General features: G+C 43.1%; 52 protein-coding genes (1 of these 52 running past the window's edge). 27 read left to right on the top strand and 25 right to left on the bottom strand.

Going from position 1 to position 57,671, the window contains the following annotated elements; genetic code table 11:
• Positions 1–1,052: the 3' portion of a methyl-accepting chemotaxis protein gene (locus tag IYN84_RS07685; RefSeq protein WP_196138626.1), read on the top strand. It extends 568 nt beyond the left edge of the window; only the last 1,052 of its 1,620 coding nucleotides appear in the window; its start codon lies off the left edge, out of view; the stop codon is at positions 1,050–1,052.
• A 224-nt stretch (positions 1,053–1,276) separates the two neighbouring features.
• The gene (locus IYN84_RS07680) at positions 1,277–1,867 is read left to right on the top strand and encodes a M23 family metallopeptidase (RefSeq protein ID WP_196138625.1); all 591 of its coding nucleotides are present in this window, start codon (positions 1,277–1,279) and stop codon (positions 1,865–1,867) included.
• Between the two features lie 3 nt (positions 1,868–1,870).
• On the opposite strand, the gene IYN84_RS07675 is transcribed toward IYN84_RS07680, so the two are convergent.
• On the bottom strand, positions 1,871–3,094 hold the full coding sequence (locus IYN84_RS07675) for a GAF domain-containing sensor histidine kinase (RefSeq protein ID WP_196138624.1): 1,224 nt from the start codon (positions 3,092–3,094) through the stop codon (positions 1,871–1,873).
• Between the two features lie 341 nt (positions 3,095–3,435).
• Between IYN84_RS07675 and glyA the strand changes: the two genes are divergently transcribed.
• The 10 genes from glyA (at position 3,436) to IYN84_RS07625 (ending at position 11,683) form a co-directional block, all read left to right on the top strand.
• Entirely contained in the window at positions 3,436–4,689 is a 1,254-nt protein-coding gene (glyA, locus tag IYN84_RS07670) for a serine hydroxymethyltransferase (protein WP_196138623.1), read from the top strand.
• Positions 4,690–4,805: 116 nt separating this feature from the next.
• The gene (gene nrdR / locus IYN84_RS07665; RefSeq protein ID WP_196138622.1) at positions 4,806–5,261 is read left to right on the top strand and encodes a transcriptional regulator NrdR; all 456 of its coding nucleotides are present in this window, start codon (positions 4,806–4,808) and stop codon (positions 5,259–5,261) included.
• 21 nt (positions 5,262–5,282) lie between these two features.
• Positions 5,283–6,464: a bifunctional diaminohydroxyphosphoribosylaminopyrimidine deaminase/5-amino-6-(5-phosphoribosylamino)uracil reductase RibD gene (ribD, locus tag IYN84_RS07660; RefSeq protein WP_196138621.1), complete on the top strand. Its 1,182-nt coding sequence runs from the start codon at positions 5,283–5,285 to the stop codon at positions 6,462–6,464.
• Positions 6,465–6,485: 21 nt separating this feature from the next.
• Positions 6,486–7,142: a riboflavin synthase gene (locus IYN84_RS07655; RefSeq protein ID WP_196138620.1), complete on the top strand. Its 657-nt coding sequence runs from the start codon at positions 6,486–6,488 to the stop codon at positions 7,140–7,142.
• 79 nt (positions 7,143–7,221) lie between these two features.
• On the top strand, positions 7,222–8,337 hold the full coding sequence (gene ribBA / locus IYN84_RS07650) for a bifunctional 3,4-dihydroxy-2-butanone-4-phosphate synthase/GTP cyclohydrolase II (RefSeq protein WP_196138619.1): 1,116 nt from the start codon (positions 7,222–7,224) through the stop codon (positions 8,335–8,337).
• 69 nt (positions 8,338–8,406) lie between these two features.
• Complete coding sequence (gene ribE, locus IYN84_RS07645) at positions 8,407–8,874, top strand: 6,7-dimethyl-8-ribityllumazine synthase (RefSeq protein ID WP_196138618.1); 468 nt, start codon at positions 8,407–8,409, stop codon at positions 8,872–8,874.
• Between the two features lie 3 nt (positions 8,875–8,877).
• Entirely contained in the window at positions 8,878–9,309 is a 432-nt protein-coding gene (gene nusB / locus IYN84_RS07640; RefSeq protein ID WP_210330351.1) for a transcription antitermination factor NusB, read from the top strand.
• 150 nt (positions 9,310–9,459) lie between these two features.
• The gene (gene thiL, locus IYN84_RS07635) at positions 9,460–10,416 is read left to right on the top strand and encodes a thiamine-phosphate kinase (protein WP_196138617.1); all 957 of its coding nucleotides are present in this window, start codon (positions 9,460–9,462) and stop codon (positions 10,414–10,416) included.
• 53 nt (positions 10,417–10,469) lie between these two features.
• Complete coding sequence (locus IYN84_RS07630) at positions 10,470–10,964, top strand: phosphatidylglycerophosphatase A (protein ID WP_371734824.1); 495 nt, start codon at positions 10,470–10,472, stop codon at positions 10,962–10,964.
• Positions 10,946–11,683 (top strand): TIGR02281 family clan AA aspartic protease, encoded by a 738-nt coding sequence (locus IYN84_RS07625; RefSeq protein WP_196138616.1) that lies wholly within the window; start codon positions 10,946–10,948, stop codon positions 11,681–11,683. The genes IYN84_RS07630 and IYN84_RS07625 overlap by 19 nt, the downstream gene beginning before the upstream one ends.
• A gap of 33 nt (positions 11,684–11,716) precedes the next feature.
• Here the strand turns inward: IYN84_RS07625 and IYN84_RS07620 are convergent, their stop codons facing one another.
• Both IYN84_RS07620 and IYN84_RS07615 read right to left on the bottom strand, forming a co-directional pair.
• Positions 11,717–12,388: a DUF3379 family protein gene (locus tag IYN84_RS07620; RefSeq protein ID WP_196138615.1), complete on the bottom strand. Its 672-nt coding sequence runs from the start codon at positions 12,386–12,388 to the stop codon at positions 11,717–11,719.
• Complete coding sequence (locus IYN84_RS07615; protein WP_196138614.1) at positions 12,381–12,905, bottom strand: sigma-70 family RNA polymerase sigma factor; 525 nt, start codon at positions 12,903–12,905, stop codon at positions 12,381–12,383. The genes IYN84_RS07620 and IYN84_RS07615 overlap by 8 nt, the downstream gene beginning before the upstream one ends.
• Before the next feature lie 550 nt (positions 12,906–13,455).
• Between IYN84_RS07615 and IYN84_RS07610 the strand changes: the two genes are divergently transcribed.
• Positions 13,456–15,633, top strand: coding sequence for a pre-peptidase C-terminal domain-containing protein (locus tag IYN84_RS07610; RefSeq protein WP_196138613.1), 2,178 nt, complete (start codon positions 13,456–13,458; stop codon positions 15,631–15,633).
• Between the two features lie 112 nt (positions 15,634–15,745).
• Here the strand turns inward: IYN84_RS07610 and IYN84_RS07605 are convergent, their stop codons facing one another.
• The 4 genes from IYN84_RS07605 to msrA all read right to left on the bottom strand — a co-directional run bounded on the left by IYN84_RS07605 (position 15,746) and on the right by msrA (position 19,600).
• On the bottom strand, positions 15,746–16,306 hold the full coding sequence (locus IYN84_RS07605) for an ABC transporter substrate-binding protein (protein WP_196138612.1): 561 nt from the start codon (positions 16,304–16,306) through the stop codon (positions 15,746–15,748).
• 259 nt (positions 16,307–16,565) lie between these two features.
• Positions 16,566–17,852 carry a glutamate-1-semialdehyde 2,1-aminomutase gene (gene hemL, locus IYN84_RS07600; RefSeq protein WP_196138611.1) on the bottom strand — a complete coding sequence of 429 codons (1,287 nt, stop codon included), beginning with the start codon at positions 17,850–17,852 and terminating at the stop codon, positions 16,566–16,568.
• Positions 17,853–17,895: 43 nt separating this feature from the next.
• Positions 17,896–18,918 carry an aspartate carbamoyltransferase gene (locus tag IYN84_RS07595; RefSeq protein ID WP_196138610.1) on the bottom strand — a complete coding sequence of 341 codons (1,023 nt, stop codon included), beginning with the start codon at positions 18,916–18,918 and terminating at the stop codon, positions 17,896–17,898.
• A 163-nt stretch (positions 18,919–19,081) separates the two neighbouring features.
• Positions 19,082–19,600 carry a peptide-methionine (S)-S-oxide reductase MsrA gene (gene msrA, locus IYN84_RS07590; protein ID WP_196138609.1) on the bottom strand — a complete coding sequence of 173 codons (519 nt, stop codon included), beginning with the start codon at positions 19,598–19,600 and terminating at the stop codon, positions 19,082–19,084.
• Between the two features lie 154 nt (positions 19,601–19,754).
• Between msrA and IYN84_RS07585 the strand changes: the two genes are divergently transcribed.
• Positions 19,755–21,086, top strand: a complete 1,332-nt coding sequence (locus IYN84_RS07585) for a hypothetical protein (protein ID WP_196138608.1) — start codon at positions 19,755–19,757, stop codon at positions 21,084–21,086.
• 33 nt (positions 21,087–21,119) lie between these two features.
• On the opposite strand, the gene IYN84_RS07580 is transcribed toward IYN84_RS07585, so the two are convergent.
• Positions 21,120–21,548, bottom strand: coding sequence for a CopD family protein (locus tag IYN84_RS07580; RefSeq protein ID WP_196138607.1), 429 nt, complete (start codon positions 21,546–21,548; stop codon positions 21,120–21,122).
• Positions 21,549–21,581: 33 nt separating this feature from the next.
• Entirely contained in the window at positions 21,582–23,366 is a 1,785-nt protein-coding gene (locus IYN84_RS07575) for a chloride channel protein (protein ID WP_196138606.1), read from the bottom strand.
• Between the two features lie 296 nt (positions 23,367–23,662).
• Here IYN84_RS07575 and IYN84_RS07570 point away from each other — a divergent pair, with 296 nt between their 5' ends.
• The 4 genes from IYN84_RS07570 (at position 23,663) to IYN84_RS07555 (ending at position 26,210) form a co-directional block, all read left to right on the top strand.
• Entirely contained in the window at positions 23,663–24,367 is a 705-nt protein-coding gene (locus IYN84_RS07570; RefSeq protein WP_196138605.1) for a DUF6776 family protein, read from the top strand.
• Positions 24,368–24,379: 12 nt separating this feature from the next.
• Complete coding sequence (locus tag IYN84_RS07565; protein ID WP_196138604.1) at positions 24,380–24,859, top strand: polymer-forming cytoskeletal protein; 480 nt, start codon at positions 24,380–24,382, stop codon at positions 24,857–24,859.
• Between the two features lie 139 nt (positions 24,860–24,998).
• Positions 24,999–25,352: an iron-sulfur cluster insertion protein ErpA gene (gene erpA, locus IYN84_RS07560; RefSeq protein ID WP_196138603.1), complete on the top strand. Its 354-nt coding sequence runs from the start codon at positions 24,999–25,001 to the stop codon at positions 25,350–25,352.
• A 12-nt stretch (positions 25,353–25,364) separates the two neighbouring features.
• Positions 25,365–26,210, top strand: coding sequence for an RluA family pseudouridine synthase (locus IYN84_RS07555; protein WP_196138602.1), 846 nt, complete (start codon positions 25,365–25,367; stop codon positions 26,208–26,210).
• Here IYN84_RS07555 and IYN84_RS07550 read toward each other — a convergent pair.
• The 3 genes from IYN84_RS07550 to IYN84_RS07540 are packed head-to-tail and all read right to left on the bottom strand — an operon-like array spanning position 26,198 to position 29,170.
• The gene (locus IYN84_RS07550) at positions 26,198–26,518 is read right to left on the bottom strand and encodes a TfoX/Sxy family DNA transformation protein (RefSeq protein WP_196138601.1); all 321 of its coding nucleotides are present in this window, start codon (positions 26,516–26,518) and stop codon (positions 26,198–26,200) included. The two genes, IYN84_RS07555 and IYN84_RS07550, sit on opposite strands and share 13 nt — an antisense overlap.
• Before the next feature lie 13 nt (positions 26,519–26,531).
• Positions 26,532–27,746 (bottom strand): anhydro-N-acetylmuramic acid kinase, encoded by a 1,215-nt coding sequence (locus IYN84_RS07545; RefSeq protein WP_196138600.1) that lies wholly within the window; start codon positions 27,744–27,746, stop codon positions 26,532–26,534.
• 26 nt (positions 27,747–27,772) lie between these two features.
• A complete protein-coding gene (locus tag IYN84_RS07540) occupies positions 27,773–29,170 on the bottom strand; it encodes an OapA family protein (RefSeq protein WP_196138599.1) in 1,398 nt (465 codons plus the stop codon).
• A gap of 277 nt (positions 29,171–29,447) precedes the next feature.
• Between IYN84_RS07540 and tyrS the strand changes: the two genes are divergently transcribed.
• The 4 genes from tyrS (at position 29,448) to IYN84_RS07520 (ending at position 34,351) form a co-directional block, all read left to right on the top strand.
• Positions 29,448–30,752: a tyrosine--tRNA ligase gene (tyrS, locus tag IYN84_RS07535; protein ID WP_196138598.1), complete on the top strand. Its 1,305-nt coding sequence runs from the start codon at positions 29,448–29,450 to the stop codon at positions 30,750–30,752.
• Positions 30,753–31,151: 399 nt separating this feature from the next.
• The gene (locus IYN84_RS07530) at positions 31,152–31,991 is read left to right on the top strand and encodes an SAM-dependent methyltransferase (protein WP_196138597.1); all 840 of its coding nucleotides are present in this window, start codon (positions 31,152–31,154) and stop codon (positions 31,989–31,991) included.
• Positions 31,992–32,059: 68 nt separating this feature from the next.
• Entirely contained in the window at positions 32,060–32,353 is a 294-nt protein-coding gene (locus tag IYN84_RS07525; RefSeq protein ID WP_196138596.1) for a hypothetical protein, read from the top strand.
• A gap of 9 nt (positions 32,354–32,362) precedes the next feature.
• On the top strand, positions 32,363–34,351 hold the full coding sequence (locus tag IYN84_RS07520; RefSeq protein ID WP_196138595.1) for an ATP-binding protein: 1,989 nt from the start codon (positions 32,363–32,365) through the stop codon (positions 34,349–34,351).
• A 275-nt stretch (positions 34,352–34,626) separates the two neighbouring features.
• Here IYN84_RS07520 and IYN84_RS07515 read toward each other — a convergent pair whose 3' ends face one another.
• From IYN84_RS07515 to IYN84_RS07490, 6 genes are all read right to left on the bottom strand, one after another.
• Entirely contained in the window at positions 34,627–35,454 is an 828-nt protein-coding gene (locus IYN84_RS07515) for a peptidylprolyl isomerase (RefSeq protein ID WP_196138594.1), read from the bottom strand.
• Positions 35,455–35,626: 172 nt separating this feature from the next.
• Entirely contained in the window at positions 35,627–36,304 is a 678-nt protein-coding gene (gene narI / locus IYN84_RS07510; RefSeq protein WP_196138593.1) for a respiratory nitrate reductase subunit gamma, read from the bottom strand.
• 10 nt (positions 36,305–36,314) lie between these two features.
• Entirely contained in the window at positions 36,315–37,052 is a 738-nt protein-coding gene (gene narJ, locus IYN84_RS07505; protein ID WP_196138592.1) for a nitrate reductase molybdenum cofactor assembly chaperone, read from the bottom strand.
• Between the two features lie 3 nt (positions 37,053–37,055).
• Positions 37,056–38,594: a nitrate reductase subunit beta gene (gene narH / locus IYN84_RS07500; protein WP_196138591.1), complete on the bottom strand. Its 1,539-nt coding sequence runs from the start codon at positions 38,592–38,594 to the stop codon at positions 37,056–37,058.
• 15 nt (positions 38,595–38,609) lie between these two features.
• Positions 38,610–42,374 (bottom strand): nitrate reductase subunit alpha, encoded by a 3,765-nt coding sequence (locus IYN84_RS07495; RefSeq protein WP_196138590.1) that lies wholly within the window; start codon positions 42,372–42,374, stop codon positions 38,610–38,612.
• 122 nt (positions 42,375–42,496) lie between these two features.
• On the bottom strand, positions 42,497–44,101 hold the full coding sequence (locus IYN84_RS07490) for an MFS transporter (RefSeq protein ID WP_196138589.1): 1,605 nt from the start codon (positions 44,099–44,101) through the stop codon (positions 42,497–42,499).
• A gap of 546 nt (positions 44,102–44,647) precedes the next feature.
• Between IYN84_RS07490 and IYN84_RS07485 the strand changes: the two genes are divergently transcribed.
• From IYN84_RS07485 to IYN84_RS07475, 3 genes are all read left to right on the top strand, one after another.
• Positions 44,648–46,438, top strand: a complete 1,791-nt coding sequence (locus IYN84_RS07485) for a histidine kinase (protein WP_196138588.1) — start codon at positions 44,648–44,650, stop codon at positions 46,436–46,438.
• Between the two features lie 34 nt (positions 46,439–46,472).
• Entirely contained in the window at positions 46,473–47,099 is a 627-nt protein-coding gene (narL, locus tag IYN84_RS07480; RefSeq protein ID WP_196138587.1) for a two-component system response regulator NarL, read from the top strand.
• Positions 47,100–47,234: 135 nt separating this feature from the next.
• Positions 47,235–47,636 carry a hypothetical protein gene (locus tag IYN84_RS07475; protein ID WP_196138586.1) on the top strand — a complete coding sequence of 134 codons (402 nt, stop codon included), beginning with the start codon at positions 47,235–47,237 and terminating at the stop codon, positions 47,634–47,636.
• A 50-nt stretch (positions 47,637–47,686) separates the two neighbouring features.
• Here the strand turns inward: IYN84_RS07475 and IYN84_RS07470 are convergent, their stop codons facing one another.
• Positions 47,687–48,955, bottom strand: coding sequence for a nitrate/nitrite transporter (locus IYN84_RS07470; protein WP_196138585.1), 1,269 nt, complete (start codon positions 48,953–48,955; stop codon positions 47,687–47,689).
• Positions 48,956–49,208: 253 nt separating this feature from the next.
• Here IYN84_RS07470 and IYN84_RS07465 point away from each other — a divergent pair, with 253 nt between their 5' ends.
• Both IYN84_RS07465 and IYN84_RS07460 read left to right on the top strand, forming a co-directional pair.
• Positions 49,209–50,684, top strand: coding sequence for a NarK family nitrate/nitrite MFS transporter (locus IYN84_RS07465; RefSeq protein WP_196138584.1), 1,476 nt, complete (start codon positions 49,209–49,211; stop codon positions 50,682–50,684).
• Between the two features lie 148 nt (positions 50,685–50,832).
• Complete coding sequence (locus tag IYN84_RS07460) at positions 50,833–52,617, top strand: bifunctional protein-serine/threonine kinase/phosphatase (protein ID WP_196138583.1); 1,785 nt, start codon at positions 50,833–50,835, stop codon at positions 52,615–52,617.
• Positions 52,618–52,663: 46 nt separating this feature from the next.
• On the opposite strand, the gene IYN84_RS07455 is transcribed toward IYN84_RS07460, so the two are convergent.
• The 6 genes from IYN84_RS07455 to napF all read right to left on the bottom strand — a co-directional run bounded on the left by IYN84_RS07455 (position 52,664) and on the right by napF (position 57,382).
• Positions 52,664–52,798 (bottom strand): TIGR02808 family protein, encoded by a 135-nt coding sequence (locus IYN84_RS07455; protein ID WP_196138582.1) that lies wholly within the window; start codon positions 52,796–52,798, stop codon positions 52,664–52,666.
• A 42-nt stretch (positions 52,799–52,840) separates the two neighbouring features.
• The gene (locus tag IYN84_RS07450; protein WP_196138581.1) at positions 52,841–53,434 is read right to left on the bottom strand and encodes a cytochrome c3 family protein; all 594 of its coding nucleotides are present in this window, start codon (positions 53,432–53,434) and stop codon (positions 52,841–52,843) included.
• Between the two features lie 26 nt (positions 53,435–53,460).
• A complete protein-coding gene (locus IYN84_RS07445; RefSeq protein WP_196138580.1) occupies positions 53,461–53,928 on the bottom strand; it encodes a nitrate reductase cytochrome c-type subunit in 468 nt (155 codons plus the stop codon).
• Positions 53,929–54,055: 127 nt separating this feature from the next.
• Positions 54,056–56,551, bottom strand: coding sequence for a nitrate reductase catalytic subunit NapA (gene napA / locus IYN84_RS07440; RefSeq protein WP_196138579.1), 2,496 nt, complete (start codon positions 56,549–56,551; stop codon positions 54,056–54,058).
• Positions 56,548–56,865 (bottom strand): chaperone NapD, encoded by a 318-nt coding sequence (locus IYN84_RS07435; RefSeq protein WP_196138578.1) that lies wholly within the window; start codon positions 56,863–56,865, stop codon positions 56,548–56,550. Before IYN84_RS07435 ends, napA begins: the two co-directional genes overlap by 4 nt.
• A gap of 13 nt (positions 56,866–56,878) precedes the next feature.
• Complete coding sequence (gene napF / locus IYN84_RS07430) at positions 56,879–57,382, bottom strand: ferredoxin-type protein NapF (protein WP_196138577.1); 504 nt, start codon at positions 57,380–57,382, stop codon at positions 56,879–56,881.
• Positions 57,383–57,671: the final 289 nt, after the last annotated feature.

The following is a 57,671-nucleotide window of genomic DNA, read 5'->3' as shown; positions in this document are numbered from 1 at the left end:
TTGTCGGCGGAATAACCATCTTTCTGTTATTCGCAGTTTCCATTCCAATAACTTCTGCGATCAAGTTAAGCCTCAATAGTGTAGTATCATCGTTAAAAGATATTGCTCAGGAAAATGGAGATCTTACTGTCAGACTCAATACCAAAAACAAGGATGAAATTGGTGACTTGGTATTTTGGTTTAATAGCTTTATAGAAAAGTTGCAAGGCGTTATCAAGGAGGTCATCGATTCGGTTTTGCCTTTAAGCGACTTAGTGCAGTCGCTAAATTCAATTGCAGATGAATCCCATAAAGAAATTTCTATTCAACGTCAAGGCGCTAATGATACTAAAGAATCTGTTGATCATATGGGAGAAAATGTAACCCAGATTGCTCACAATGCAGCAGAAGCTGCAGAAGCAGCCAGGAATGCTAATGAAGAAGCTGAAAATGGAAGTAAAGTAGTACACCAAACTGTGTCATCAATTAATTCTTTGGCTGATGATGTGAGAAATGCTTCTGAAGTCATCGCTCAGCTAGAAGCTGACTCCAAAAGTGTCAGCATGGTGCTCGATGTTATTAAAGGGATCGCCGAGCAAACCAATTTATTGGCGCTCAATGCAGCCATTGAGGCGGCAAGGGCTGGCGAACAAGGAAGAGGTTTTGCAGTGGTTGCTGACGAGGTTCGATCACTGGCATCGCGAACTCAGGAAAGCACCGAAGAGATACATAAAATTATTGAGAAACTGCAGTCGGCTGCCCGTTCGGCGGTGAGTGCGATGGAAAGTAGTTCCAGACAGGCTCAGGACAGCGTAGCGAATGCCAATCTTGCGGGCGATAGTTTGAGCATAATTACTGAAAAAATAAATAAAATTAATTTGATGAACATGGAAATAGCCAGTTCAACCGATAAACAGCAAGACGCGTCTGGAGCGATCATCTCTAAAATGGCAGATATTAATAGCCGAACTGAGAAGTCTTCAAAGAATGCAGAATTATTGTCAGAAGCGGGCTATAACCTGTCTTCTATGGCGGAGCGGTTAGAAGCCGTAGCCAGGCAATTCAAAGTTTAAAAAGGCCTGCAAAGGTTTCTCTTCACTAAAGGGTACCCGAAGACAAGTGTTTTTCCACAACTTCCTTGTCACTCACTCCAGTTCGTTGATAACTTATAGCGGTTACGTTTTTGTTTCAATTTAGCGGATGTGAATTTAGTAACCGGACTTTGAAATATCTATCAGTGAAAGTAGAATGCTTATTCTAAGTATCAAAGTCCAGAAAATACGTTCAAGGAAACTACATGAACTTAATAAAAAAACTATCAGGATTAATTCTGCTAGGCTTCATAAGCGATTTGTCAGCAAACGATTATGTGACGATTCACGCACCAACTGCGGAAACCTATGCGTGTACCGAGCACTGGGATGGACAGTTTAAACATGTTGGTGATGCCCTGGGAACTGACTGTGTTGTTCAGGAATTTCTAAAAGCAGATGGTCGTATGTTTATGAGATCATATAAAGGGAATGGCTACAAAAATGAAGACTGGTATGGTTACGGTAAGAAAGTACTGGCTCCCTGCGATTGCATTGTTGCAGACATTCAGATTAATAAGGTAACAAATGAGCCTGGAATCATGACCCCGGGACGAGCAAGCTCCATAACCTTTAAAAAGTCAGATGAAACCATGATTTTGATTGCTCATATTGATGCTCCGAAAGTAAAAGTTGGGGATAGTGTTAACGCAGGTGATGTGGTTGCCAAAATTGGAAACAATGGCTACTCTCGAAATCCTCACTTGCATATTGCTGCCTGGAAAGGAGAGCAACCATTACAAATTCGATTTGATCAAAGAACGGTTGGTATTGAAACCAGACGTGAAATGGAGTAACGGCTAAAGCGCATCCTTCTGGTTTTTTGAGTATTGGTTATATTGCGGAAGCGTGATTGTCACTGTGCAGCCAAGCTCAGGCTTTGTGTCAACAGTAATTTCACCATCTATCGACTTTACAAAATCATAAACAAATATAGAGCCCAATCCTGTACCGGGCTCTCCTTCAGTGCCTTTTCGACTTGCTGCTACTTCACCAGAAAATAGCTGGCTGGCTTGCTGTTTATTCATTCCTTTACCTTTGTCAGAAACCGTTATCTGATATTGGTTTTTGACGGTTTGCGCAGAGACTTCTATTTTTTGACCTTTGTTTGAAAACTTTATCGAATTATTGACCAGGTTCAGAATCGCAGACAGTCCCAGAGTTTTTCCAAACGGAACCGAAATATCGTTTACAACCTCATAGATAACCTCAACGCTCTTTATTTTTGCTTGCGCTTGAGTCAGTTGTTTCACTGAATCGAAAATATCCGAAATCTTTGCCTGGCTTTCAGAATGTTCATCTTCATTTTGTGTTTTACTCCAGTCCAGTATATTTTGCAGCAGGCTGTAAGCTCTATCACCTGATTGATAAATTTGGCCCGCGACCTCAGTGACTTTGTCGGTACCAAGTGAAAGTTTGCGAGTACTAAGTAGCTTCGCTAGACCAATGATACTGTTAAAGCTATTTTTTAAGTCATGTGCCAGAATTGACAATATTCTTTCTTTGACCAAGTTCGTTCTTAACAACTCTTTATTTTTGACTCTCAACTCTAGTTGGGCAACGACCTGGTTAGCAACTGCTCGGAGAGTTCGCATTTGTATTTTGTCTAAACTTCGCGGCTTGGTATCTATCACACATAATGTTCCCAGGGCGAATCCATCTTGAGTGATGAGGGGAGCGCCTGCATAGAATCGAATATTCGGCGACCCCGTTACCAGCGGATTATCGGAAAATCTGTCATCTTTTAGTGTATTTTCTATGATAAATATATCGGGCTGAAGAATGGCATGTGCGCAGAAGGCAATGTTTCGCTCAGTTTCACAGGTCGCCAGACCTATTTTTGATTTAAACCATTGTCTTTGTGAATCTACCAGACTAACCAGAGCGATTGGTACTCCACAAATATCGGCTACAATTTGGGTAAGCTCGTCAAAGCTTTGCTCCGCCTGGGTATCAAGGATATCGTAATGATTGAGAGCATTGAGTCTCAGGGATTCGTTTTCAGGGATGTCAGGCGTCTGCATAAAATGATAATTGATATCTTAAATTTTGTGTCTGCTTTGTATGGCTGGATAGTTGTAGCTAACCGCTATAAGCGTGAAGCAGCTATTAAAAAGTATAGATGATAGGTGCAATCTTTTTGACTATTTAGCAATTGATTGAAAGTGCCTATCAATGTAATAGTTCCAAAATGGCATCAGAGTTAATTTAAAACATTACGCTGAAGGCAATCTGAAATAAAAAATCGATATAGCGCTATCTGCTTAAAAATGCGACATCCGTAGCGTTTTGCATTACAATACGCGCCCAAATTGACAATATCCGCCGCCTGCGGGCTATAACCTGAAATTTTAGGAATTTGTTTATGTTAGACAACAAGCAAACTATCGCCGAGTTCGATCCTGAGCTATGGCAGTCGATCGAAGCAGAAAAGAAGCGTCAAGAAGAGCATATTGAGCTGATCGCTTCGGAAAACTACACCAGCGCGCGTGTAATGGAAGCTCAGGGTTCTGTGCTGACCAACAAGTATGCTGAAGGTTATCCACACAAGCGTTACTATGGCGGTTGCGAGTTTGTTGATATCGCTGAAGATCTGGCTATCGCTCGTTTGAAAGAGCTGTTTGGTGCCGATTACGCCAATGTTCAGCCACACTCCGGCTCACAGGCGAACAGCGCTGTATACGCAGCTTTATTAAATCCAGGCGATACAGTTTTAGGTATGAGTCTGAGCGAAGGTGGTCACCTGACCCACGGTTCCCCTGTAAACTTCTCAGGAAAAATTTATAAATCGGTTCAGTATGGTCTGGATAAGAACGGCTACATCGACTTTGAACAGGTTGAAGCTTTGGCTTTAGAGCACAAGCCAAAAATGATTTTAGGCGGTTTTTCTGCCTATTCTCGTACTGTTGACTGGGCAAAATTCCGCGAAATTGCTGATAAAGTTGGTGCTTACTTTATGGTAGACATGGCACACGTTGCCGGTCTTGTTGCCGCTGGTCTCTATCCGAACCCTGTTCCTCATGCGGATGTTGTTACTTCGACAACTCATAAAACTTTGGCTGGTCCTCGTGGCGGTATAATCATGGCTAAAGCTAACCCTGACCTTGAAAAGAAATTCAACTCAGCAGTTTTCCCTGGTAATCAGGGGGGGCCTTTAATGCATATCATTGCGGCAAAAGCGGTAGCCTTTAAAGAAGCTTTGGGCGACGAGTTCAAAGCCATGCAAAAGCAGGTTCTGGTTAATGCTCGTGCCATGGTCAGCGTGTTACAGGAAAGAGGCTACAAAATTGTCTCTGGTGGTACAGATAATCACTTATTCCTGATTGACCTGATAGATAAAGACATCACTGGTAAAGATGCTGAAGCTGCGCTGGGAGAGGCTTACATTACAGTGAACAAGAATACTGTTCCTAATGAGCCTCGCTCTCCATTTGTTACTAGCGGATTACGCATGGGAACGCCTGCAATTACCACTCGCGGCATGAAAGAAGCTGAAGCAACCGAGCTCGCAGGCTGGATTTGTGACATTCTTGATGATATCGAGAATAAAGAAGTGATTGCTCAGGTAAAAGCTAAAGTCCTTGAATTAACAGCGAAATTCCCGGTTTACGGTCACTAAATCGATATTTAGGTGTTATAATGCAGAGCCATTTCGGTCCCGCCGGAATGGCTTTGTTGCATTAATGACGGTAAAATGCGCCGTCTTTGGCGATGTGCCACTATTTTGGAGCCACCATGCGTTGCCCATTTTGCTCTTTTCAAGATACAAAAGTTATCGACTCTCGCTTGGTCACTGAAGGTGATCAGGTCCGCCGTCGTCGCGAATGTAATGAATGCGGCGAAAGATTTACCACCTTTGAAACTGCCGAACTGGTTATGCCTCGCGTGATTAAGGGCGATGGTACCCGTCAGCCTTTTGACGACGAAAAATTACGTGGCGGAATCTTGCGTGCAGTTGAAAAGCGCCCTGTCTCGGTTGAAGATGTTCAAAAATCTATTCTTGGAATTCAGTCAAAATTAAGAGCCCTCGGCGAACGTGAAATCAGTGCTCAGGTCATTGGTGAAATGGTAATGAATGAGCTGAAAAAGCTCGACCAGGTCGCTTTTGTTCGTTTTGCTTCGGTTTATCGTCGTTTTCAGGATGTTAGCGAATTCCGCGATGAAATTGAGCGTCTGGAATCAAACGACTAGTTGAAGTTTGTAGGTTAACCTATGTCGTCCGCAAATAGCACAAAAAAATCTTCAGCACATCCATTCCGGTGGAGCGGATTTGACCATCAAATGATGGCGCGAGCTTTGCGACAGGCTAAAAAAGGCGAGTTCACCGCGCGACCTAATCCGATGGTGGGATGCGTGATTACCCAGGGGGAAGTTCTGGTTGGAGAAGGTGGACACGAACAATTTGGATTAGCCCATGCTGAGGTCAATGCGCTGGCAATGGCAGGGGAAAAGGCACAAGGTGCCACCTGCTATGTAACTTTGGAGCCGTGTGCCCATCGTGGAAAAACAGGACCCTGTGCCGAAGCTTTGATCAAAGCAGGTGTTGGCAAAGTGGTCGCCGCTATGCTGGATCCGAATCCGAAGGTGGCAGGAAAAGGTTTTGCCATATTGCAAGATGCCGGAATTAAAGTGGAATACGGTCTGCTGGAAGCTCAGGCGAGAGCGATAAATCCGGGTTTTATTTCGGCAATGGAACGTGGTCGTCCCTGGGTTATCTGTAAACTGGCAATGAGTCTTGATGGTCGCACGGCGCTTGCAAATGGCCAAAGCAAATGGATAACTGGCAGTCAGGCGAGAGCGGATGTGCAAAAGCTGCGTGCACGGCAGGATGCAATTGTTACCGGGGTAGGAACGCTGTTGGCTGATAATCCCAGTCTGACGGTGCGCAGACAAGATACTTTATATCAGCTGGATGATTGGTTCGATAAAGCACAGAGTAAAGGGTTTTGTCTGCCTGCTAGAATTTTACTCGATAGAGGTGGACGGGCCGACTTTAACGCCAAGCTATTTGCCCGGCACAGTACGAGTGATCGTGTAATCTGGGTAACCGATGGAGCAAAATGCCTGGAAACTGAGGGGGCTGAACATTCTGCGCAGTTTAGACATGTAGAGCAATGGCAAACGCCTGACTCATTACTCCGGCTGCTTGAGAGGCTAACCGTAAATGGTTTTAATCAGTTGATGATTGAAGCCGGACACAAACTGAGTGGTGCATTTTTTAGTGCTGGTCTGGTGGACGAGTTGGTCGTCTATATGGCATCCAAACTGATGGGCGACAAAGCCAAGGGTTTGATGGCGCTGGAAGTATTGAATATGGACGAGGCGCCAGAACTAAAGCTTTCTGATATGCGTTTGTTGGGCGATGATATCAAGCTAACTTATCGAGTAAGTTAATTGAGGTTGCAGAGGTGATAAGTGTTTACTGGAATTATTGAAGCGATCGGACGGATCGAAGCGGTAGAAAATAAGTCGGGTGACAAACGCTTTAAGATCAATGTCGGAAAACTGGATATGTCTGATGTTGCGCTGGGTGACAGTATTGCTTGCAATGGTGTTTGCCTGACTGCAATTGCTTTTGATAAGACTTCATACACTGCAGATGTCTCTGGAGAAACTTTGGCATTAACTACGCTGGCTGATATCAAAGTGGGCACACCGGTCAATCTGGAAAAGGCATTGACCCCGACAACACGCCTCGGCGGTCATCTGGTGAGCGGGCATGTTGACGGGATCGGGGAAGTGATAGCAATAAAAGACGAAGCCAGAAGTATTCAATATGACATCAGGGTTCCGGGCGAATTGGCCAAATATATTGCCAAAAAAGGATCGATAACCGTTGACGGTGTATCACTGACAGTGAATCAGGTCGAAGGCGAGATTTTTAAACTAAACTTAGTACCACATACGCTGCAGGAAACGACTGCCAGCGAGTATCTGGTAGGAAGCAAGGTCAATCTGGAAGTCGATTTGCTGGCGCGATACCTGGAGCGTCTTTTGCTTGGGCAAAGCGAACAAAAAGCCGGTAGTGTAGATTATCAACTATTGATGCAAAGCGGATTTATCAAAAGCTAGGCGAAACCTAATCAGGTACCTGGCGTAGCCAACTTATAAACAATTACAGACTGACTGAAAAACAGGAAAGACTGCAAAGATGCAACTGAATAGTGCAAAAGAACTGATTGAAGATATTGCCGCAGGCAAAATGGTTATCCTGATGGATGACGAAGATCGAGAAAATGAAGGTGATCTGGTGATGGCCTCCAGCATGGTCAGGCCGGAAGATATTAACTTTATGGCGCGTTATGGGCGTGGACTGATTTGTTTAACTTTGACTGCTGAACGTTGTGAGCAATTACGCTTACCCTTGATGGTGGGGCGCAATGAAGCTTCATTCGAAACTAATTTTACCGTTTCAATCGAAGCTGCTGAAGGAGTGACCACCGGGATTTCGGCAGCTGATAGGGCAAAGACGATTCAGGCTGCGGTGGCGGCGAACGCCAAGCCAACAGATATTGTACAACCGGGACATATTTTCCCGATTATGGCCAAGCCTGGTGGAGTGTTAAACCGTGCCGGTCATACCGAAGCAGGTTGTGATCTGGCCAGACTAGCAGGGCTTGAACCGAGTGCGACTATTGTCGAAATTCTAAATGAAGACGGCACTATGGCACGTCGACCTGATCTGGAAAAAGTTGCTCAGGAGCATGGGTTAAAAATTGGTACCATTGCAGACTTGATTGAGTACCGAATGAATACCGAACATACTATTGAGCAGGCGCTTTGTGTTGACTGGCCCACCGATTATGGCGATTTCAAATTACATGCTTTTAAGGACACCATCGATGGGCAAACTCATATTGCTCTGGTTAAAGGGGAAATCAAGCCCGATACGATAACTACAGTTCGAGTTCATGTTACCGATATCGCCACTGATCTTCTGGCGAAAAGTAAAAAGAGTCAAGGTAGCTGGACTATTCAAAGAGCCATAGAAAAAGTTGCTTCAGAAGAAAGTGGAGTAGTGGTTTTGTTAGGAAATCAGTCATCTCCGCAATCAATTATTGATCGTATCGCGGTGTTATCAGGGAACAAAACAATGAGCCCGAAAGCACAGGCTCAAGCTAGTAGAGCCTCCAGAACAGTTGGTATCGGCTCGCAAATATTGATGGAGCTGGGGGTTCACAAAATGAAGCTTTTGAGCCCGGTGAAAAAATATCGCGCACTATCAGGTTTTAGTCTGGAAGTTGTAGAGTTTCTGGAAGATGAGTAGGTGCTTGGTGTCAGGCTTTGAAACAACGAATATAGTTAGATTTTTAAATTTAGATAATGAGAGAATGAAATGAAAACAATTGAAGGCAATATGATCGCAAATGGTAGCAAGTTCGCTTTGTTAGTTGCGCGTTTTAACAGCTTTGTTGTTGAAAGTCTGGTGGAAGGCGCAATCGATGCTCTTAAGCGACATGGCGTTGCAGAGAAGGATATCGAAATTATTCGAGTACCTGGCGCATTTGAAATGCCGGTTGCCGCTCAGCGTATTGCAGCGAGTAAGAAATATGATGCAATTGTTGCTCTTGGGGCTGTTATTCGTGGTGGTACGCCACACTTTGAGTATGTTGCGGGAGAGTGTGTAAAAGGATTGTCACAAGTTTCTCTGGCTGATGGTATTCCGGTCGCGTTTGGTGTGTTGACTGTCGATAGTATTGAACAAGCTATCGAACGTGCAGGAACCAAAGCTGGTAATAAAGGTGCTGAAGCTGCTTTGGGTGCATTGGAAATGGTTAATTTATTTCAACAGTTGGATGCCTAGTCCATGATTCAGAAACCTTCTACGCGAAAAAAAGCGAGACGATACGCCGTTCAGGCTATTTATCAGTGGCAATTAAGCGGCTCTCCGATCAATGAGATTGAACTTCAATTTTTGGAAACAATCAACCAGGCCAAAGTTGATATTGAGTACTTCAGAGATATCATGGTGAACTCTTTGGCTCAGGTTTCCGAATTGGATGAGCTATTGGCGCCATATCTTGATCGACCGTTTGAGGAAATTAATCCGGTAGAGCTGGCGGTACTGCGGCTGGCAACATATGAATTGAAAGAGAGAATGGATATTCCCTATAAAGTGGTCATAAATGAAGCTCTGGAGCTGACAAAAACCTTCGGTGCTGAAGATGGTCACAAATTTGTAAATGGTATCCTCGATAAATTAGCTAGAAAAGCTCGACCATTAGAGATTAAAAAGTAGGTCAGATAACTTATCCAACAGCTAATTGGTGATGTTTAGATGCGAGTGGTCAGTTCTCGTATATTATGGCCAGTTAAGGCAAAAGCCTGTAACAGAAGGTTTATCAATTCTGTTCTATTGCACGGTAAAGAATTCCATTAAAGGACGAAAATGAACGAATTTGAAATCATCGAGAGATTTCTATCTGTAGATTCTGTCAAAAGAAAGGATGTTATTAAAGGTATTGGTGACGACTGCGCTTTGCTCAAAGTTCCACGCGGACAAAGATTAGCGATATCAATGGATACTTTGATAGGCGATGTGCATTTTATGTCTGAGGCTAATGCGGCAGATATCGCACATAAAGCTATAGCTGTTAATTTGAGTGACCTGGCGGCAGCAGGCGCTGAGCCTGCGTGGATTACAATGAGTCTATCTCTTCCCAAAGCTGATCCGGACTGGCTGGCAGACTTTTCTCGGGGATTAAAGCGAATGCTTGAGTTTTTTGGTGTGAGTCTGGTTGGAGGGGATACTACTCGTGGTCCATTAGCTATCACCATACAAGCACACGGCTTTGTACCTGAACAGGTCTTTCATCGTCGCGATCAAGGCAAGCCTGGAGATTTGATTTGTGTAACCGGGCCGGTTGGAGGTGCAGCGTTAGGGTTGATGGTAGCGAGAAATGAGTTGAGTGTGAACCCTAAGGCTGCGGCGGAGCTGTTAAAAAAATATCAGACTCCTTATCCGCGGATTGCGGCGGGGATTGCTTTACGAGGCCGAGCAACTTCCGCAATTGATATTTCCGACGGGTTGCTCGCTGATGTGAATCATATTAGCCAGCAAAGTGGTGTTGGTGCATTGTTACGCTGGGAGCGAATTCCTTTGTCGCCAGCTGCTATGCAGGTGGAAGATGCCGAGGTTCGCATGCGAGCGGCACTAACTGGTGGCGACGACTACGAACTTTGCTTTACTGTTGATGAAGATGAACTGGATGCTGCTAAAAATGCTTTGGAAACGGTCGGAACCGACTGTATTCCGATTGGCCGATTGACCGGGAAACCGGGAGTCAGGTTATTGCGTGATAAAGAAGATATTCAGTTAGAGGAAATGGGTTACAAGCATTTTTAACAAAAATTGCAAAGTAATACCGCGGATAACTGATATCGGGTAAGAAATAGTTTATGAGCAGTATGAAAATCAGCGCGAAAACGGTATTTACAGATCCCATACATTTTCTAGCTTTCGGGTTTGGAAGTGGTCTTGCACCTGTTGCTCCCGGTACTTTTGGTACTATAGCAGCTATACCGCTGGCCTATCTGATCGCTTCCCTTTCGCTGCTTTCTGCGCTACTACTTGTTCTGGTTACTGTCATAGCAGGTATTTATATCTGCCATCAATCTTCACGAAAACTCAATGTACACGACCATCCCGGTATCGTCTGGGATGAGTTTGCTGGATATATGATTGCAATGCTGGGGTTTGCTCCCGAGTGGTGGAATTTGTTATTCGCTTTCATCTTTTTCCGAATATTTGATATTTTTAAACCATGGCCGATAAAATGGGTAGATAAGCATGTTTCCGGAGGTCTCGGAATTATGCTCGATGATTTGATAGCAGGAGTGTTTGCCTGGATAACATTATATGGGTTTAATTTATTATGGGTGATGAAGTGGTAAAAATATTGAAACGAAAAGTCAGGTTGTTACTGCTGTTCGTTTCGATCATTTCGACTCCACTATGTTTCGGCCAGGAAACAAAAGCTGAAGAAGAGCAAGTTCAACTTATTGCTCTCTTCAAAAATGCCGCCATGCTTAAATATAAAGGAAAGCAAAAGCTTTATCGGAATGGAGATAAAATTGCCAGGAATATTCGTTTGATCAGGGCAGATACTCAGTCAGCAGTAATTGAAGTGAACCAAAAGAAGGTTGAACTTAAACCTGGAGGGATTGGACGCTTTACCAAACTCGAAGACTCCACGCCAAAAATTTCCGGAGTTGACAGTAGTGCTGCCAGCGCAAGTGCCAATGTAGTAAGAATCCTTCGCAATAGTGGAGGTATGTTTAAAACCAAGGGATTCATCAATGGTATTGGTGTGCCAATTCTGGTCGATACAGGTGCATCACAGGTTGCAATGAATGAGTCAATAGCGAGTCAGATTGGCTTAATGTACAAAATGGAAGGGAGAAAAATAGCTGTCTCAACTGCTGCCGGCGTTGTACCTGCGTGGGCGCTAAATCTGAAAAAAGTCAGAGTTGGCGGAATTGAGTTGAGAAATGTTGATGCCATGGTAGTGAAAGGTACCGGGCCTGCCGAAGTCTTGCTTGGAATGTCATTTCTAAGCCGGTTGAAAATGGAAAACGACGGGCAGGTGTTAATTCTGACCAAAAAATACTAGCCCCCTAAAATACTGATCCAAAACTCTCAGCTATTATCCTTCACTAATCTGTGAAATGAAACGATCAATCAATGCACTTTTTCTGGCAATGACAACCAGTTGCTGGTTAAGGTTGTTGGTAAAGCGACCCACCAACTCACTGTCCTCGAAAAAGCCTTCTTCAGTGATTTTATTTTTGGTCATCAACAGTGATACAGGCTGACCATCGATTTTTGCAATCATATGCATTGCTTCCTGTCCTGCATAGTGACAGCGGACTGCAAATACCACTTCTTCTGGCAGTTTCGGGAGAGATAGTCCCATTGCCTTCATTCTGTTGTCGAGAGTTTGCCTGCCGATTGTTTTATCGAGGTATAGATACTCGGATTCCAGTTTCACATGTGCGATTGCTTCGCTACCAAAATCAGATTCAGGCCGCGGAAAAAGCAACCATAAGCCGGTGATTAGAACAACAGATGCCGCAATAGAAAATACTGCAGGGTAGAACCGCTTATTTTGAGTCGATTGATTGAGCAATATCTTGTCGGATAGTTCCACCGGTACGGGAATATCCATGCCTTTATCTAGCAGTTTTTCAAACGCTTTGTCAGACAAAACGTTTTCTCTTTGCTGCGGACTCATTTCTGCCAGGACTTTGTCATCGATTTGCTCCAACCAACTGCGCGGATCAGCCTTCAGGTTTCTTTTTTTGTTTAGTTCATCCATCTTTCCGCCCCCCTTTGGCAATAGTGGAGCCAAAATTGCCTGACAGCTGGCTCTTAAGCACAGAGCGCGCACGAAACAAGCGAGTCGATACGGTATTACTCTTGATTGAAAGAACGTTTGCTATTTCCTCAGTTGAAAGACCGCCTATAACTTGAAGCGCTAAAGGTTCTCGGTAGGTTTCCGGTAAAGCCATGATTGCTCGACGAATGTCCAGTACTTCGTAGTCGTCATTAGGAGATGCTACTTGTTCAAGCTGCCAGCTCTCACTAAGGTTAATCACAGGCAGCTGTTTTCTTTCAAAGCGGCGAGCATTTTCTCGAGTTAGGATTGTATAGAGCCAGGATTTGACTGCTTTTATATCTTTTAGTTGATCGATACTTTTCCAGGCTCGAGCAAAAGTTTCCTGAACAATATCTTCTGCAACACTGTTGGATTTACTCATCCAGAATGCATATTGGAATAGCGGCCGATAGTAACTTCGGACCAGGTTTTCAAATTGTCGTTCTTTATTACTCAAGAGAATGCTTGCCTCGATAGTCAGAAGTATTCATTTGTACTAACTAAGACCTGACTGTATGTAATTATCTTTCATCCGGTGAAATTTAGTCAATCCCGGTATTAACTCAGAGAAGACGTCAATTATTTATGACCGACAGTGCAGGAGTTGTAAATAGTTGGTCATACTAAATATTGGACTGTCAACTGGCTAGTATATAGCCAGGCTAGCAGACAAGAAGTATCAATTGCATCATTGCTGTTTGAGAAAAAGGTTGATTGTCATCAATAAGTAATAAATCAGTTGCCTAACACAATCAGGATGTCTCCGTTATTACATGTATATAGCTTAGCGCGTTCTTAAAAATTTTTGATATTAAGCGAGCGAAAGTGAACCTTAAAAAGCTGTCAAAAGCGTAGTATCTCATGAGATAACTGCACTTAAAAACTGTTATTAGAAAAATTAATCTGAAGCGAAAATTTTATTTGTTTGTTTCCTTTTTTGTTAAATGAACATAATGAAAACACTATTTAACGACATGTTTATTCATTAACCAATAAGGGACAATATCATGAATCAAAAAACTCGCATGGCGGCGAGTGTAATGATTTTTGCCGCAGCATTTTCTTGTCAAGTTGTCGGGGTGAGCCTGAACCAGACCTTTGAAAAAAAGAAGACCGAGTTATCAGAAAATCTGGTGGAGATAGATGGAAGTCAGTATCAGAAATTTGACGATATGCTGATCCCTTTTAATCGCTATGAAACTAAATCTCAGTTTGATACGGGAATAAGTAAATGGACTGACGGAATTGTCTATTATGAATTCGACCCGCAAGTAAGCAGTGAAAATAAGCAGAATTTTCTACAAGCGACACAATATTGGACTGCGGTAGCAGAATTGAAATTTATAGAAAGAGTCGAACAGGAAAACTATGTATATGTTCAGAATGGAACATCCAATAGTGCTATCGTTGGAATGGTTGGCGGTCGACAATATTTGTCGATGAATAACTGGGAAAATATTTTTGTGATCGTTCATGAGCTAGGTCATTCACTTGGAATGCGGCATGAGCACCAGCGAGCCAATCGGGATGATTACGTTGATATTATGATTGATAATGTGTTAGACAATCGAACGCATAATTTTACACTAAAAACTACGAGTGATTATGGTTCGTATGATTTTCTCTCTGTGATGCACTATCCTGAAAAAGCATTCACCAAAAACGGACAAATTACGATTCAAGCTAAACCAGAATATGAAAAATATCAGAAGCTTATGGGGCAGCGAAAGTTTTTTAGTGGCGGTGAGCAATTAAGTGTGGCAAGTCATTATGGTGCCAAGATAATTGATATTCCTGATCCAAATTTTAAAAGCTATCTGGTCGCTGAATTTGATCTAAATGGTGATGGTGAAATCGACTCTTTGGAAGCCGCTAAAATTGAAGCTGTTTATACGCCGGGAAATGGAAATATTAGTAGCATTAAAGGAGTTGAATTTTTTCGTTTTTTAAAGATTTTGAATGTATCCAATGAAAATCTGTCAGAGATTCCAGAGCTTCCAAATCATTTGACGGATATAAATCTTTCAAATAATCATTTGGATTTGCTAGAAGAACGCTGGGCACTTCCTCCTTTATTGGAAAATCTCGATGTATCGAACAATCAACTCGATGAGTATTCTTGTAATGCCATTGATTTCGTTAGCAGCGTACTGGGTAACAACCAACCGGTATACAATCCAGTAAAAAATGGAGGAAGCTTCTCTTGTGAAGGTGATGCTCAATTCGTTCTATATCATGGTAAAGCTCGAGAAAATTTGATGTCAAAAGGAAGTCAGGTGTACAACATCGAAGTTTCAGAAGGTACCGCTGCGTTGCGAATTGAAACAACTTTGTTTGAAGATAAAAATGGTGGAGAGATGAATCTTTATGCCGCAGCCAATCGTACCCCCACAACTTCCGATTTTGATGCTGTTTCAACCAACCCCGGCAATCTGGAATCAATTATTGTTGACCAACCAGAAAGTGGTGTCTGGTATATTCTACTTGAGCCCGTTGAGTCTTCTTTTGAGCATGTGAATCTGACCGCTTATCTTGAGAATACTACTGAGCCGGACAAAAAACGATTAACTAATGGGCTGGCACGCGCAAGTTTAGCTGCAAATCAAAACGAACAGCTAACTTTCTATTTCGAAGTGCCACAAGAGGCAAAAAATGTAAGCTTTGAAATTTATGGCGGAGTAGGTGACGCCGATCTTTATGTGAGACATGGTCAAGAGCCCTCCTTATCACAATACGATTGCAGACCCTGGAAAAGTGGAAATGAAGAAAGTTGTAATTTTTCTCAGCCATCGGAAGGAATCTACTATGTAATGCTGAATGGTTATAATTCTTTTTCTGATCTGACTTTGGTTGCAAGTTATCAGATAGATGATGTTCCGCAAGGAGGTTCTTTGGAGAGAAGTAACTTGAGCGACTTTCGTTCAGGCTGGAAATACTTTGAAGTTAACCTGCCTGAGGGTATGACTAGCTTTGATGTTGAAATCAGCGGTGGAAGTGGTGACGCTGATCTCTATTTAAATCCAAACAATTTACCAACAACTGCAGAATACTTTTGTCGTCCTTACAAAGATGGAAATAGCGAAAACTGTAGCATATCAAATCCTGAAGGAGGTAAATGGTATATCGGTATTCGAGCATATGATGACTACACTAACGTAACCTTAAATGTTCAATGGATACCATAGTATGAATGAGGTAGCGTTGAAATATTATCAATGTAGAGAGATTTAACAAGCGCTGTAAGAACAGCAGGTTTTCATAAGCTTGAGCTCGGTAATAGCCGGGCTCATCTTGTTATTAATTGTTTTGTTCAATGATTCTTGTAATGTAGTCAGTTCTGATTTTCTCGAGCTCTCCTTTTGAAGCCATTTGTTGAAGCTGTCTAGTCAGAAGAGGGACTAAATCTGCGTGCTCTTTGTTAATATAATGAAAAACCTCAACTTTCATTATTGGTGGGTAAAGCACTTTAAGACCTGCTTTTTTAATTGTCTCTGAATAGGAATGCTGGAAAAGTTCAAGTCCAATAGCTATGTCGATCCGGTCAAGTTTAAGCATATTTATAAGTTGCTCAAAGTGAGCTGCACGGACTACTTTGGGAATGCTTTTTGTTCCTTTTTCAGCAAACTTATATCCTTTGAGTGTGCCCACACGATATTTTTTCAGGCTTTGCCAACCGTCTACCTCAAAGTCATAATTTTTGGTAAAAACTACTGCGTTTGCATAATTAACAATAACTGGAACCTTCAGTAAATTCGGGTAGTCTTTACTAATCCCATCAACTCGATGCAGGTCTCCGTCGATTGAACCGCTATTTGCCTGTATAAGCAGTCGCTTGGCGGGCAACTCTATTACTTTCATCTGATAGCCTATAGCCTCATAAGCGCGAGTTAATATTTCAATAGAAATAGGCGAGTAGACTTCCTTTTTTACAAAGCCAATCGTTATGATTTGTTCACCTGAAGTTTGGGGAGATGTTGGTTTGGCGTAGCTGACGGACTGTAACGAACTGAAAATGGAAGAAAGTAAGAATAAAAAAATACAGCGATACTGCTTCAGTATTCTGCAAAAAGTTGCCGCAGCAAAGTATCTATCGGTGCGGCAACTATGTAAACAGATTTTATTTTTTGAGTGTTGCGAATGCTTTATCTGCAGCCTCAAGTGTTTTTTGCAATGTTTTCTCATCATGTGCAGCGCTAATAAACCCAGCTTCAAATGCAGAAGGTGCTAAATAAACTCCTTCATCAAGCATAGCATGAAAAAACGTTTTGAAAGCTTCCTGATCGGATGAGACAACCTGGTTGAATCGAGAGATCTCTTTTTCAGTAGTAAAAAACAATCCAAACATGCTGCCAACATGATTGGTTGTGAATGGGACATTGTGTTTGTCAGCCAAGGCTTGTAAACCAGATACAAGTTGTTCGCAGTATTTATAAAGTGGCTCAAAAAATCCATCTTCTGATAGTAAGTTCAAAGATGTTAAGCCTGCAGCCATTGCTATTGGGTTACCTGACAATGTACCTGCTTGATAGACTGGGCCCGCGGGAGCTAAATGCTGCATGATATCTTTTTTACCGCCGAAAGCGCCAACTGGCATACCACCACCCAGGATTTTTCCTAAGGTAGTTAAATCTGGTTTCACATTATAAAGCTGTTGTGCTGTTCCTGGTCCAACTCGCAAACCACACATGACTTCGTCAAAAATCAAAACCACTTTATGTTCATCACACAAACTTCGCAGACCTTGAAGAAATCCTTCCTGAGGCGGAATACAGTTCATATTTCCTGCGATCGGCTCGACGATGATAGTGGCTACTTCATCTCGATTTGCCTCAAGCAACTGCTTGACACTTTCAAGATTGTTAAATTCCGCTGTCAGGGTATGTTTTGCAAAATCTGCAGGGACGCCCGGTGATGTTGGTTCCCCTAATGTTAGTGCACCTGAACCGGCTTTAACTAAAAGACAATCCGCATGGCCATGGTAGCAACCTTCAAACTTGATTAGCTTGTCTTTACCCGTATAACCGCGTGCCAGTCGAATTGCTGACATGGTGGCCTCTGTTCCAGAACTAACCATTCTTACCTGCTCTATCGAAGGGATCATTTCACAAACTTTCTTCGCCATAGTGACTTCAATTTCAGTTGGGGCACCAAAACTAAGTCCATTAGCCGAAGCTTCAATTACAGCCTGTCGAATCTGCGGATTATTGTGCCCGTGTACCATTGGTCCCCAGGAGCCAACATAGTCAACATATTCATTTCCATCAACATCTGTGAAGTAAGCACCATCGGCTTTGGCGATAAAAACCGGAGTTCCGCCGACACCGTTAAATGCTCTGACAGGAGAGTTTACTGCGCCAGGGATGTATTGGGCGGCTTCATTAAATAGTTTTTCAGATTTATTCATAAGATTGTTCTAGTTAAATTAGTTTGAGTTCTTCTTGCCAATATTATTTAGGTTCGTTACTTAATCCTGCGTACCAGTTTACTGGACGCTCATACCGGGCGACTTGATCTTCGACACCCAGAATGCAGGCAAATAAAGCCATTCTGACCAGAATCCCGTTGTCTGTCTGGCGGAAAATAGCCAGACCAGGCTCTGCATTAAGATCGTTATCCAGTTCGTTGGCTTCGTTGCGTGAATCTCTCGGCAGAGGATGCATAATAACGGCCCCAGGTTGGCAATGATCAGAATATACCTGCTTATTCAAACGGAAGTATCCACGATATCGGTTTGCCTCTTCCTGTGAAGCAAATCGTTCTTCCTGAATTCGAGTTTGATAGATAATATTGGCTTGGGGTAAACCTTCTTCCAGCTTATGGCCAATGACTACTTCGTGACCGGCATTAGTCAGAATATCGACATACTTGCTTGGCATTTCCAGAGCTTGAGGAGAAATAAGCTGGATTTTTAAGCCCTTATAGAGTCCAAGCAATTGACAAAGTGAATGGACTGTTCGCCCGTGTTTAAGATCTCCAAGCAAAGTCAGACTTAGATCGGAAATATCTTTATTCAATCGGGCCAGTTCTTTATGGACTGTAAACAAGTCCAGTAAAGCTTGGGTAGGATGTTCATTCGGACCGTCTCCACCATTAATTACCGGAACTCGACTTCCTTGAGAAAACTCGGCCACAGAGCCTGCATCAGGGTGCCGCATTGCAATGATGTCGCTGTAACCAGATAACACTTGCGCAGTATCAAATAAAGATTCTCCTTTTGCTAAAGCAGAGTTTGATAGTCCAGTTGTTTCTCTGACTTCACCACCTAACAGGTTAAAGGCGCAGCCAAAGCTTACCCTGGTTCGTGTACTAGGTTCGAAAAACATGTTGCCCAGCAGGGCTCCTTCCAGCACTCGAGTGACTTTCTGACGCTGCGCATAAGGGCGCATTTTATCTGCTACGTCGAAAAGTTCATTGATTAGATCGAGATTTATATCTTTAACAGAGAGAAGGTGTTGGCCTTTTAGCTTCACTTGGGCTACCTCAGGGAAAATCAGATGCGTTATTCTAATGCTTTTACTGTAAGGACGCTATTGTGATTCCGTATCAAATAGGCGTTTGTGTCATGAAATCTCTTTAATAATAGATAGGTCTTTCCTCGGACTCCTTCGATTTTGAAGGCCGGTAATTGAACTTTTAGCTTGAAGAGTTCAGTTTATCCAGCTTGGGTCTGATAACTAGCTGACAGTATGGTTGGTTGCTGTTGCGATTGTAGTAATCCTGGTGTTCAATTTCTGCAGGATAAAAGCTGGGTGATTGAGCTAGTTCTGTGGTTATTGGCTGATTGAATTTGCTTTGCGTTCTGGCAATAACCTCTTTGCTTATCTCTAGCTGCCTGTCATCCTGATAGCCTATGTAAGAACGATATTGAGGGCCGACATCATTTCCCTGGCGATCTTTTGTGGTCGGGTCGTGTAACTTAAAGAAATGCTCAAGAATGGAGTCAAGCTCAATTTTGGCGGGATCCCAGAAAATTTGTACAACTTCGGCATGTCCGGTTACACCTGAGCAAACATCTTTATAATTTGCTGTAGAAGCTTCCCCTCCAGCATAGCCAGATACAACCTTTTCGATGCCGAAAAGTCTTTGAAAGCCTGCTTCAATACACCAAAAACAGCCTCCGCCCAAAATGATGTTGTGAGATTCTGTATTCATGACTAAATTATAGATTAATATTATTGAATAGAGTCTATCTTATCTAAGCTTAAACTGTGAAGGCCATTTTGTATTTTGGGCTGTAAAAAGGTAGGATAATCAACAATCTATAGTGCAGGGATGTTGTGACTGCTCAAACAAAAGAAATAAGTCCATGATTAGATTCTTAATTCGTTTTTTACTCGTTGTTATCGTTCTTTCTGTTCTGGCCGCTTTGGGCGCACAGTGGAAACTGGATAACGATCTGAAGAATTTTGCCAAACGGTTGCAGCCATTTGTTGATCTTCAGTATGAGTCTGTCAGTTTAAGCTATACAGGCGAAGTTCGTATTAACTCAATTACCGCATACGTTGAAATGGCCAAATATAATGTTGAAATTGGCGAAATCCGCTTTTCAGTGGGCAATATTATGGATCTGATATTGTTTCAAAATAACGTCGAGAGTAATGAGCTTCCTGAGTCTGCATATATCAAAATAAAAGGGCTATTGTTACCTTTTAACAATGAGATGATAAGTGCATATAAAACACATAAAAAATTAACTAGCTGGGATTTACTTGAGTCGGCTTACTGCGGCGATATTAATCATATATCGATTGGTACGCTGGAAAAAATGGGATATCACTATTTCTCGCTCAATACTGAGCTCTACTATATGCTCGACCAGTACAGCGGTAGTATCGTTTTTAACGGGGTCACCGAGTTTGAAGATATGTTCAAGCTTGATTATCAGATGAATATTGTCGGTGTGCTGACCTTTATTGAAGCTTTCCAGAATCAGGCGACTATGGTGAGTATGAATAAATTGCCTGCGGCTCCCAAGCCTTCACTATTTGAACTGAGAGTTACCGATCTTGGATATCATGAAAACAAAGCAACATATTGTGCTGGTAAAGAAGGTGTTACTCAGGAAGAATACTATCAGAAACATACCGATAAGGTTGTAGAAGCTCTCGCTTCAGTCGGCATTGAAGCTTCGGATACCTTTAAGTCTTTATATCCAGAAGCCGTCAAACCGAACTCAGAGTTTTACTGGTTTATGCAACCACAGCCAACATTCGATATAGAGAGTATGCCTTTTTATACTTTTGAAGAGTTGACCGAACTGGGTGGTTTAAGGGTTTCAATTAATAATAAACCACTTGGCAATTTTCTAAATAACTGGAATCTGGAAAACTTCAACAAACTTGCAGCGGTAGTGCTAGAGGAAAAGCGCAAAGCGGAAGCTGAAGAGCAAAGATATAAGTCGATAATATTAAAAAGAGAGTATCATCAGGTTCCTTTAACCAAGGCAAGTCAATACGTCGAGTATCAGGTTAAAGTGACTCGGAACGACGGAACCGTCTATGAAGGGCGCTTAACCAAGACTTCCAGTCGTTACCTTTGGGTTGAAGTTCACTCGGAAGACGGTAAGGTAGTTTTGCCGCTAGTGCGTTCATCAATTAAGAGATTTGAAGCGAACATCGTCGTAGAGGAAGACGCCTGATTTACAGGCACCTTCTCATTGAATTGAGCTACCTTAAAAAGGTTTGACGATCGCTAGAATGACGACTGCAAGCAAGATAAGAACGGGAAACTCATTGAAAAAGCGATAGTAAACATGCCCCTTGGTTGACCGATTTTCGCTAAATTTTTTGAGATAGTAGCCACACACAAAGTGGTAGCCAATGAGTAGCAGGATAAGCGTTAATTTGACGTGCATCCAGCCGACCTTGAGTAAGCCCGGATTTATATAGAGCAACCATATACCAAGTCCGGCGGTAATAAACATGAATGGGGTGACAAATCGATAAAGCTTTGTGGCCATGATCAGTAAGTGTGAATAGGTTTGCTGGTTGTCTACCATTGCCAGGTTTACATAGATTCGTGGCAAGTAAAAGAGGCCTGCAAACCAGCTGGTAAAGAAAATAATGTGAAAAGCTTTAATCCAGCTATACCATTCGTACATAGGTTTCTCTCATATCTCGAAATTTTTTGAGGACTATTTTTTGTAACTGTAATGAGACTCAATTGCTTCGCGTGTTAATACGCCGTAAATTTTATCTGTCAAAGGCGCGGTTGTCCTGAATATATAGACGGCATCGACAGACTCTCTATCCATGGTATCTAAAGCCTCTTCCAAATTGCCCTGCAGGTAAACTGATGCGATGTTTTGTCTATCTGCCGGTATTTGTAGCAGGTCGACATCCCTTTTTTCAAACTCAGGAAGTTCTCCACCCAGTTCCTCTGCTTTGGCCTGAGCCTCTTTTTCTAATTCTTTTTTCTGTAAAACGTATCTAGCTAAATCGTTTGCCGCCATCAACGACATGGGAACATCTTCTTCTTTGATAAGAATCCAGCGTGGAGTATTTTCCAGAATTTCTTCTGCTTGCTCAAACTTGATTGTTCGGCTATGTACTGCAATTTTTCGCTCCATTAATCCCGCAACGCCGACACTACGAAGAAACTGAGACAACGGATTAATTTTCATTTCCAGACCTCGAACCTGCATTTGCGACTGGAATATCGAGGGGAGTTTAAAAAGTTGAGAGACTACCAGATTGGCGATAACCAGGCATATCATTCCTGGTAACAGGATATTGGGATTGTTTGTAAGCTCGAGCAACGCCATCAAAGCCGCTAAGGGAGCCTGCAATACAGCACTCATCATTGCCGCCATACCGATCATGGAATAAAAAGCATATTCAGAAGCATAGTCAGGTAGAATCAATGAGCCGATGGATCCTACAACGCCACCAATCATTGCACCGATAAACATGGACGGACCGATCACTCCACCAGGAAGGGACATTCCGGAACAGACAATGGTTGCCAGCAGTTTACCGACAAAGGCAATAGCAAGAACTTGTAAAGCCAAATTTCCATGAAGTGCCGCGTTAACGGTGTCATAGCCAATTCCCATCACCTGAGGCGCGGCGAGCGCTATGATGCCTACAACAGTTCCCGCCGTACCGCACTTGAGCCAGGCGGACCACTCGCGAGAAATAATAGATACCTGTCTTGTTGCTCGGATAAATAAACTGGCAATGCTACCAATAATAAGACCAAGCAACACAAAATAGGGGACTTCCCATAATGAGACTAATTCCAGTGAAGGCACAGTAAAAGCAACGTTGTTGCCAAATACTATGCGGGACAGGATTGCCGCGCTAACAGAAGAAAGAATCAATGGAATAAAGCTGGTCACCGCATATTCCATCATCACGATCTCCATCGCAAAAATGACTCCCGCCAGTGGCGTATTGAAGCTGGCAGAAATTGCAGCAGCAGCACCACAACCAACGAGAACCCGAATACTGTTATTGGGGAGTTTCATTCGCTGGCCCAGCCAGCTACCTGCTGCAGAACCCAGATGAATTCCCGGGCCCTCACGACCAACAGATTGCCCAGAGGCCAGGGTCATCCCCCCGACGAGGAACTGGACAACAGCATTTCTCCAGGGAAGGTAGCCCTGATGAAAACTCATTCTTTCAAGTACGTGACCGATTCCAACCTGGCGATAGTTTTTGCCCACTTTGTGCAATACAAAACCGACTAGAAAACCACCAACCAATGGGAGCGACAATCTAAGCCACCAGGGGAAATTCTCAAAGTCGTTGACGCCTTCTCCACCGGCATGCCAGAGCACAACTCCGCTTTCAATAAACAGCCGAAATAGAACAATAACACCACCAGCAATCAGACCTGAAATCAGTCCCATCACTGCAAGTATAGGGAGCGCATCAAGGCTTCCCAGTCTTAGGCGTATTGATTCAAAAATTGACATTGAAAACTATGTTTTAGATTTGGTTGTTTTATGCTATTCCCTATAAGGGTATTTTAAAATCTGGTTGGGTACCTGCAAAATTTGTAGCCGGGTATCCATCATTGCCTCTAACAAACTAAAGAACGCATCTAATAGAGGAACTAAACGACTTTAAGATTAGAATATAACCTATTGATAAAAAAGACAAATGCTTTGCTCTAATTTTGCGGTAAATGTGTCTGTTTTTGTGAATTAGGTGGGCATCTTGCGTTATTCGGGTTACACTAGCGCTCCAATAAAACAATCATTAAAAATCTATGGTAGGGCCAGAATTAGTAATTCGTGAGAGAAAATCGTTCGCCTGGTATTTGGGTGTTTTCATTTTTGCTGCGCTATTGATATTCGGCAGCTTCTATTTTGGACGGTTTTTGGCAATCAAAGAGCGGCAGGAAATGCTCGAAAAGACCGCATGGTTAGAGCAAAAGGTAGAAGAGTACCAGCTGGCATATCAGGAAGCGAACCAGGCGCTGGTGATGCAAACACAATCCGCACAGGTTGATCTGCAATCGACACAACAGTTGATGGAAACTGTCAAACAGTTGCAGGAAACGCAAAAGGATTTGGAAGAGGAACTTAAGTTTTACCGAAAAATAATGGCGCCAGAAAAAGACCAGCAAGGACTAACAATAGCTGAATTTGCTTTGACTCCAGGTCAGAGTAGCAGAAATGCTCAATTTAAGTTAGTGCTTACTCAAGCTGGAAAGCAAGAGCAATACCTTAAAGGAGGTGTTTCTCTGGTCGTCAAAGGACAAGAAAAAGGGGCGCCTAAAGAGTACCCGTTTCGTGAACTTGGTGCTTTTCAAGCGAAGGATTTTGAGTTTCAATTTCGTTACTTTCAAAATATGGAAGGCGAGATAGCTCTTCCGGAAGGTTTTATTGCTGAGCAAGTGCTAATTAAAGCCAGAACTAGAGGCTTAGGTAAGAATCAAAGCGCAGAAAAACAATTTGCGTGGAAAATTTAGGAGACATAATCCATGTTGGGTCGCAAAAAAAAGCAGTCGCCAAGAGCTAAGGCTGGTGCCGCTGATACGTTAATTAGTAAAGAAACCAAAATTAACGGCAACGTAAACTTCACCGGCGTACTTTATGTAGATGGTTACGTAAAAGGTGATATTACTGCCGATGAGTTCGAGAATTCTCTTTTGACAATTGGTCAGAATGGCTTTGTTGAGGGAGAAATTAATGTTCCTCATATTATGATTTTTGGTCGTGTAAAAGGTGATGTACATGCTCTGGAGCACGTCGAGTTGATGTCTGATGCTCGGATTGAAGGTAATGTATATTATAAGTTAATTGAGATGGCCATGGGGGCCGAAGTGAATGGTCAGATGGTGCATAAAGAAGAGAAGCCTAAATTGCTGGGACACCATAATAAGCCTCACTCTCTAGAAGGTAAGCAGGACACTTCTGAAAAGGCCGATGAAAAAGTAAAGGAAGATAAAAAAGCTTCCTAGTGAGCAGTGTTGTATAATCTTGATTGAATAGAATAAAGGGTCAATAGTAGAATTCTATTGCTGACCCTTTTTTATTGCAGTTAAAAAGGTCTTAGTGAATAATCCACTCCAAATATTGAAAGCGTAATCCGAGTTAACTATGTCTGATTCCGGTGTGGCAAAAGTCTCTCCTATAATTTTTACCGAAGCTGCGAGCAAAAAGGCTCTGGAACTTATTACGGAAGAAGAAAATCCGGCACTTAAGCTGCGTGTCTATGTCACTGGTGGCGGTTGCTCCGGTTTTCAATACGGCTTTAGCTTTGATGAGTCTCAGGCAGAAGATGATATGATTATCGAGCGCGACGGTGTTTCCCTGGTTGTCGATGCGCTTAGTTTTCAATACCTTGTCGGCTCCCGCGTAGACTATCGAGAAGATCTCGAAGGCTCTCGTTTTGTCGTTGATAACCCTAACGCGACGACAACCTGTGGCTGTGGCTCTTCCTTTTCCATCTAGCATTATTTCTCTTTGACTCGTCTCGAACGCCATATTCAGTGCCAACAAAGCGGTAGTAGCACAATTGACTGTTTAAAGCAGTCGGTATCATCTTTGTCTGTGGCAGAGTTAAAAAAAGCATTAAAGTTTGGAGCTGTGTGGCTAGAGCGTGGCGGTAAAATAAAGCGCTCCAGGCGAGCGAAAATGCCGTTAATTGAAGGTGATTTACTTCATCTGTATTATGATTCTGAAATACTTTCGGCGCAAACTCCGGACGCCAGGCTTGTGGCTGATGAGGGTGACTACTCTATTTGGGATAAACCATGCGGGATGTATTCTCAAGGGACTAAATGGGGAGATCACTCCAGTATTTGTCGCTGGATAGAAATGTTTGGGTGCGAGAAATATCAACTGGGTGAACGTCAGGCCTATCTGGTGCATCGTCTTGACAGGGCTACCAGCGGTCTCATTGTGGTTGCACACAAAAAGAAAGTAACTCAAAAGCTAGCACGCCTATTTGAAGACCGAAAGGTAGAAAAACGCTACCAGGCTATTGTCCATGGTCACTTTCCTGATTCTATTTTGCGTCTGGAAGCAGATATTGACGGTAAAGTTGCGTTGACGGAAATACTGGAAAACCACTTTGACCCGACTTCAAATTGCAGTACTCTCAAAATCAATCTGGCAACAGGAAGAAAGCATCAAATTCGAAAACACCTGGCCGATGCCAACTTTCCAATTGTGGGAGATCGACTTTATGGAGAAAAAGTGGATGTCGGGAAGGATATCGTTGAACTCAATTCAAACTTGCGTTTGAGATGCCTTTATTTGAGTTTTCCCTGTCCCGTTAGCGGTGATTTGAAGTGCTATTCGGGTTGAATGTGAGGTGGATAGAACAAGGTTTCGTACTCACGCATTGTCTCCAGCTCAATTAATAGCTCGCCTTTTTGCTCGCGATATTTTGCCCAGTGTTCATTCTCCAATGCTCCCAACATGGCATACAGGAAGTTTAGGCTGGGTTTAAAGTTTTCTAGCTTTTCCAGTTTGAGAAAAGCCTGGAGTGCGCCGGCTGATTTCAAATCAGCATAAGTTGTAATACCGATGCGTTCCAAAGGGAGCGCACTTTTGGCACCAAGATTCTTAAGTTTGGCAACCGGTGTTGTTTCGTCGATTTTTAAACAGGACATAGTATTTCTTACCTTATGGAAGGTAGATTCCGCCCAAAATTCTAGTGCTTTGTGCACCGGTTACTGAAGGCAAATTGCCTGGTAGTTGTTCAACTCTACGATAAGCCAGCCAGGCAAAGGTCATAGCTTCCAGATAATCACCATCGACGCCAATATCATTAGTCTGGAAAACTTTTTTTCCAAGATGTTTTCCAATGGCTTCTAGCAGATAGGGATTATTCATGCCGCCGCCGCTGGCGTAGACTTCAAAGTTGTCGAGTTCAAGGTTTTTAACTGCGTCAGCAATTGTTACAGCTGAAAATTCAAGCAATGTTGCCTGGATATCCTCTGCTGATATTGGAAAATCACAGCTATCAATCTGTCGTTGCAGCCAGGTTATGGAAAAGTGCTCTCTGCCTGTACTTTTGGGTGGTGCTTTTTTGAAATAAGGATCAGAAAGCAGTACTTTTAGCAGTTGTTCATTCACACGCCCGGAGCGGGCAAACTGGCTATCGCGATCAAAAAGCTCATCGGATTTTGGGTGGAAGCGTTTAAAGTGGGCATCCATTAATGTATTGGCTGTACCAGTATCGAAACCGAGAACATTTGCACTCGGATCTTTCGGTAACAGAGTTATGTTTGCTATGCCACCGAGATTTAAGATAATTCGGTTTTCTCTTTTACTTCGCATCACTGCATTATGAAACGCGGGGGCCAGAGGTGCTCCCTGACCGCCTGCAGCCAGATCCATGCGCCTGAAGTCTGATACCGTTTTAATACCTGTTTGGTGGGCAATAACATTAGGATCGCCAATTTGTATGCTAAAAGCAGTTTCTCGCTCCGGTCGATGACGAATTGTTTGTCCGTGACTACCAATCGCTTTAATTTGCGAAGGAGACAGAGATTGAGCGGCTAAAAAGCTATTAACTGCTTCTGCAAAAACATAGCCCATCTGGCGATCCATTCTGCCCAGCAGCTCTATTCGGTTTTCAACCACTTCAGCAATTTTTTCGGGAACAGGGTGGCCTGAGACAGTGTTCAGGGCATTTGCGTAGATGTTTTCGGCGATCGTCTGTTTTACATCGCATAGTTCGATCAGAGAGTCTCTGACTTCCTTTGAAACAGGGTGAAGGTAGTGAGCTATCAGTTTGCTCTGACCGTCAGCAAAGTCGACCAATGCGACATCGACACCGTCAATGCTGGTGCCACACATCAGGCCGATATAGAGTTCCGTTTCGTTGTGAGTCATATATTGGGGCTCAGGTTATCTTGCAATCAGGGTGCTATTTCTTTGTCTGGTAATGAGACAATGCTTCGAGATTGTAATTGATCGATAATTTCTCTGGTGGTTGCTACAAAGCGCTCTCTTTCGGATTTGGCAATTGGTTTTGCTTGCGGCAAATCAACTGTGCGAGGGTTACGATGAACACCATTGACGACAAACTCATAGTGCAGGTGCGGGGCTTCGGCAAGCCCTGTCATGCCAACATAGCCGATTACCTGTCCTTGTTTGACTCGCTTATTCTTGCTAACGGCCCTTCGTGACATATGCAGGTACTTGGTTACAATTCCCTGACCATGTTGAATAAAAACATACTTCCCGTTGTATTTATTATAGCTTGACGCAATAACTCTACCATCACCCGCAGCTCTGATTGGCGTGCCCGTTTTTGCCCGGTAATCAATTCCCTTGTGAGCTTTCCAACGCTTGAGGATTGGATGAAAGCGCTTGGGTTTGAAATTAGAACTGATATAGGCGAAATTCAATGGGGCTCGTAAAAATGCTTTGCGCATGCTGTAGCCATCAGGCGTGTAGTAACTACTATTTCCTTTGGAGTCGGTATACCGAACCGCCATGTAAGACTTACCCTGATTAATAAATTCCGCAGCCAGAATGTCGCCATTCCCTATTTTTTCACCGTCGAGGTATTTTTCTTCGTAAAAGAACGAAAAGGCATCACCTTCACGAATATCGAGAATAAAATCAATTTCCCAGCCAAATATATTAGCAAGCTGCATTATCTGAGTATCACTCAAACCGGCATCTTTTCCGGCGGCAAACAGAGAATCTTTTATGACACCTTGGGCGTAGGCGGTTGTGTATTGGATGGTTTTATTTTCAATTCTACTGGTGAGCTCGCCATCGGCCTTTTCAATGTACAGGGTCTTTTGAATGTTCATTGCATATTTCAAAGCTTCCAGTTCATTATTTTCATCAATCTGGTAATTGATAATTTCTCCAGGCTTGAGGCGAGTTAAAACCTTGGTATTTTCGTCAAGGTTAGCAACTTTATAGGTCTGCTGCGGGGATAGGCCAATACGCTTGAAAATATTTGAAAGGGTGTCACCTTTTTTTACCGATTCACTTTTCCAGTTGACAAGGTTTACCATAGGTACCGTTTCTGGAGGGGCTTCCATGGGCTCCAGATTTAATTCGATTTCAACCGGATCGCTGTATCGCTTCTCTTCGGCGGCAATCTCGTTTAATGTTTCTATTGCTATTTCGGGTTCGGCATTCTCTGTTTTCGGCAGTAGCAGGTAGCCTATTAGCAAGACACTCAAGGCGCTGCCGACAATGAGAAAGGGATGAGTCATCCACTCAGGCAGGTGCCTCTGAGTATGACTAGAAGATAATTTCTGGCTATTTTGTGGCTTGTAATCGTGTTTAATCATACAACTTTGTGCGAGTTCCGTATAAAATGCGCGCAGTAAAAGTGAATTAAACCCTCAACTTATGTGTTTACCCATGAAGCTCTCCTGTTTTGAGGCAGGATCTGTGTGAGTTTCAGGTGTCAAATTTAAACACAAGACTGCAGTTTCGTCGACAATGATATATGACTTCGGAAAAAACGTAAAATTCACTTTAAAGACGAATTAAAAACTATTGATTTTTAAAGAATTTAATTTATATACGAAGCTTTTCTGGCGCTCGTAATATTTTGGGTTAACTATGACAGAACAAAACAAAGACTTACTTGATGACTTAAACAGTCGTGGCCTGGTTTCACAAATGACAGCTGAAGAAGAACTTCATACTCATCTGAAAGAGGGGATGAAGGTGGTCTATTGTGGTTTTGACCCAACCGCAGATAGTCTTCATATTGGCAGTCTCGTACCGCTTTTAGCACTTAAACGTTTTCAACAGCACGGACATAAGCCTATTGCGCTGGTTGGTGGGGCGACAGGATTAATTGGCGATCCTTCATTTAAGGCGGCAGAAAGGCAGCTGAATTCTGCAGATGTTGTTGAGAGCTGGGTAGAGAGTTTGAAAAAGCAGGTCAGTCAGTTTATTGACTTTGACTGCGGAGAAAACTCGGCGGTCGTCGCCAACAACCTCGACTGGACACAAGGGGTTGATGTGTTGTCATTCTTGCGTGATGTAGGTAAGCACTTCTCCGTGAACCAGATGATTCAGAAAGAGTCAGTAAAACAGCGAATCGATAGAGAAGGCGCAGGGATCTCATTTACTGAGTTCACCTATATGATACTGCAGTCATATGATTTTGCAGAACTCAATAAAAGACTAGGCTGTACTGTCCAGATTGGCGGCAGTGATCAGTGGGGCAATATTACCGGAGGGATCGATTTAACTCGACGAATGAATCGCAATCAGGTTTTTGGCCTTACTTTGCCGCTGGTAACAAAAGCAGATGGTACCAAATTTGGGAAAACCGAATCAGGAACTATTTGGCTGGATGCAAAGAAAACCAGCCAGTATGCGTTCTACCAGTTTTGGTTAAATACTGCCGATGCTGATGTATATAAATTTTTGCGCTACTTCACTTTCTTAAGTCAGGAAGAGATCATCGCAATTGAACAAGCAGACAGAGAAGCAGAAGGTCGACCTGCCGCTCAGGGGATCCTCGCCAGAGAGGTGACAAAGCTAGTTCATGGTGATGACGGTCTGGCAGCTGCACAAAGAATTACCGAGGCCATGTTTGAGGGCACTCTGGCTGATTTGAGTGAACAGGATCTTGAGCAGCTAGCGCTTGACGGACTCCCTTCCAGTGAACTGCCTGCCGATTTTTCGGAAAAGCCTTTGACTACATTACTTGCTGAGTGTGGAATGGTGAAGGCTGGCAGAGAAGTTAAGGATGCTCTTGGCAAAAATTCTGTGTGGGTAAATGGGGATGCGAAAGGCGCCCAGGATAATATGAATTGCGCTGATATCTTCGCAAAAGAAAAGTCTTTATACGGAAAGTTCTTTCTGGTTAAGTTAGGTAAAAAGAAAAACCATCTCATCACATTGGCTTAATTATACTTCATCTGATAGAGAAGGGCGGCTTTAGCGCCCTTTTCTATTAGTGACAGGTCAACCTTTCTTTCAGTTGAAAAGCTAAAATCAATAATGTGGCAGTTCTGCATTCAAATTATAAGTTCTCAAGCTGAAATGTTTTTAGTTGTTTGAAATTTTCAGTTTTAGCTTCTATCCCCTGACAATGCTACTCATCTTAGATAACATCTTGTTATACAAGGATTATCTTTCTCTTTGTCATTGACCTGCTTCAGTCATTGGTCTATAAATAGAACAGTCGTCGAAAAAGTTGGTTTGCTCAAGAATGCTTTCCAATATCTTTTATTAGAATCCGACCTTGTCTTGCTACAAAATAAACTAGATGTTCAATAAGAATATTCAAATAAGAGGCTCATCAGGGTGAAAAATAATCAGGAAGAACTGAAGTCAAACATGGAATCTGGTCGATTAACCGTTGTCGGCTGCGGTTTGCATCCGGGCCATATGACCTCAGAGTCAGAGAGCTATATCTCTAAAGCCGATAAGGTTTTGGTGGTCGCCCCCAACCCATTGTCAATTCAACATATTCGCGGACTCAACCCTTGCGCTGAGAATCTCGGTTTGCTTTATGAGGGAGATGTCAACCGACTTCAGACCTATCATATGATGGCTGAAAAAATGGTTGAGCTGGTACTGGAAGGATATGATGTTTGTTGTGTGTTTTACGGTCACCCGGGAATATTCGCTTTGTCTCCGCACTTAGCAATAGAAAAATTAAAAACGCTCGGTAAGCCAGCAAAAATGCTGCCAGGAATATCTGCAGATGCCTGCCTTTTTGCTGATCTCAACCAGGATCCCGCAACGGTCGGCTGCCAATCATTTGAAGCGACTCAGTTTCTATTAACCGAGCGTCCTGTGGATCCATCTTCAGCTTTGATTTTATGGCAAGTAGGGCTGACTGCAGAGCACACTCTCAAAGAGAGAAAGCCTGGAAAACATGGAATCTCAGCTCTTATTCGATTGCTGCGTAACTACTATTCAGAGCAACACAAAGTCTGTGTCTATGAAGCTCCAATGCTACCTGGTTTTGAGCATCGTGAAGATTGGGTAACCTTGAATGAATTGGAAACGATAGAATTAAATACGATAAGTACTTTATATATTCCAGCCGAACAACCAATGAAATTTGCTAAAGAGCGGCTAGAGTGGTTGAAGCTGGAGGAGTCAGATCTATCCGCCTGGAAGCTGGCTAAAAGTTAAATGAAAAGGGAAGCGTCTTTTTTCTATTTAAGTAGTAAAATCTAACCAACAAAACAGAGAGGAAGCTAATGGATAAACTCACTCAATTTTATTTAAGCCTTAGTCAGGATGCTGAAAAACTAGCAGCATTTAATAATGGTCAGAGCCAGAAAGAAATTGAAGTTAACAGAAAAGCAATGCTGCGCCACGCTGGTATTTCGGATATTGATGACGTTGCTTCATTGTCTCAGGACAAACTATTGTCCAGAATTGGTGACAGTCTGGTCGATGAATCGTCACAGTGGGAAAATGTGCGTAGTGCAAGTGTTCCAAACTCGAACAATACCGATAACAATGTCAGTTACTTTGGATTAGGAAGTTAAACCTCAAAGATGTTAAAACGCTGGTTACGGCTCGCGCGAATAATTCGCGGGAGCCTTTTTATTTTAGTGATTGCTATTTGGGGAGGCGGCTGTCTGGCTGCTGGTGAAGGTAGTGAACAGAAACAAATACCTCTTAGCTGGTACAGTGAAGAAGTTAAGCGGCTTGCACGGAATGAGCCCAAGGTTGCAATTGAAATTGCTGAAAAGGCACTTCGATATGTTACAACCAAAGAAAATGCCAGAGAAAAGGCACAACTCCTTAACGCAGCTTCCTATGCATTCTACTTCCTGAGTGAATACTCTTCATCGTTGCAAAGAGCGCTTGAGGCTGAAGCGCTAGCAAAGGAATATGGATTTGCGGGAGAGTTGGCTCGTTCGCTGGTTCTGCAGGGAAACTTGTTACAGATCAGTGGCGCGCTTGAGCCCGCTTTAGAAAAATATAAAAGTGCCACTGAAACCTACATAAAGCTTCAAAAATTAAAAGAACTTAAACAGGTTTACAATAATATTGCTAATACATACTACGTCGGTGATCGCTTTGAGGCTGCGATTGATTACTATAACAAGTCGGCTGCAGATTCTAGTGACCCCGCGGTTCTAGCTAAGTCCAAATTGGGTATTGCAAACGTTTATAGTGCGAGAAGTAATACCGATAAAGCGATCGAAAACTATCAACTGGCAAGGACTTTGTACGAAAAAGCACAAGACTCTCTTGGCATAATGCTTAGTATGAGAGGAATTGCAGAACAATTTTTGGTGCAGAAAAAATTTGAGCAAGCTCTCGGGCTGATTGAAGAAATAGAAACTGTTTCTGTTAATAGAAGTCAGCTTTTTAAACAAGCCAGCAACTTGTTAATAAAAGCAAGAGCTCAATCCGGACTGGATTTACATCAGAAAGCGCTTGATACCGTGGAAAACGCAATAAGTCTTTCAGAGGAAGTTAAACAGGATTTTGAAAAAATTAATGCTCTGAAGCTTAAGAGTGAGATCTTGTATCGAACCGGCCAGTTTAGAGAAGCTTACGATATTCGGACATTGGTTCGTAAGCTTGAAAAAGAACAGGAGTTGCAGCAACATCGTAGTCAACTTTCAATTATGCAAACACTTTTCGATGTGGAGTCCAAAAATAATCAGATCAAACTACTGGCATCAAAAAATAAACTCAAGGACCTTGAAATTATACAGCAGCGGACTTTTGCCTGGTTAATTGTTGGAATAGTTCTTCTTGTTTGCGGATTGACCGTATTCTATTTTTATCGAAAATCACAACTGGAACTGATCGATGAGCACAAAGCTGTAGCGAAAAAATTGCTTGAACTCGATAAGCTAAAAGATCAGGTGTTGACAAATACCTCGCATGAATTGCGGACTCCGCTCAACGGAATTATTGGTATGTCGGAATTATTGAAAGAAGATCTGACATTAAGTCCGGATCAACAAGAATCGGTTGATGTGATTATTGAGTCAGGGCAAAGACTGCTTTCATTGGTAAGAGACATTACTGACTTCTCTCAGTTGCAGGCTGGAAAGCTATCAATAGAGAAACAACCTATAAGTCTATTTTCTGCAGTTGATAAAGCAATGAAAATTTTGGAGAGTATGGCTTCGTCTAAAGAGATCATGTTATACAACGGTATTCCTCAAATACTGCCGAAAGTTGTTGCTGATCCTAAACGCTTACAACAGATTCTTTTAAATCTTCTAGGTAATGCTATAAAGTTCAGCCACCAGGGCATTGTGAGTGTTCGTAGCGTAGAACTGGAAGACTCTGTTTTGATAAAAGTTGTGGACGAGGGTATTGGTATTGAGGTAGAGCAGCTAGACTCGATTTTTCGACCTTTCGAACAAGTAGATGGTAGTTTTAGTCGCGAAAATGAAGGGACAGGATTAGGCCTGCCAATCACTCAGGAGTTATTAAAATTGCACGGCAGTAGTCTGATGGTAACTTCCAGTCCGGGCAAGGGAAGCTGTTTTTCTTTTTCACTGGAAAAGTCCTGACGAGGATAGAAACTTAGTCCCTAATCGCCGAATTTAACTTGAACTCACTATTACTTTTTTATGGTCATAGGTCTGTTGAGAGTGATCAAGTGTATGAAAGTTAATGATAAAATTAGACCAGTAGGCTGGGTTAGCATTGCGTAATCCAATAGTGAATCTCGCTGAGGCAATAAATGATGCATTTAGGTTTTGTGCTTAATATTTAAAATCTGATGGATTTTAAAAAAAGGCTTTCGTTGGAAAGCCTCCTATATTTTTCGCAGACACTCGGCGTTTTAAATATGAATATTTTCTTCAGCAAACCTGATTTCAACGCCTTCAATTTCTGCTTGCTCAACTAAAGACTGAATAAACTCCTGAATCGCCAAATGAGACACTCGATGGGTTAGATAGCCACGAACTTTATCGGCAACCATCGAATATTCAAGCTTTTTACCTTCGATTTTGCGGGTGATATTAACCACATGAAAACCATAGCGAGACTCGATCGGACTTTCTGCAAGCCCCTGCTTTAGTGGCATCAGCTGTCTTTCAAATTCTGGCACGGTTTGCCCTTTACTTAACTGTCCCAGATTGCCACCGGTTTCCTTGGAAGGACATGCCGAATATTGTTGGGCAAGTGACGGAAAAAGCAGGGGATCATTTTTGAGTTCATCGATAATTCTCTTGGCCTGGTTTTTCGCAGTTTCTCTACCTGTTACATCATCTGGCGCTGCTGCCAGTAGAATATGGTCAACTTCCATCAACGGCATAGTGGTGAATTTGTCAGGATTGTTTGCAAAATAGCGCAGGCAATCATCCTCCCTGGGATCTTCGTAGCTGATGCTATCTCCGATCAATTGTTGTAATGCTTCCTCTTCATTTTCTGCACTAATCTCTATGCAGCGTTTCCTGGCTTCTTCATGTAGAAGTTCGCGAATAACCAGAGTTTGTCCCGCCTGCTGAACAACAACTTCAAAATCTTTGTTCGGGTGATATTGAAGCTCATTGGCTAGATCTTCTTCTCGAATGGCTTTTCCATTAACACTAATTTGCGGAAGAGGCGAAGAAGGCTCGGTATGGGCATGGGAGTGTGCGTGAGAGTGTGAACCACATGAACTCATAATTTTTCTCTTTAGTTGCAGTTGTCGGCTTTTTTCTTGTTATGCCCGAAAATCTTTTCATTTAAAAAATCAGTCCCAACTCCATAAAATGAATTCAACCTGTCTGACGGGTTTATTGGGACTGTGCTTCTTTGATAAAACTCTTAACTATAGCTCTCTTTTCTATTGTTGATTATCTTTGTCTTACTACCTGATAACGTCGACCGAAATACCAGACTGGTACGCTGATGATGTGAACCAATCGAGTAAACGGGAAAACCAGTATCATGGTTAAACCGACAAAAACGTGCAGCTTGTAAATGATATGTACCGGTTCAATTGATGCCGCGGCTTGCATTCCCTGGAAAGTCACAATGCTTTGTGCCCAGTTACCCAGCATAATCATGACTGAGCCGTCCAGATGATCCATTGAAACTACGATAGTCAAAAGACCTAATACCAGTTGAATCAGCAACATGAATAGCAATGCGATATCAGAAGTTTTTGAAGAGGCTCTAACCCGGTCATCAGTTAACCTACGCTTGATTAGCATTAAAAGACCGATAAGGCAAAGTATGCCAAAGAATCCTCCACTCACCATTGCCAGGAGTTGTTTGTTAGCACTGGTGATCACATAGTGGTAAACCGACTCCGGAGTTAACAGACCAACAAAATGGCCAAGCAAAATAAAAATCACACCAATGTGGAAAAGATTGCTGGCAACTCGAAAACCTTTCTTGCTTAACATTTGGCTAGAGTCGGCTTTCCAGGTGTAGGGCTCACGATCAAAACGGATCCAGCTGGCAACAATACAGACCAGGATCGCAATGTAGGGATAAACCCCGAAAAGTAAATTATTCAAATTTGACATGGTTATCTCCTTACAATCCCGCCACTTCAGCAGCATCTTTGTTATGCCACTTGATCGGAACTTGTTGAATAGTATTTGGGTCCAGCGAATTTCTGGAAGACTGAAGTCCTGACTGACTTGGACATTGGCCGGCCATTGGATCGTCAAATTTAACTTCTTTGTCTTCCCACTCTTTATCAATCGCTTCGACAGTATCGTCTCTTTCTTCCTGGCTCACCGCTTCTTTAACTTCAGCACGGTCCACCTCAATTTCAGAAATGTCAATTAAGCTGTCGAACAACACTGAGTAGTAGCATTCACGTTCGATTAGTCGCTCGGAAAGCATCGTCATTAGATGACAAATGTCTCCCAGCCACTCTTTGGCGTATTCGCTATCTTGTTCACTTAAAAACTCAAGATAAAGGGGAATATAGTCAGGTAGTTGCGCTGAATCGACTTCAAAGCCTTTCGACTTGTAAACGTTCATCAGATCAACCATTGCCTGACCACGGTCACGGGACTCACCATGTACGTGCTCAAAAAGCAATAAAGAAAGAGCACGACCTCTGTCAAATAAAAGGTCGTAACTTTCTTGTGCATCATAGAGATCACGCGCGGTTAGCTTACGAATAAATTTAACCAGTGCAGCTTTGTTTTGCTGGTTAATTTCCGTTGACTCTTCGACCACGGTAATCATTTCCTCCGCAGCGTCAAATAACGCTGCGGTAGGGTAGTCGAGTAACCGTGATATGACTTTTAAAATCAACACGGGCTATTCTCCTACATTAACAGTTTTAATAACGTCGCGACGGTTTACTTTTTTCGCGCCGAACATGTTTACATCGCTGGTGCCTGTGCTACAACCGTTACCAAATGTAAATCCACAACCACTTCTTTCGCCGTAAGCTTGCGGTACATTCATTTCACGATGACCACTAGGAATTACATAACGGTCTTCATAGTTAGCGATTGCCAGGTAGCGATACATTTCTTCTGCCTGCTTTTTGGTTAAGCCTGCTTGTTGAAGCACTTTTAAATCTTCAACACCATCCACATTTTGCGAACGCTTGTAAGCACGCATCGCTAGCAGTCTTTCCAGAGCGCGAATAACCGGTTCTTCATCACCTGCAGTTAGCAGATTCGCCAGATATTTCATCGGAATACGCAAGCTGCGAAGATCTGGAATGACACCATTCATTCCTAAAGTGCCCGCTTCTACTGCATTTTGGATTGGGCTTAAAGTTGGAACGTACCAAACCATCGGTAATGTGCGGTATTCAGGATGAAGTGGAAGTGCCAACTGCCAGTCCACCGCCAGCTTGTAAACCGGAGATTCTTGCGCTGCTTTAATCACTGAGTCGGCAACACCATCTTTACGCGCCTGTGCAATGACTTCCGGATCATTAGGATCAAGGAATATTTCTAATTGCTTTTGATAAAGGTCGGTTTCAGACTCGGTTGAAGCTACTTCTTTAATCTTATCCGCATCATAGAGTAAAACACCAAGATATCGGATACGGCCTACACAGGTTTCACTACAAATGGTCGGCATACCCGCTTCGATACGTGGGTAACAGAAAATACATTTTTCTGATTTGCCAGACTTCCAGTTAAAGTAAATTTTCTTGTATGGACAGCCGCTGACACACATACGCCAGCCGCGACACTTCTCCTGATCGATCAAAACAATGCCATCTTCTTCGCGCTTGTAAATTGCACCAGAAGGACAAGATGCCGCACACGCAGGGTTCAAGCAGTGTTCACAAAGACGAGGCAAATACATCATGAAAGTATTTTCAAATTCGCCGTACATCTCTTTTTGCATATTATCGAAGTTTTTGTCTTTGCTGCGTTTTTCGAATTCAGTACCAAGAATTTCTTCCCAGTTAGGACCCCATTCGATTTTCTGCATTCGCTTACCAGAAATTACCGAGCGTGGACGAGCGGTAGGTTGATGTTTGGACTCCGGTGCTGTGTGCAGATGCTGATAGTCGTAATCAAAAGGTTCATAATAGTCATCGATTTCAGGCAAATCAGGATTAGCAAAAATTCCTGCTAACACTCTGAATTTTCCGCCGATGCGAGGTTGGATATCTCCATTGGATTTTCTCACCCAACCGCCATTCCATTTGTCCTGGTTTTCCCATTCTTTTGGGTAACCAATGCCAGGTTTGGTTTCAACGTTGTTGAACCAGGCGTACTCCATACCTTCGCGCGAAGTCCACACGTTTTTACAGGTAATTGAACAAGTATGGCAGCCGATACACTTATCAAGGTTGAGCACCATACCGATTTGTGAACGTATTTTCATGGTTGTCTCTCCTAATTAAGCTTCGTCTGGGTTCGTGGGTAGTGGACGTGGTAGCTCGTCACTGTCTGAACCATCCAGCCAGTCGACTTTATCCATTTTTCTTACCACAACAAACTCATCACGGTTACAACCGACAGTACCATAGTAGTTAAAGCCCCAGGCTTGCTGAGCATAACCACCAATCATATGTGTTGGTTTCATGATGACACGAGTCACCGAGTTATGGTGACCGCCTCGAGTACCGGTCATCTCACTGCCAGGAACATTTACTATTCTTTCCTGTGCGTGATACATCATCACCATACCCTGATTAACCCGCTGAGAAACAACTGCACGACAAGCAATTGCACCATTGGCGTTGAATACTTCAACCCAGTCATTGTCTTCAATACCTGCTTCCTTAGCATCAACTTCACTCATCCAGATAATAGGGCCGCCACGAGAAAGAGTCAGCATGATCAGGTTGTCAGAGTAAGTTGAGTGGATACCCCATTTTTGATGAGGTGTGATCCAGTTGAGTACAATTTCTTTATTACCGTTTTCTTTCGTTCCTTTTACCAGATCAATGGTTTTGGTATTGACCGGCGGACGGTATTGCATCATTTGCTCGCCGAAAGCCTGCATCCATTTGTGATCCTGATAGAACTGCTGACGACCGGTAATGGTTCTCCACGGAATGAATTCATGGACGTTAGTGTAACCGGCGTTGTAGCTCACGTGTTCATCTTCAAGACCGGACCAGGTTGGCGAAGAAATAATTTTTCTTGGCTGTGCCTGAACATCACGGAAGCGAATTTTCTCTTCGTGTTTTGGTAGTGCCAGGTGGGTGTGATCGCGACCGGTAATTTCACTCAGCGCGCCCCAGGCTTTAACTGCGACGTTACCATTCGTTTCAGGAGCCAGCGTCAAAATTGCTTCGGCTGCGTCAATCGCGGTTTCAATTTGTGGCTGACCTTCACTCACACCTTCGTCAAGCACTCGGTGGTTTAAGTCACCTAACAGTTTGACTTCTTCTTCAGTATTCCAGGCGATACCTTTACCGCCGTTACCGCCTTTTGCAAGCAATGGACCGACCGAAGTAAACTTTTTGTAAGTGTTCGGATAATCACGTTCAACCACAACCATATTTGGTGCAGTCATACCAGGGATCAAATCGCACTCGCCTTTTTTCCAGTCTTTGACGTCAAAAGGTTGTGCCAACTCTCCGGGGGTGTCGTGAAGCATAGGTACTGTGACCAGATCTTTTTCAACGCCCAGATTACCTTCGGCGACTTCTGAGAAAGCTTTGGCAATGCCTTTATAAATTTCAAAGTCAGAGCGTGCTTCCCAGGCAGGATCAACCGCAGTAGAAAGCGGATGAATAAATGGGTGCATGTCTGAAGTGTTCAAATCGTCTTTTTCATACCAGCAAGCAGTTGGTAAAACAATGTCAGAGTACATACAGGTTGAAGACATACGGAAATCAAGTGTAGTTACCAGATCCAGTTTACCGGTAGCGCCTTCATCAACCCAGTCGACTTCCTGTGGTTTGAATCCGCCGCGTTTGCCAAGGTCGTCATTCATTACACCGTTTTTGGTTCCGAGCAAGTACTTGAGCATATATTCATGACCTTTACCGGAAGAACCGAGCAGGTTAGAACGCCAGATGAACATATTGCGCGGGAAGTTTTCCGGTGCATCTGGAGCTTCTGCCGCAAAACGCAAGTTACCGGCTTTTAGTTCTTGCACTACATAATCTTTCGGATCCATGCCTGCCGCTTCTGCATCTTTGGTAATTTGTAGCGGGTTACGGTTTAGCTGTGGTGCTGAAGGCAACCAGCCCATACGCTCTGCTTTAATGTTGTAGTCGAGCATATGCTCGGAAAACTCATCTTTTTTCGCCAGCGGTGAAAGAACTTCGTGGATGCTGACTTTTTCATGACGCCATTGTGAAGAATGGTTGTAGAAAAAAGAAGTCGAGTTCATCTGACGTGGTGGTTTAGACCAGTCCAGACCAAAAGCAATTGGTAGCCATCCAGTTTGGGGGCGCAATTTTTCCTGGCCGACATAGTGAGCCCAGCCACCGCCGGATTGACCGACACAGCCACACATCATCAGCATGTTGATCAGGCCGCGGTAGTTCATGTCCATGTGATACCAGTGGTTCATTGCCGCACCAACAATGATCATGGCCTTACCATGTGTCTTGTCGGCTGTGGTTGCAAATTCACGTGCCACCTTGATGACGCGGTCACGTTTGACTCCAGTAATTTTTTCCTGCCATGCTGGAGTTCCCGGAATATCTTCATCGTAGCTGGATGCGACATTGCCGCCGCCAAGACCTCTGTCAAGACCATAGTTTGCCATCATCAAGTCATAAACAGTGGCGACAACCAGGTCTTCGCCATTAGCGCTTTTGACGGTACGGGTCGGAACATTTCGAACCAGAATTTCATCGTGTTCGCACGACACCCAGTGTTTGTTCGTATCATCAGCGGCAAAGTGAGGGAAAGCAACCGCAGAAACATCTTCGCCAATTAATGAAAGTTTAAGCCTGGTTTCGTTACCGTCTTTGCCTTCGCGTTCTTCGATATTCCATTTACCTTTTTCACCCCAACGATAACCGATGGAACCGGTCGGAGAAACCAGTTCGCCGGAAGTTTCATCAAGAGCAATGGTTTTCCATTCAGGATTATTTTCCTGACCAAGATTTCCGGCAAGATCGGACGCTCGTAGGAAACGAGTTGATTTCAGACTGTTGTCATCGTGCTTGTCTAAAACAACCAGCATCGGAAAGTCGGTGTATTGACGAACGTAATTGGTGAAGTATTCACTCGGATTATCCAGATGGAATTCACGCAAAATAACATGGCCAAAAGCCATACCTAATGCTGCGTCAGATCCCTGTTTTGGGTTCAGCCATTCATCAGTCAGTTTGGACACTTCTGCGTAGTCAGGAGTAATCGAAACGGTTTTTGCGCCTTTGTATCTAACTTCGGTAAAGAAATGGGCATCTGGAGTTCGGGTTTGAGGAACATTTGAGCCCCAGGCGATAATATAGTTTGAGTTATACCAATCTGCAGACTCGGGCACATCAGTTTGCTCGCCCCAGATCTGTGGAGAAGAAGGAGGCAAGTCACAGTACCAGTCATAAAAGCTCATGCAGACGCCGCCAATCAAAGAAAGATAGCGAGAACCTGCTGCATAGGACACCATGGACATCGCCGGGATTGGCGAGAAGCCTACAACGCGATCGGGACCGTAAGTTTTCGTAGTATAAACATTTGCCGCCGCGATGATCTCGTTGACTTCATCCCAGCTGGAACGAACAAACCCGCCCATTCCACGTTTGGATTTATAGGATTCGGCTTTTGCTTTATCTTCAACAATCGATTCCCAGGCTTTTACCGGTTCCATTGTTGCTCGAGCTTCGCGCCAAAGTTTTAGTAGTGGCTTACGAACTTTTGGGTACTTCAGACGGTTTGCGCTGTACAAATACCAGGAATAGCTTGCCCCACGTGGACAACCTCTGGGCTCATGGTTGGGCAAATCAGGACGAGTCCGCGGGTAATCTGTTTGTTGGGTTTCCCAGGTAACCAGACCGTTCTTAACATAAATCTTCCAGGAACAAGATCCGGTACAGTTAACCCCGTGGGTTGAGCGGACTATCTTGTCATGTTGCCAGCGCTGGCGATAACTGTTTTCCCATTCGCGACTTTCATTGGTGGTTTCACCATGGCCGTCTGCGAACTCGCCAGTTTTTTTCTTAAAAAACTGTAAGCGATCCAGAAATTGACTCATCTTTTGTTTCTCCGTTGACCTATAATCGCTCTAGTTGCGATTACCTTAATAAAATTCTCTCTCTTTCATTTAAATTGCAACAGGTGGCGCTATGCCACCTATTGCTGGAGCCTGAAAACCGTTTACGGGTTTTTGAACTCGGCCCCTTTTCTTAGGTAGAACCACCAGTTAATAACAATGCATACAGCGTAGAAGATTGCGAATCCGTATAATGCATTCTCAGGGGTGGTGGCTTTTATCTGCTCACCTAGAACTTTAGGAATGATGAATGCGCCGTATGCAGCAACCGCTGATGTCCAACCTAAAACTGGTCCTGCTTGCTCTTTGTTAAATACCATTGAAATAGTGCGGAATGTTGAGCCGTTACCAATACCGGTGGCAGCAAATAGCACTAAGAATAGAAGCAAGAATGGAATGAAAAACTCTTCTGGTGTAGCTGAAGCGTATGCCGCTTGCATGTAGTAGGCGACACCGATTGCGCTACCTACCATGGTAACTGCACAGATTTGAGTCACTAATGCGCCGCCCACTTTATCGGAAATCCAGCCACCGACAGGACGAATTAACGCGCCGATGAAAGGACCCATCCAGGCATACATCAAAGCGCTTGGACCGTTCGGGTTAGCTGTATCGTGATTCATTACACCATCAACCATGATGTGCTGGAATCCGAAGATAACTTTGATTGACAGACCAAACGCTGCGGCAAAACCGATGAATGAACCGAAAGTCATGGTATAAATTACACTCATAACCCAGGTGTGTTTGTTATCAAAAATTTTGTACTGACGAGTCAGGTTTTCTTTGATTTGACCGGGTAAAAGTTTTAATAAAAAGACGGTTAAAGCGATAACTATGGGAAGTACTATCCACTTACTGATGCCAAAACCAGAGCCGCCGACCTTTTCTGGAAGCATTAACCAGAGACCAAAGATAGCTGTCAGGAAGCCGATTAAAAGCATGCCAGTGATAATAGAAAATGAGCTAACTGGGTTTGGTAGATCTGGAGTAACGTGCGGGGCTTTGATATTGTTCATTCCCCACCATCCGACTAGTGCCAGAGGAACAAGGAACAACAACCAGACGAAACCTGCGTTATGAATCCAGGCATCAGATCCAGCTGGAATCTTTCCAATCAAAGTTCCAGAAGTATTAACCAGTTCCATTGGCTCTCCACCGAACAGGCCGAAAGTCATGACAAGTGGAACTAGAATTTGCATGGTGGTAACACCAAAGTTACCTAATCCAGCATTTAGTCCAAGAGCAAGACCTTGCTGCTTCTTTGGAAAGAAGAAGCTGATGTTAGACATTGATGATGCGAAGTTACCACCACCGAAGCCGGAAAGTAGTGCCAGAATCTGGAATACCCATAGAGGCGTGTTTTTATCCTGCAATGCGATACCGGTTCCGATTGCCGGGATCATTAAGAGTGCGGTAGTGAAGACTATGGTATTACGACCACCGGCAAGACGAATAAAAAAGCTGCTCGGAATTCGAAGTGTTGCACCAGTAAGACCTGCAACAGCCATTAATGTGAATAGCTCGCTTTTTGCAAAAGGAAATCCCAGATTCAACATTTGAATCGTAATAATCCCCCAGTAAAGCCAAACTGCGAAGCCACATAAAAGGCTGGGGATAGAGATCCAGAGATTACGATTCGCAATCTTTTTGCCTTCAGACTCCCAAAACTTGGGATCTTCAACGTCCCACTGCTTGATATCTGACATTTAATACTCCAAAACACTAAGGTTAGTTATGCAAAAGGTACTTTGATTCTGCTAATTTCTGATTCAAATTGCCGACTAATAAGCACCGTAAAATTTTTTCCCGCTGGCCGCATGTAGGTGTGAACTGAACAGAGTCTTTTCCAAAGCGGCAATCAAAAAGTATCAGGCACAGGTTTAGCAACCTTGATCTGGATCACCTTCAATTTTTTGTGGTAATCGGGGGTAATTTGAAACTACCACCAAAGTGATACTAGAGGCTTTTGGTTAAGTACTTGTAATTTAATAGGTTATTTTTGTAGACCTACTTTTTAAAACGAGATTTTTGTTGAGCCAACTATTTAGAGGTAGAGTGTGTTGCTAGCGGACTGAAACCTGCTTCCAAGTGAGACCAGGGTCTATCCAAAAAGAGTGCAAAACGGAAAAGCTGAAAAAGGTTAGGTGGTTCTGGTGGTGAATGTGTTACAGTTTTTCTGTTTGAAGTAAAAAAGTTCACTTGAATTTTAAAATGCCTTGAACTGTAAGATTAAGTTTACTATAGATTTTTTTATGCCGATAAAACCCAGAAAAATAGCCAAAATAGACAGCGGATTGAATAGAAGCTCTTCGATAGTAGCTCGCGCTGGCCAGGTAATGGGCGTTGTAATTTTTCTGAGCTTATTGAGTATGATTTCATCCATGTTAGTTTCAGAAAGCTTGAGTGGTGATGCCGGGCAGATAAACCACGCGGGAGCATGTCGCATGCAGGCACTTAAAGTTTCTCGCGCGGTGCTTCTTAATGGGAGCAACGGAAAGTCTTTGTTGGAAAAAGAAATTCTGGAGTTTGACCATCGACTTGGAAAGGTTTTTGCTGGCGGAGTAGCAAACACTCGCGACGTGCCTGAAGTCAAAGAGCAGTTCGAAAAAATAGAAGTGCTCTGGGATGAATTTAAGAAAGCGCCGGACGGCTGGGATATCGAAGCATTTGAAAATTTTGTTTCGGTTATTGATGGGTTGGTAACTCTGCTGCAACGAGAGTCGGAAAAAAAATTGGCGTTGCTAAGACTTATTCAGGGGCTCAGTCTCTTCCTGGTTTTGTTAGTGTCTGTTGTTGTGTTGTTTCGTTTGCATAAGGTTATTGTGATTCCTTTGAAACAGATAGTGGAAGTTGCTAAACGTGCAGGTAAGGGAGATTTCGAACTAAAGGCAGATTACGAAGGGACTGATGAGCTGGGCGTTTTGGCGAGTACAATCAACCAGATGTCTCAGGAACTTAAGCTAAAATATCAGGACTATGAGAAACGAGTCGCACAGAAAACTCGAGAGCTCATTCAGAGCAATCGTTCGTTAGAGTTACTTTACCGAGCGGCACGAAAATTAACGACCAGAGATCTTGCTCAATCGGAAAAGAAGATTGTGGAAGAATTAGAGTCGATGTTAGGGCAGGGAAGCTTGTCGATTATACATGCAGAATCGATGGAGGAATTTATAGATGAAGATCGGATTTCGTCACCTCATAGTCGATTGGAAAAAATTGACCCTGTTGGCTCATCCCATGTGTCGTTCAGGAAGGTAACTTTCAAGCTTGAGAAAGAGGCGCAGCTTTTTGGCGCTTTGGTATGGCAACTACCGCAGGACGAAACACCAGAGCACTGGCAGACCCAGCTTATTCAGGCAATGGCCGATTTGCTTGCTACAGCAATAGAACTTGATCAAAGACGGAATGCTGAAAATCGGCTGATATTAGCGGAAGAAAGGGCCGTTATTGCCAGAGAATTACATGACTCTTTGGCACAATCATTGTCCTATCTGAAGGTTCAGTTGAGTTTGCTTACACGCAAGGTAGAAAAAGACGCAGGAGCTGAACAGGTTAGTGAAACTATTGAAGATATCAGGCAAGGATTGAATAATGCCTATAGTCAGCTAAGAGAACTATTAACGACTTTTAGACTCAAGCTTGACGACCCTTCTATTGAAAACGCATTACAGGGTACCGTGGCCGAATTTAGTGCAAAGTGCCACCATCCGGTGAATTTGAAATTCCATTTACCGAATAATGTTTTATCTGCAAATCAGGAAGTCCATGTTCTGCAAATTGTCAGGGAAGCACTATCGAATGTTCAACGCCATGCCAGGGCGTCTGAAGCAGGCGTGTTACTAACTCATAAGGATGACGTCGTTTGCGTAAAAATATGGGATGACGGTAAGGGAATTGATATCTCTTCTGGTGGACAAGGGCACCTTGGACTTGGCATCATGGAAGAGCGGGCTAAGTCGCTCGACGCATTAATCGAAATTAAAAAGCGCGAACCTGAAGGAACTTTAGTGCAGGTGGAGTTTAAAGTTGAGCCGTCAAGCTAACTAAAACAAATGAAATTTAGAGAAACAGAACTATATGTCGAAAATTATTTTAGTCGATGATCATCCAATGCTCCGAAAAGGAGTTGCACAACTAATTTCACTCGAAGACAACCTTGATGTAGTTGCCGAGGCTAACTCTGGCGAAGAAGCGGTAAAACTTGCCGTGGAGCTTAAACCCGATTTGGTACTACTCGATCTGAATATGAAAGGAATGAGTGGTATCGATACCCTCAACGCTTTAAAAAGAGCAGACATTAGTGCCAAAGTCGTTATTTTCAGCGTATCTGACAGTGATGCCGATGTGTTGCAGGCTCTCAAATTTGGTGCTGATGGTTATTTGCTGAAAGATTCGGAACCCGAAGAACTGATTGAGAAAATCAACCGCTCTTTGCAGGGAGAGCTGGTTCTTAGCGGACCTTTAACTCAGCTTTTAGCTCGCTCATTACAATCTAAAAATCAGGTTAACCCGATGGACAAGTTGACCCAGCGAGAAATAGAGATCCTGAAACAAATTGCGGCGGGGGGTAGTAATAAGGTCATCGCTAATAAACTGGGAATCACTGAGGGAACTGTAAAAGTTCATGTGAAAAATTTGCTAAAAAAGCTAGGGTTTAAAACTCGCGTAGAAGCCGCCGTGTGGGCAGTAGAGCAAAAAATATAATATTTTGAGAATTACCCTGGAAGATTTTAAGCAGAATATTGGCGAAATCTGAATCTCCTAACTAGACTGAATGGGGTAGCTGGTTATACCAGTTGTCCTTATTTGGATCGCTAATTGATTGGGAGGTTTTTTATTATGGGGTTAAATAAATTCACGATAAAAATCGTTGCTGTGTGTGGACTTCTAGCTGCTAATTCGGCAATTGCAGGAAAAAATGAATTCTCAGCGAGTATTGAGCTTACTTTTGAAAAAGCACAGGTCTGTGAGCTTCATTCTGCCAATGGCAAGACAAAGGTAGACGGTAAGAGTTGGAGAAAGCATGATGACAAGACTATTTCGTGGTCCGCTGGTTGTGAGATAGCGTTTCCTAAAGGTGTTAAATATTGCCTGCTCAGCGGTCAGGCTATCGAAGATACGTCGGCAATATTGTCCTGGAGCGCCGTAAGTGCAGAAGGAAAAATTGTCGCTCATATTCACTCAGAAGCAGATATCAATCCAGACTTCGGTAAGTTTATGGCGGCGTTCAGATGTTACTAAACGCTACTGCAGGAGTTCTCATAATAAGTGCTGTTGCCATCGATAAGCGACTATTTTTCGAGAAAGTTGTTTGCGATGGCATCTCTAAGTAATTTCTTGTGCTGTTCTGCTTTCAGGGAGAAATACATGACCGCCATGCAGGTGGCCAATATGCCGTAAAGAATCATAAAACAGGCTGTGTGTATTCCAAATAAGTCAATTGCTACACCGAAAAATACTGGCAGAGTAAATCCTCCCATAGCTCCTATGGTCGCGACAGTTCCGCCGACACTGCCCATATGTTCAGGGTAGTGTTCCTGTATGACCTTGTATACACTGGCTCTTCCGAACCCTTGCCCGATTCCGATTATAAAGATTAGTAAGGTGAATACCCAAACGTTGATATTAATGAAAAATTTTACATCTTTCTCTACTCCGTGAATGATCATGGTAGTCGGTGGGTAACTCAAGAAAAAGAGACAAACCAGACAAACCCAGAATACACTCCAGTTGACTGCGCGGCCGCCGTAACGATCAGAGAACCAGCCTCCAAGTGCCCTGACCATTGACGAGGATGTCACAAATAACAGAGTCAATAGCATCGCTGTTTTCAGATCGAGTTCGTAGACACGCATATAGTACTCTGGTAACCAGAGAAGTAGCGCAAGAAAGCTCCCAAACACAAAATAGTAATAGAGGCCATATCGCCATACATGAACTTCCTTAAGGGGGGCAAGATGAAAAGCCAGTTTGGTTTTTCTTCTTTGTTGCATATAGGGCGTTTCTTCCGGGGCGATAAAAGCAAAAAGGAGTACCATAATCGCCATGCCAGCCGCATAAAAGAAACCAATTGATTCCCATCCCCAGCTACGAATTATTACCGGTGCTAAAGCCAAGGTAATTGCGGCGCCAGCATTACCCGCACCAAAAACACCCATGGCGTATCCCTGTTGTTTGGATTCAAACCAGACGGTTATATATCGGATCCCGATGGTGAAAGAGACTCCGGATATGCCGGTTATGAGTCCGATGAAAATGTATCCCCAATAAGTTTCTACCCAGCGTAAAGCTAAGATGGCAGGAATGATTAATACCATTTGCCAGATAAAGAGTTTTCGACAAGAGTAGATTTCACACAAAAATCCGACTGGGAAACGAAGTAAGGCACCTGTCAACATTGGCGATGCCAGCAAAAAGCCAAACTCGGTGGAACTCAGAGATAAGGTTTCTTTTATACTAATTCCCATAACCGCATAAAGAGTCCACACAGAGAAATTTGCGGCGAAAGCCAATGTCGCTATTAACAAAACATTGCGTGTTTGTTTATCTTGAAATTCCATTGTCTATTTTGCTCTTAACAAGAGAGTGCCCTTAATAGATTAAATTATTCAGCTTCGAATGCAATGGATTTTTAGCAATCACTATTGATATTAAGTACCTCTAAAGTAGTATTGTTTTTGGTCATTAGGGGTAGTTGAGATGGATACTAAAAACCAATTGATACAGATCAGTTATAGCATAACTCAGGAGGGAGATGATTAGCTCGAATTTAACCCAAAAGATTGGTACACAAGCCTGTGTAAGGGGAATAAGATGTCAAATGAAGGCAAACTCAATTTATTTAATTTAAAAGATCCCAAGATCAAAACGCTCCATGTTACCTGGTTTGCGTTTTTCCTGACTTTTGTCGTGTGGTTTTCTCATGCGCCTTTGATGGTTTTTATCAAAGAAGCTTTTAATTTGACGACGCCACAGGTCAAAGCATTGCTCATACTCAATGTGGCACTGACAATTCCTGCTCGGATTGTCATTGGTATGTTGGTGGACAAGTTTGGTCCTAGAATTGTCTACAGCGGACTGCTGGTTATTTCCAGTTTTATCTGCGTTGGCTTTGCGATGGCGACCAGTTATGAAGCACTAGCATTATTCCGATTCTTACTCGGTTTTGTCGGTGCAGGTTTTGTTATTGGAATCCGTCTTGTTGGCGAATGGTTCCCCGCAAAGCAAGTCGGTGTTGCTGAAGGCATCTATGGTGGCTGGGGGAATTTCGGTTCTGCCGCTGGAGCAATGACTCTACCGACGATTGCATTGTTATTTGGCGGTGATGATGGATGGCGCTATGCACTAGGTTTGACTGGTGTGATTGCCGGTATCTATGGTTTATTCTTTTATACCGCTGCACGTAATACACCCAAAGGCTCTACATATTTTAAACCAAAGAAAACCGGTGGTCTTGAAGTAACCACTAAAGGCGACTTCTATTTTTACTTGCTGATGAATGTTCCGATGTATGCTGCGCTTGGTGTACTGGCCTGGAAACTTTCTCCTGCAGGCGTGGGACTATTGACTGAACAAACCATGCAAATCATGTGGATTGCCCTGATTGCCTTATTTGCATTCCAAACCAATGCAATCTACAAAGTAAACAAAGAAAACTTAACTCATGGCGTACCTGATCTTGAAAAGTACAAATTTAAGCAAGTAGCAATTCTGGATGTGGCCTACTTTGTAACTTTCGGTTCTGAACTGGCTGTGGTTTCTATGCTACCTCTATTCTTCCTGGAAACCTTTGAAGGTCTTGACCCGGTAAAAGCAGGGTTGCTCGCTTCAGGATTTGCATTTATGAATTTGGTCGCTCGTCCTACCGGTGGATTCTTTAGCGACAAGTTTGGACGTCGTAAATCTTTAATGTTTTTAATTGGCGGGCTAGCAATCGGATATTTCACATTAGGTCACATTGATAGTAACTGGTGGATCCCTGTTGCCGTTATCGCTACTATGTGTTGTTCTTTCTTCGTGCAAGCAGGAGAAGGTGCGGTATTTGCGATTGTACCCTTGGTGAAACGCCGAATGACCGGACAAATTGCCGGTATGGCGGGCGCATACGGAAATGTTGGAGCAGTAACTTATTTGACCGTTCTTTCATTTGTTGATTACAGTACTTTCTTCTACGTAATCTCTGCATCTGCCGCGGTAATTTTCCTGGCCTGCTGGTTTATTGATGAGCCAAAAGGTCAAATGGCGGAGGTGATGCCTGATGGAAGCGTTCACCTGATTGATGTTGAGTAATTAACCCGCACTGGATTTAACAAAGCCCCTGTCTAATCAGGGGCTTTTTGGTTATTAATGCTTGAATAATTATTCGACTGCCAAAATGATCAAATAGTGATAAAGTTTAACTAACAATCAACACAACCTGATTTTGGTAAAATGTTTTATGGGCAATGACAGTGATAGAAGTGCAACGGAAAATTTCGAAGAGAATTTGCTTGCCACGACAAGTCAGTTGACCTTAACAATTGGCCAGTATTCTGAGCGTGGGGTAAAAGAAGAGAATGAAGATTTCGTAGGAAGTTTCACGCCAGAAAATATTCATCAATTAGAGAGTAAAGGAATTGCTATCGCATTAGCCGATGGTGTAAGCAGCGCTGAAGCAGGTAAGGTGGCAAGTAAAACTGCGGTAGAGCAGTTTATCGAGGATTACTTTCAAACCCCTGATACCTGGTCTGTTAGTCACGCGGGTCAAAAAATTCTCACTTCGATCAATTTAAAGCTTTATCGAAAAAGTCACGAATTTATTCATGAAGAAAAGGGTTATCTTTGCACATTTAGCGGCATGGTTTTCAAAAGCCGTGTCGGTCATATCTTTCATGCCGGAGACAGTAGAATCTATCAGCTGGAAGAAGGCGAAAATTTCCTCAGGCAAATCACTAGAGATCATGTCGCTACTTTGGGGAAAGGGCGCAGTATTTTAGCCAGAGCCGTCGGAATGGATAGCAGTTTGGCTATTGATTACAGCAAAATATCGCTAAAGGCAGGAGATATATTCTTTATATCAACTGACGGGGTTCACGACTTTGTTGCTCAGGAGAAAATCGTCGATATTCTGGCTTCGAATGTTTCTGAGCAAGAAAAAGCGGAAGCTCTGGTAGCGGCAGCGAAGGTTGGAAATAGTGACGATAATATGAGCTGTATCGTTGTTAAAGTCGAACAGCTACCTAGTGAAAGCCTTAATGATTACAACGCAAAATTAACTCGTTTACCTTTTCCTCCAGAACTGGAGCCGGGAATGAAAATTGACGGTTTTGTCATTAAAAAGGAAATTTTTGCGAGCAGTAGAAGTCAGCTATATTTGGTGGAAGATGAAGAAACTGCTGAACAGATGGTAATGAAAACGCCTTCTGTTAACTATGAAAATGATACATCCTACATTGATCGTTTTATACAGGAAGAGTGGATTGGTAAACGAATTGATAGTCCTTACGTGGTAAAAACTTTGGCACAAAAGCGTAAACGGAATTTTTTGTACTACATAATGGAATATGTTCATGGAGAGACATTGGAAAAGTGGATGAAAAAGAATCGTTTTCCTCGTCCTAAAGTTGCTATTCAGATTGTTGAAAAAATCGCAGAAGGTATTCAAGCTTTTCACAGTCAGGAAACTATTCATCAGGATCTAAAACCGGGTAATGTGATGATTACTCCAGAGGGAAGCGTAAAGATCGTCGACTTCGGTTCAGTCTATGTCGCAGGAGTAGCTGAAGTATTTCGCCCCATCGAACATGTGGGAGCGCTTGGTACGGCTTCTTACTCTGACCCTCAGTATTTAATGGGGAAAAATTCCGGGGTTCAGGGTGATCTCTATGCTTTGGCAACGATCGCATATGAAATTTTTACGGGAGAACTGCCTTATGGTCCTGAAATTGAAGAATGCCAGTCTGCTTTAGATTATGATCGCTTACGCTACCGATCCGCGAATCAATTTAATCCTGTCATACCTTTATGGTTTGATCGCACATTGGAGCGTGGGGTTGCATTTGATCTGGAAAAACGTTACGCCAGTATGGATAAGTTTTTAAAAGATTTACATCATCCAAATCCTGACTATCTATTGGATGATCCGACCTACAAGAAAGATAAAAGTCAGGCTCTATTCTGGCAGGTTATTTCAGGATTTTGGTTGATTACACTTCTCTTAGTCTGGTTTTTATTTTCCAATTAGTAAAACGCCAGTTTCGGCTGGCGCTTTACTGAAACATACAACATCGTTATTCTGCATTTTTACCAAAAAGGTTGAGAATAAATATACTGGTGTATGAAAACAGAAAAAAACCTGTTAAAAAGATTACAGGCATCGCCAAAAATCCCAGAATGTACCATATCGTTGTTTCGAGACCACCCATTTTGATTCTCCTAAAAATTAGAGTTTAAAGCTAACTAAAAAATTAATCCCATCCTTCGACATCTTTCATATCCGGTAATGTATGAGCAATTCCCTTGTGGCAGTCAATACAGGTTTTATCACCGGTTTCCAGTGCATTTGCATGTTGGACTCTGGAGCGTTTTCCTTGCTCTGAAAAATCCATATATTCAAAGTTGTGACAGTTACGGCACTCCTGAGAGTCATTGTCTTTCATGCGTTTCCACTCACGGATAGCCATTTCCTTACGGTGTTGATCAAATTTTTCCGGGGTATCAACATATCCGGTAAACTTGCCCCAAAGTTCCTTACTTGCCTGAATCTTTCGAACAATTTTATGTGTCCATTCATCTGGGACATGGCAGTCGGGGCAAGTGGCTCGCACCCCTGAACGATTGGAATAATGAATCGTTTCTTTGTATTCCTGGTAGACATTGTTCTCCATCTCATGACAACTAATGCAGAAGGCTTCAGTATTGGTTGCTTCCAAGCCTGTATTAAAACCTCCCCAAAAAATAACTCCGGAGGTAAATCCTAGAGCCAGGATCGTCCCTAGTGCAGCACGATGGGGTCTTTTCATTATTTGCCAATAACGCTTAATGAAATTTGAATCTGACATTGTTTTGCTCCTTTAATTGGGTGCTACTACTTACCGCCAGAAAGCTCTTCTACAGGCTTAAAGTCATTGGCTATAAGTGGCTCAGCATCAGCTTGTGTCACATGACACTGGGTGCAGAAATAACGTCGAGGTGAAACATCAGAAAGTTGCTGTCTGTCGCGTGTTTCAAAGTGAGTCATGCTAATTTTAGTCGCTCCACTTTTGCGGTAGTTTTTCCAACTGTGACATGACAGGCATTTGTTACTGTTAGTGTTAATTTTGTAGTTGCGTGTTTGATGTGGGATCAATGGAGGTTGATGCAAGTAGTCGCGAGCTATCGGCGATTGATCTCGTTGAACTCTTTTCATATCTTCCGCCTTGTCCTGCTCAAAGAGTTGAGCCTGACCTCTAAGAGATATTACTCCTCCGTTATCTTTTAAATCTTCAGATTGCGCTTTAGGTAATAAAATGCTCAGCATTACCGCGGCAGTGATCGCATAAATTAGTTTTTTCATGGTCTCTTCTCCACTTAAATTTAGTATCTGATAGCAAGTTCGACGGCCAGCTGAAAGTCGTGTCTAAACAATATTTTGTTTCTGAGTTTATTGAACTCGACATGCTTTCAGCGGCGTTAGTTTGTCGTTAAACTTTTATCACTTTCACCGCACATTTTTTAAAATCAGTTTCCTTTGAAAGTGGATCTGTTGCATCCAGAGTCAATTTATTCACTAGCTGTTTGGCGTCGAAGAAAGGCATAAATACCAGTCCTTTCGGAGGCTTGTTTCTCCCGCGAGTCTCTACTCGAGTAAATACTTCTCCACGACGTGAAACTACTTTCACCTGTTGACCGCGTCTTACACCGCGAGCCTTGGCATCGTCAGGGTGCATAAATAAAACTGCATCAGGGAATGCTCGGTATAGCTCGGGTACGCGACGGGTCATGGTGCCAGAGTGCCAGTGCTCAAGTACTCGACCTGTACTGAGCCAAAGATCAAACTCCTGGTCAGGTGATTCGGCAGGAGGTTCATAAGGCAGGGCAAATATCCATGCCTTGTTATCCTTTTTCTTGCCATAGAATTGAACTTCACTTCCTTTTTCCACGTAGGGATCATAGCCTTCTCGGAAGCGCCAAAGAGTTTCCTTTCCATTGACGACAGGCCAGCGCAGCCCTCTGGTGTTGTGGTATTCATCGAATTCGGCTAGATCGTGCGCTTTATTCAGGCCAAATTTGCGGTATTCTTCAAATAATCCTTTTTGTGCATAGAAGCCAAACTCATTGGACTCATCACTGGGCCTTTCTTTGCTCATCTCAGACAGAGGAAATTTGTCGACTTCTCCATTCTTGTAAAGAATGTCGAACAAAGTCTTGCCTTTATATTCGGGCATCTTGGCAATTAACTCTTGCGGCCAGACTTCTTCGACTTTAAAGCGCTTGGAAAACTCCATAACTTGCCAAAGATCGGATTTAGCTTCGCCGGGCGGTGGTACCTGTTGGTACCAGAACTGGGTTCTTCGTTCGGCGTTTCCATAGGCGCCTTCTTTTTCAACCCACATAGCCGTAGGCAGGATGAGATCTGATGCCTGAGCGGTCACCGTTGGGTAGGGATCTGAACAAACCACAAAGTTTTCCGGGTTTCGATAACCTGGAAAACCCTCTTCATTCATATTAGGCGCGGTTTGCATATTATTATTGCACATTACCCAATAAGCATTGAGTTTACCGTCTTTAAGCATTCGATTTTGTAATACAGCGTGATACCCGGGTTTAGCTGGAATAGTTCCTTCGGGTAGCTTCCAGATACTTTCTGCAAATTTGCGGTGGTCTTCGTTCATTACAACCATGTCAGCGGGAAGACGGTGGGCAAATGTGCCAACTTCACGGGCTGTGCCGCAGGCCGAAGGCTGTCCGGTTAAGGAGAAGGGGCTATTACCCGGTTCAGATATTTTGCCGGTTAATAGATGAATATTGTAAAGCAGATTATTCGTCCATACTCCGCGGGTGTGCTGATTGAAACCCATGGTCCAATAGGACGAAACCTTTATTTTGGGGTCGGCATACACCTGGGCCAGCTTTTCGAGGTTCTCCTTGGGAACGCCTGACATCTTGTGTGCATAGTCAAGAGTATAGGTGCTGACAAACTTGGCGAACTCTTCAAAAGTAATAGGGGTGGATTTTTTGCTTGCGGGGTTCTTTGCTGCTTTTTCCAACGGATGTTCGGGGCGGAGACCATAGCCAATATCTGCTTCACCCAGCCGGAAGTTGGTGTGTTTCTTCACAAAATCATGATTGACAGCTTTATTCTGAATAATATAGTTAGCAATATAATTGAGGATAACCATATCGGTTTGTGGTGTAAAAACCATGGGGTTATCTGCCAGGTCAAAGCAACGATGCTTAAAGGTTGAGAGTACATGTACAGATACATGCGGAGCACTCAATCTTCTGTCAGCCAGGCGAGACCAGAGGATTGGATGCATCTCTGCCATATTGGAGCCCCAAAGGACGAACGCATCAGCGTGCTCAAGATCATCATAGCAGCCCATCGGTTCATCGATACCAAAGGTGCGCATAAAGCCGCCGACTGCAGAAGCCATGCAGTGGCGTGCATTAGGATCGATGTTATTGCTTCTGAATCCCGCTTTCATAAGCTTGGCTGCTGCATAGCCCTCCCATACTGTCCACTGGCCAGAGCCAAACATTCCCACAGAAGTAGGGCCTTTAGCTTTGAGAGCTTGCTTAAATTTTTCAGCCATTACATCAAATGCGGTATCCCAGCTTACTTCGGTAAACTCACCATCTTTTGAGTATTCGCCGTTCTTCATTCTGAGTAATGGTTTAGTCAGGCGGTCCTTGCCGTACATTATCTTTGATAGAAAGTAACCCTTGATGCAGTTCAATCCACGGTTGACCGGTGCTTCGGGATCCCCCTGAGTTGCGACAACTTTGTTATCTTTTGTACCAATAAGAACCGAGCAGCCTGTACCACAAAAGCGGCAGGGGGCTTTGTCCCATTTTATCTTTGATTTATCGGAGCTGGTTATTAAGTTGGTCGCTGCAGTCGGGAGACTGATCCCTGCGGCAGAAGCAGCGGCAGCGGCAGCATTGGCTTTGATAAACTTGCGTCGAGTTAGTTTCATAAGGCTCTCTCCTGATTGTCAGGCTTTTCAACTGGTTGTTGATTTGTACCTTCAAAATGGTGATATGCGATCGAAGTAGATAACACTCCGGGAATGTTATTAAGTTGTGTAATAGAGTCGACTATAGCTTGCTCGCTTTCAGCCTCATCCAATGTGGCAATGACTCTGCCTCTTTCCTCCGCGTATATTTCAAGGCCGGTAATTTTAGACAGGCTTTCAAAAACTGGTTTTTGACGTGTGCTATCTATATGAATAACCAAACCTACGATATTGACCGGCTTGTCCTGAGTTGCGGTGGTGAGTCGTTGTGCCATAGTTAGTCCTGTTTTACTTGTAGTTATTTAAAGTGGGAAATATTTCAATTGCCTGAACAGGGCAAACTGGAATACATGCACCGCAGTAGGTACAGTCTTCAGTGTTTAATACTGGCTTAGGAATCGAGTGGACCTGAAGTGGGAAGCTGATTGCTTCTTTTTCGCACACATCCTGGCAGGTCTGGCAATAAGTTTGGTTATTGGCAAGGCAGCCTTCCTCTATCGAAATCTCCAGATTTAAAAATGCAGGGTTTGTTAACGAGAGTGCGCCTGTGTCACAGGAATTGACACAAGCTTTGCAGAAAGTGCATTCGCCTGAATTAAAGTCTATATAAGGAAAGGGGTCGTCATCGATTTTTATAATTTTTGATTCGCAGGTTGCCACGCAGTGGTTGCAGCGAGAGCATAATGCCAGAAAGGTATCTTCATCCGGTGACCACGGGGGACGGACAAGCCGTGCTGACTTGCCGGTTATGCGCCGAAACAGCGCTCGTCTGCTGTCTTTGTTATTTCCCACTTTTTAGACCCCGTTATCTATTAGTGGATATTATATTGATACCTCTATTTAGGTATTTTGAAATTCTACGCTTTACAAATACAAGCTTGTTGATCGAGGTCAATTAATTTCCTTGGCCTAGGACCCTATAAAAGATTAGTACAATTTTCACTCGTTACAGGCACAAATTGGACGAAATATATGCCGTTCTGGTTAATGATTGAGCAGCTTTAAAATAATTTAAATATTTATGCAAAAAAAGCTTGCGGTTAAAAATCCAGAGCCTATAATGCGCGTCCGCTTCGAGGGG

It is taken from the genome of Aliikangiella sp. G2MR2-5 (genome assembly GCF_015687155.1).
In the GTDB taxonomy this organism is placed as follows: Bacteria; Pseudomonadota; Gammaproteobacteria; order Enterobacterales; family Kangiellaceae; genus Aliikangiella.
The sequence above is the reverse complement of the archived record's forward strand: the minus strand, read 5'-3'. Positions and strand labels throughout refer to the sequence as shown.

Bases quoted from the DNA above. Each gene is read 5' to 3' on its own strand.
- IYN84_RS07680 (WP_196138625.1), top strand. From the start codon at position 1,277: ATGAACTTAATAAAAAAACTATCAGGATTAATTCTGCTAGGCTTCATA.
- IYN84_RS07675 (WP_196138624.1), bottom strand. From the start codon at position 3,094: ATGCAGACGCCTGACATCCCTGAAAACGAATCCCTGAGACTCAATGCT.
- glyA (WP_196138623.1), top strand. From the start codon at position 3,436: ATGTTAGACAACAAGCAAACTATCGCCGAGTTCGATCCTGAGCTATGG.
- nrdR (WP_196138622.1), top strand. From the start codon at position 4,806: ATGCGTTGCCCATTTTGCTCTTTTCAAGATACAAAAGTTATCGACTCT.
- ribD (WP_196138621.1), top strand. From the start codon at position 5,283: ATGTCGTCCGCAAATAGCACAAAAAAATCTTCAGCACATCCATTCCGG.
- ribBA (WP_196138619.1), top strand. From the start codon at position 7,222: ATGCAACTGAATAGTGCAAAAGAACTGATTGAAGATATTGCCGCAGGC.
- ribE (WP_196138618.1), top strand. From the start codon at position 8,407: ATGAAAACAATTGAAGGCAATATGATCGCAAATGGTAGCAAGTTCGCT.
- nusB (WP_210330351.1), top strand. From the start codon at position 8,878: ATGATTCAGAAACCTTCTACGCGAAAAAAAGCGAGACGATACGCCGTT.
- thiL (WP_196138617.1), top strand. From the start codon at position 9,460: ATGAACGAATTTGAAATCATCGAGAGATTTCTATCTGTAGATTCTGTC.
- IYN84_RS07630 (WP_371734824.1), top strand. From the start codon at position 10,470: ATGAGCAGTATGAAAATCAGCGCGAAAACGGTATTTACAGATCCCATA.
- IYN84_RS07625 (WP_196138616.1), top strand. From the start codon at position 10,946: ATGGGTGATGAAGTGGTAAAAATATTGAAACGAAAAGTCAGGTTGTTA.
- IYN84_RS07620 (WP_196138615.1), bottom strand. From the start codon at position 12,388: ATGGATGAACTAAACAAAAAAAGAAACCTGAAGGCTGATCCGCGCAGT.
- IYN84_RS07610 (WP_196138613.1), top strand. From the start codon at position 13,456: ATGAATCAAAAAACTCGCATGGCGGCGAGTGTAATGATTTTTGCCGCA.
- IYN84_RS07605 (WP_196138612.1), bottom strand. From the start codon at position 16,306: ATGAAAGTAATAGAGTTGCCCGCCAAGCGACTGCTTATACAGGCAAAT.
- hemL (WP_196138611.1), bottom strand. From the start codon at position 17,852: ATGAATAAATCTGAAAAACTATTTAATGAAGCCGCCCAATACATCCCT.
- msrA (WP_196138609.1), bottom strand. From the start codon at position 19,600: ATGAATACAGAATCTCACAACATCATTTTGGGCGGAGGCTGTTTTTGG.
- IYN84_RS07585 (WP_196138608.1), top strand. From the start codon at position 19,755: ATGATTAGATTCTTAATTCGTTTTTTACTCGTTGTTATCGTTCTTTCT.
- IYN84_RS07580 (WP_196138607.1), bottom strand. From the start codon at position 21,548: ATGTACGAATGGTATAGCTGGATTAAAGCTTTTCACATTATTTTCTTT.
- IYN84_RS07575 (WP_196138606.1), bottom strand. From the start codon at position 23,366: ATGTCAATTTTTGAATCAATACGCCTAAGACTGGGAAGCCTTGATGCG.
- IYN84_RS07570 (WP_196138605.1), top strand. From the start codon at position 23,663: ATGGTAGGGCCAGAATTAGTAATTCGTGAGAGAAAATCGTTCGCCTGG.
- IYN84_RS07565 (WP_196138604.1), top strand. From the start codon at position 24,380: ATGTTGGGTCGCAAAAAAAAGCAGTCGCCAAGAGCTAAGGCTGGTGCC.
- erpA (WP_196138603.1), top strand. From the start codon at position 24,999: ATGTCTGATTCCGGTGTGGCAAAAGTCTCTCCTATAATTTTTACCGAA.
- IYN84_RS07550 (WP_196138601.1), bottom strand. From the start codon at position 26,518: ATGTCCTGTTTAAAAATCGACGAAACAACACCGGTTGCCAAACTTAAG.
- IYN84_RS07545 (WP_196138600.1), bottom strand. From the start codon at position 27,746: ATGACTCACAACGAAACGGAACTCTATATCGGCCTGATGTGTGGCACC.
- IYN84_RS07540 (WP_196138599.1), bottom strand. From the start codon at position 29,170: ATGATTAAACACGATTACAAGCCACAAAATAGCCAGAAATTATCTTCT.
- tyrS (WP_196138598.1), top strand. From the start codon at position 29,448: ATGACAGAACAAAACAAAGACTTACTTGATGACTTAAACAGTCGTGGC.
- IYN84_RS07525 (WP_196138596.1), top strand. From the start codon at position 32,060: ATGGATAAACTCACTCAATTTTATTTAAGCCTTAGTCAGGATGCTGAA.
- IYN84_RS07520 (WP_196138595.1), top strand. From the start codon at position 32,363: ATGTTAAAACGCTGGTTACGGCTCGCGCGAATAATTCGCGGGAGCCTT.
- IYN84_RS07515 (WP_196138594.1), bottom strand. From the start codon at position 35,454: ATGAGTTCATGTGGTTCACACTCTCACGCACACTCCCATGCCCATACC.
- narI (WP_196138593.1), bottom strand. From the start codon at position 36,304: ATGTCAAATTTGAATAATTTACTTTTCGGGGTTTATCCCTACATTGCG.
- narH (WP_196138591.1), bottom strand. From the start codon at position 38,594: ATGAAAATACGTTCACAAATCGGTATGGTGCTCAACCTTGATAAGTGT.
- IYN84_RS07495 (WP_196138590.1), bottom strand. From the start codon at position 42,374: ATGAGTCAATTTCTGGATCGCTTACAGTTTTTTAAGAAAAAAACTGGC.
- IYN84_RS07490 (WP_196138589.1), bottom strand. From the start codon at position 44,101: ATGTCAGATATCAAGCAGTGGGACGTTGAAGATCCCAAGTTTTGGGAG.
- IYN84_RS07485 (WP_196138588.1), top strand. From the start codon at position 44,648: ATGCCGATAAAACCCAGAAAAATAGCCAAAATAGACAGCGGATTGAAT.
- narL (WP_196138587.1), top strand. From the start codon at position 46,473: ATGTCGAAAATTATTTTAGTCGATGATCATCCAATGCTCCGAAAAGGA.
- IYN84_RS07475 (WP_196138586.1), top strand. From the start codon at position 47,235: ATGGGGTTAAATAAATTCACGATAAAAATCGTTGCTGTGTGTGGACTT.
- IYN84_RS07470 (WP_196138585.1), bottom strand. From the start codon at position 48,955: ATGGAATTTCAAGATAAACAAACACGCAATGTTTTGTTAATAGCGACA.
- IYN84_RS07465 (WP_196138584.1), top strand. From the start codon at position 49,209: ATGTCAAATGAAGGCAAACTCAATTTATTTAATTTAAAAGATCCCAAG.
- IYN84_RS07460 (WP_196138583.1), top strand. From the start codon at position 50,833: ATGGGCAATGACAGTGATAGAAGTGCAACGGAAAATTTCGAAGAGAAT.
- IYN84_RS07455 (WP_196138582.1), bottom strand. From the start codon at position 52,798: ATGGGTGGTCTCGAAACAACGATATGGTACATTCTGGGATTTTTGGCG.
- IYN84_RS07450 (WP_196138581.1), bottom strand. From the start codon at position 53,434: ATGTCAGATTCAAATTTCATTAAGCGTTATTGGCAAATAATGAAAAGA.
- IYN84_RS07445 (WP_196138580.1), bottom strand. From the start codon at position 53,928: ATGAAAAAACTAATTTATGCGATCACTGCCGCGGTAATGCTGAGCATT.
- napA (WP_196138579.1), bottom strand. From the start codon at position 56,551: ATGAAACTAACTCGACGCAAGTTTATCAAAGCCAATGCTGCCGCTGCC.
- IYN84_RS07435 (WP_196138578.1), bottom strand. From the start codon at position 56,865: ATGGCACAACGACTCACCACCGCAACTCAGGACAAGCCGGTCAATATC.